We start from the raw sequence: 51169 nt of genomic DNA on the forward strand, positions 1-51169 counted from the left end.
AGGCGGCATTATAGAGATGTTCATCACATTGGCAAGTGTTTATTAAAGAAAGATGCAAAAATAACGATTACATGGCGAATAAACACTCAAAGCCTTATTTGTGCAAGTTTAACTACAGAGTACTTACAAAATAACCACAGACTTATCCACAATTGCTCTGATTTTCATCCTAGAAAACAAAAAAGCTGCCTCATGGCAGCTTTTTAAATGGCAACGAGTCTAAATCCCAGAACCATATTGCTCTCCATCATCTTCATGGAGACCACATTCGCGTTTCAACCCATTAAAACGAGTTTCCTCTTCAGTCATACCCGGTTCCCACTTCTTAGTTGTATGTGTATCTCCAACAGAAAGGTAACCCTGCTCTCGAAGCGGGTGATAACCGAGACCATGCTCTTCTAGGTAATAGTGAACATCTTTATTCGTCCAATCGATTACCGGCAAAAATTTAAACACACCATTTTGGATAGATAAGATTGGCAAATTTGCACGCGATTGAGATTGCTCTCTTCTTAAACCGGAAAACCATGTCCCAGCCTCGAGCTCATCCAACGCTCTTCTCATCGGTTCAACTTTATTAAGCTTGTTGTACTTCTCTATCCCTTCTATACCTTGATCCCAAAGTTTTCCATATTGCGCTTCTTGCCAATTAGGGCTCTGTTGGGCGCGAAAGACTTGAAGGTTTAGAGTCAACTTCTGACTTAACTCATCAATAAAGCGATAGGTCTCCGGAAATAGATACCCTGTGTCAGTCAAAATAACCGGAATATCTGGTTTTGCTTGGGTCACTAGGTGCAACATCAATGCTGCTTGGATTCCGAAACTAGAAGACACAACATGTGTCCCTTCTAAATTATCTAAAGCCCACTTAACTCTTTCTAATGCGGTTAGCTGCTCTAACTCTGCGTTGATTTGTCCAAGACGAAGTATTTGCTCCGTCTTAGTCAATGCGAGTAGCTCTGCTAACTTCAATTTTGAAGCGACAGAATTATGCATGCAGATCCCTCTTGGAAATGATCACCTCTTCGATGATGCCAGCTCGGATTGTAAAATCACCGAACCCTTCTTTGTCGTTGCGTTCTGTGGCCCAACGTCCCACCAGCGCATCAATCTCTTCTAAGATCTGAGCTGAAGTGATGTTCTCTTTATACATCTTAGGGATACGAGTTCCGGCTTTGTTGCCACCTAAGTGCATGTTGTAACGCCCCGGAGCCTTGCCGACTAAACCAAGCTCAGCCAACATTGCACGACCACAACCGTTTGGACAACCCGTAATACGAAGGATGATGTTATCTTCTTCTGGTAATCCATGTTTCTTCAGAATGTCTTCAACATCCGTTACAAACTCAGGAAGAAAACGCTCAGCTTCAGCCATTGCTAAAGGACATGTTGGGAATGCCACACACGCCATTGAGTTTTTACGCTGCTCGGAAACGGCATCATCCATCAGACCGTATTGACGTGCCAGCTTTTCAATTTTTGCCTTTTGGCTCTTAGGTACACCTGCAACAATTAGGTTTTGGTTCGCTGTCATGCGGAAGTCACCTTTGTGGATCTTCGCTATTTCAGCAACACCTGTTTTCAGAGCTTTACCCGGAAAATCAAGTAAACGACCATTCTCGATGAATAACGCCAAGTGGTGCTTACCATCAATGCCTTCCGCCCAACCAATGCGATCACCACGGCCAGTAAACTCATAAGGACGGCTTTCAGAAAATTCTACGCCTGCACGCTTTTCTACTTCTGCTTTGAATACATCAATACCAACACGGTCTAGTGTGTATTTGGTTTTTGCATTCTTACGGTTTGAACGGTTACCCCAGTCACGCTGAGTCGTTACCACCGCCGCTGCTACATCTAACGTTTTATCTAATGGCACAAAACCAAAGTCGTCAGCTTTACGTGCATAAGTAGAGATATCACCATGTGTCATAGCAAGACCGCCACCGACTAACACATTAAAGCCCACCAGCTTTCCGTCTTCAGCAATAGCAACAAAGTTAAGATCGTTAGCATGGACGTCCACATCATTTTGCGGAGGAATGACAACCGTCGTCTTGAACTTACGCGGTAGGTAGTTGCTACCAAGGATAGGTTCTTCATCCGTTGTTTCTAGTTTTTCACCATCTAACCAGATTTCTGCATAAGCACGAGTCTTCGGTAATAGATGTTCACTGATCTTTTTCGCCCACTCGTAAGCTTCTTGATGAAGTTCAGATTCAACCGGGTTTGTCGTACATAGAACATTTCGGTTTACATCACCCGCTGTCGCAATTGAATCAATGCCAATGCTATTTAGCGTTTGGTGCATCAACTTAATGTTCGGCTTCAAGACACCGTGGAACTGAAACGTTTGACGAGTTGTTAGACGAATTGAACCGTAAGAGGTACTTTCGTCTGCGAACTTATCAATCGCCAACCACTGCTTAGGGGTAATGATGCCACCAGGCATACGAGCACGAAGCATGACGTTATGTAACGGTTCGAGCTTTTGTTTGGTACGTTCGTTACGAATATCACGGTCGTCTTGTTGATACATACCGTGGAAACGAATCAACTGAAAGTTATCAGCAGTAAAGCCACCTGTTATGCGGTCTTGGAGATCTTGTTCAATCGTACCGCGTAGGTTATTACTTTCACGCTTAAGACGCTCATTGTCAGCCAAAGGTCCAAGTACTTGACCTAGCACTTCTTGCTCTATTACTTGCTTGCTCATTAGTACACATCCCTTTGGTAACGTTTCGCTTTACGTAAATCATTAATATATTGTTCAGCTTGCTCGCGGCTCTGGTTGCCATGCTTTTCCGCTATCGAAACTAACGCTTCATGAACATCTTTAGCCATTCGAGTCGCATCGCCACAGACATAGAGGTACGCGCCCTCTTGCAGCCATTGCCACACCTGCTCTGCTTGTTCGATTAAACGATCCTGAACATAAACCTTTTCTTTTTGGTCACGGCTAAAGGCAACATCGAGCTTAGTTAGCGCGCCAGACTTGAGGTACTTTTGCCATTCAACTTGGTATAAGAAATCTTGAGTAAAGGTACGGTCACCAAAGAACAACCAGCTTTTTCCTTCAGCATCATTGTTTTCACGCTCTTGAACAAAACTGCGGAACGGTGCGATACCGGTACCCGGGCCGACCATGATGATTGGTGTATTGTCGTCTTGTGGTAATTTGAAGTTATTGTTGTTCTCAACAAACACCTTCACTTCACCACCCTCTTCAAGACGTTGAGCTAAGAAGCTAGAAGCTCCGCCTAAACGAGACTCTTCGCCTTTTTGGTATTCAACCAAACCAACCGTCAAGTGAACTTCTTCATCTACTTCTGCTTGGCTTGATGCAATAGAATAGAGACGCGGTGTCAGCTTACGTAACAGGCCAATTAACTCATCAGCCGATAGCTTAGTTTTCTTCTCAGCTAAAACATCGACAACTTGAGTATTACCCGCGTATTCACGAAGCTTGTCTTTATCTTCCACCAGCTTGATTAACTTCTTGCTGCCCGATAACTCAGCAAACTTAGTCACAAGTTGAGGGTTTGAAGTGGTAATCTCAAATTTACTCACTAGCGCACTATGGATAGATAGATTCTCACCATCGACATCGACACTTTCGATACCCGATAACCCAACCTTAGAAAGAATCTGATTTGCGAGTTCTGAACTGTTTTCATACCATACGCCTAGCGCATCGCCGGGTTGGTAGGTAATGCCCGACTCATCAAGATCAATCTCGATATGACGAACATCTTTACCCGAGTCACGACCCGTGATCTTTTGACTGGTTAATAGTGTCGCTGTATATGGATTTTGTTTGGTGTATTGCGAATGACCGGCAGCTGCTTGGCCTACTGGTAACTGAACGATATCAGCCTCGGCACCTGTCGATAGCGTTTCTTGAACTTGTGATAACGCTTTAGCGCGCCATTCCGTTGCTGACTCTTCGTAATCAACATCACAATCAAGGCGATCGACAAACGATTTCGCACCAAGCTTAGCGAGGAAGTTATCGAAGTCTTTAGCCGTTTGGCAGAAGAACTCATAGCTTGAGTCACCTAAACCAATCACACCGTATTGTAGGTTTGATAATTTTGGCGCTTTCTTCGATTGAAGGAATTCATGCAACTCAATCGCGTTATCAGGGGCTTCGCCCTCACCATTGGTTGAAGCGACGAAAATGACGTGTGTCTCTTTGGCTAGGTTCTTACCTTTATAATCACTCGCATCGAAAAGCTCGACGGCGATACCTAAGGCTTTTGCTTCTGCCTCTAGCGATTCAGCGACGCCTTTAGCATTACCGGTTTGAGAAGCGAAGATAATGCTGAGCTTACCCGCTGGCTTAGCCGCTACTGCAGCGGCCGCTTGAGCGATTGGCGCAGCAGCACCGACAGGCTGAGCTTGGCTCACTCCCCAAAGGTAACCACTGACCCATGCCAGTTGCTGTGAAGACAGTTCAGAAACAGTTTGCTGAAGGTGACCCAATTGTTGGTCATTAAGTGGTGCTGCTAGCCCAGGTAACTCATTAGCCCCAGACTGTGCATTATTGTTTTGTGAAGACTCTTTCTTATTTAAAGACATGGTCACGACATCCCTAATCATTGCGTGACGATAGATTAACCACTCCTTTTAATAACAAGAAAGAATAGAAAAGTATGTTTTATAACTTTTTGGAAGTAAAAACCGATTGAAACGTAAATTGTCTTACTGGTTTTCAATGCGTACTTGCTGAAAGCCAACCGCCATTGCCGATTTAGATGCCAAGTCTAAATCCGCGTAATGACATTCTTCACCATGAACATCAGTAAGCAGAACAAAGCCACCACCCATATGACGAAACTCCACAACCCAAGACCCTTCTTGAATTGAGGGCTCTATGATGGCTTCAACTAACAGGTTTTCTCTATATAAATTTCGTAATTCATTGAGTGTCATATTCCATCCCTTGCTTTGACCTCACTACATAGACCTTATAAGAATAGACGCAAATTGGCTCTCTGTATTAAGGATGGTCGAAAGTGATGAATGTGCTAACTAATTCCAGAAAGATATATACTCAAGTAACCAATAGATATAAAAAACGCCACTTAATAAAGTGGCGTTCTTAAAATTCGTTCTAAATTTGCTTTATATGGACTAGAAGCGCACTTCAGCACCAGCAAACCAACCATCGACCATGACAAAGCTCTTGCCTAGTTCTGAGCTAAAGAACTCATCCGAATCTAAATCGATAACACGGTAACCACCACGCAGGGCAATTTCAGATTCTGATACTGGAATTCGGTACTGAACACCCGCCATCAAGTCAGTGCTCTTAATACCACTGCTATCACCGAACTCCATCGTACCAATGATATCGAAGTTAGTGTCCGGCACATTGATCTCTGCGTTGCCGTAGAAGCTCCAAGTGAATTCATCAAAGCTTGTTTGAGCGCCACCCGTTTTCGGTTCGATGTAATTCGAGTTTGAATACTGAGTAAACGTCACACCCGCATCGAAGTTCATCAGCTTGTGATCTAACAACGTGTAATAGAAGGTGTAATCGTACTTATCGAAAGCCAATGAATCTGCATCAACAGAAGTATAGCGAAAGCTAGCGTTTGGTAGCATCGGGGCATTATGCTCAAATGCGAAATACAACGAAGGTGAGTTAGAGTCATCATCTTGTCTAACTTCGTTTAGCTTTGTACTTCCCCACCACATATCGGCACCGACTTTAGCCGTGTAAGAAAACTCTTCTTCAGCAGACACTGCCGAGCTTAAAGATAGCATTCCCACTAAAGCAATTAATGGCATTTTATTCATTTGAGATAGCTCCAATTCCATATCGTAGTGCTAATTGTATGCACATTCATAGATTATTGAGGAAAATTCTACCACACATCTTAAATTCTAAAACGATAAACCGCTGACGAGTAAAGATTTGACGGCACGATGACCTTAGTAACGTCTCTGGTTAGAACTGTGTACAAAATTTTTGAAAAACCACACACCGATTGCAATCACGATCAACCAAGGCAGTAACTTAAACACGACGCCCATCATACCTAAGACCAACATGACTAATAACGCCACTCCGGTTGCAGCCAATACCGTCATAAACGTAATACCAGTGACAAGTAGAGTTGCGACGAAAATAAGAACAAAGATTAATTCAAACATAATGGTCTCCCTAATGAGTTAATGACCTATCTTTCCTACTTTCTAACATTGCAGCTTCCATACCAAGTGTGCCAAACCAATAAAACCCTTATTTATCAGATAAATAAAAAGCCACACATCTTCATGCGTGGCTTTTCAGAAACTTACAGTGGTAAATTTAGCCTCTAGTGGCGAATTTAACCTTAAGTTTTTAACTTAGAGGGAGCTTAAACATTTAGCTCTTTAGGGATCTTAGCCAATGCTGTTTGCATCACTTCAATACCTGCACCTTTCTTATGTGCGTTTTCACTGATGTAGCGACGCCATTGTCTTGCACCAGGCATGCTTTGAAACAAACCAAGCATGTGACGAGAGATGTGACCTAAACTTGCGCCATTTGAAAGTTCACGCTCGATGTACGGGTACATCTCTTCGACAACCTGTGAGCGCTTCTTAATTGGTGTGTCTAAACCAAAGATCTGTTGATCAACTTCAGCCAAAATAAATGGGCTATGGTAAGCCTCACGACCAATCATCACACCATCAAGGTGTTGCAAGTGCTCCTTAGTTTGCTCAAGAGTCGTAATGCCACCATTCACGGCAATCACCAGATCAGAGAAATCTTTCTTGATTTGGTATGCACGATCGTAATCTAGCGGTGGGATCTCACGGTTCTCTTTCGGGCTAAGGCCACTCAACCACGCTTTACGCGCGTGAATAGTAAATTGCTCACAGCCACCTTTTTCAGAAACCGTCGAAACAAACTTAGTTAGAAACTCATAAGAGTCTTGGTCATCGATACCGATACGCGTTTTCACGGTAATTGGAATATCAGTGACTTCTTTCATCGCTGAAACACAATCTGCCACCAACTCGGGCTCAGCCATCAAGCATGCACCAAATCGACCATTCTGAACTCGGTCTGAAGGGCAACCTACGTTAAGATTCACTTCATCATAACCACGCTCACCAGCAAGCTTGGCACAAGCAGCAAGATCAACCGGGTTTGAACCACCGAGTTGAAGTGCAAGAGGATGTTCTTGCTCGTTATATTCTAGGAAGTCGCCCTTACCATGTAAGATCGCGCCCGTTGTTACCATTTCCGTGTACAGAAGCGTCTGCTGAGAAAGCAAACGGTGAAAGTAACGACAGTGGCGGTCAGTCCAATCGAGCATGGGTGCAACAGAAAGTCGGTTACTAGCGTATTTACTGGTTTTATTAGTGTTTGTCATGATTCAGTCTCAATTAATACTGTACAAACATACAGTGAATTACCTAGAATTAAACGGAATTACTTCCTGTAGTACCCCTCAAGTACCCCTTTAGGAGTTGGACAATGGCAAGTTATACCATCGAGACCAGAAAGCTAAAAAGCGGTGAACCAAGGTTCAAGGTAACAATCATCGTTAAAAAGAATTCGCGCATTATACACAGGGAAAGCAAAACTCTAAAAAAGAAAGCACTCGCTAAAGCTTTCGGTAAAAAAAGGGTAGCTGAACTAGAAGCTCAAGGGGTACTCAATCAGCCAAAAACAGTACCCCTTTCGGTACTCCTCGATTTATTCATGGCAGAACGTGACCTTTGGGATAATACAGGTCGAACAAAACGCTACGTTATTAAGATGCTTAGGGATTGCGACATCGCCCAAGTTGAGAGTAATCAGCTACGAACTAGCGACTTAATCGAGCACTGTAAAAATAGAAGAGGCGCAGGAGCCAAACCCGCAACGATTTATCATGATATTGCTTACCTACGTTCTGTAATGAAAAAGTCTAAGCCTGTCTTCAACATCGACACCAATCACCAGATATTTGATGAAGCCGTCCCAGTTCTGATTGATATGGGGTTAGTCGGTAAGAGTCAGAAGCGAACACGCCGCCCGACTTCTGAAGAACTGAAACTCTTGAAGCTTGGATTAGAACAACGAGAATCTTTCCGACCAAACGGTACAACTCGAATCCCATTCACTGACATTCTAGAGTTCAGCATTCTTACTTGTATGCGAATTGGTGAAGTCTGCAAGCTGCGTTGGGAAGACCTCAACCAAGAACATAAAACGATACTTGTCAGAGACAGAAAAGACCCAAGGAAGAAAACAGGTAATCACATGATTGTGCCGTTGCTTGGCGAGTCATTTGAGATCGCACTTAAGCAACCAAAAAAAGGAGAGCTTATTTTTCCATATAACTCACGAAGTGTTAGCGCAGGTTTTCAAAGAGTAAGAAACGAATTAGGTATTGAAGACTTGAGGTATCACGACCTACGAAGAGAGGGAGCTAGTCGGTTATTTGAAAAGGGCTACTCTATTGAAGAAGTAGCTCAGGTCACTGGGCATAGAAACTTGAATATTTTGTGGCAAGTTTATACGCAACTGTTTCCGCATAAACTACATAAAAAAGCTCCGTCATAAGCCTTTCTAGTTGATAGGTTGTTTCCAACAAGCTAATCCACATTAATTACCCTAGTCACAAAACCAAGTTAACCTTTTAATTATCAGAAACTTAAAGACAACCGCTTCATTTCTTTATAAAAACAGGGAAAATTTTAATGTGCTAACATCGATGCTCAACCAATCAATGCAAGAGAGTGCGTATGAGCAAGTTCGATTTTGACAAACAAATGGACTCAATGACTAAACCAATTAGAAATTTAGAAAAGCAACTAAATACTATTAGTAAAATGTACCAGTCCCCAATAGCAGGTTTAGTTGGCCAAAATATGCCCAAACTTACTGAACTAAGCTTGGATATAGATAAGCAATTCGGCTCATTAAACAAGATATTAGGGAAACCTAACGACCATAACGAAGATTTCACATTCCCTATTTTATACAGCGACACTAGAGCAAGGAACGAACAAGTGAATAATACATATAATTTCAACTCAAACTCAAATATGGTGCAGATTGGTAATGGCAATACGCAAGAAATAACGATCACCTTACAGCAGTTAAAAGAGCAAATAGAGAAGAGTAGCGACCCAAAAGCAAAAAGTTTATTTAAAGACCTAGTAAACAACCCCACTGTAGCAAGCATTATTGGAGGGCTAACTAGTGCTATCTAAAACTAGTCCAATAAGCACATAAACGTCTATCCTAGTGCATATAATATGGAGTCATATCGTAGCTTATCTTTGGTTCACTCGCGTTAGGTATTATCATATTTCCCTTTGACAATACCTAAACGTTATTTTGAGCTTTTGCTTTCAAGTCGAGTCAAACGTTCATCCATCTTTTCCATCATCAGACGCAACCACTTAACATCCGTTTTGAGTGTGATACCCACACCGACACCGCTAGACAAGGCACTCACAACGGCAACAATTATTGTTTGATACTCTGCCATTTACTTGAACTCATTGCGTAGGGTTTCCCATAGGCCAAATACTATTGGAGCACTTGCGCCAATAATGCCACCGAATTGAATACCGTCTGCCGATACGCTCGCGGTGATAAGTTCAGGGTGACCAGATACCAAAGCAGCTCCCGCGCCAAGTAACGCTAAACCCTTTTTGGTAGATGGTTGGTCAAGGTCGATGCCGATTTTTTCTAGTAAGCTTTTCATAATAATTTGCTCTGTCGTAAATACTTGATGGTGTAACTATGAGTAATGGGCTCTATCGAGTTCGATATGAGGACCATCCTTAAAGCTGACCCAATCACCGCCCCATACAATCGGAACGCCCAATTCATCAGCGGCCTGCTTAAACGCCCAGCTCACTTGTTCGTAATAACTAAAGCCCCACGTCACCTTGCCGCTTTCGTCGTACACCACAAAATCAACCGCGCAGCCTGATTGATGACGGCTTTTTTTGCTGTACCCATCTAACTGGCTTGCGCCTTGTTTGAATAGGGCGTTTTGCTCTTGAGCTGTTCGTTTGCCAGACGTAATGCCAAAATCAAAGGGGGTTAGCTCAATAGCGCGGCGAACGACACGTTTTAAATCACTATGAACGCCCATCATTCTGGCTTCACTTCTCGCGGACAGTGCAAAGCGGCTCACCGCCTGATTAATTTTTTTCTTATTCATGAGATACACTCCTAATAAAACAACGCTGGACAGTAAGAGTCCTAATACTTTTGCGCTCATTGATTCTGCCCCTATAAAAATAAGAGTTGAATATCGAGCTGCTTACCTGGAGAGCCATTAATGAGCGCGTACATATCTGCGCTTTGACTCCAAGCAGAATAAAATGCCCCATCGACGGTCAGAACAAACTCGCTACTGATGCCATTCACCCACGCCACCACCGTGCGGCCATTCAAAGAGGTATCACCGACGAACGAGATTTTCACTTCATCAGGGCGAGAGCTTTCCATTGTGATGAGCCTTCCCCACTCATAGCCCTCAAGGGTGTTTGGTGGACTCATACCACCAAAGCGGCCAGTCGTGGAGAACCCTTTCGCGCTGTAATTCCCCCCAACATCAAAAACAAAATATTGCGCATCTTCGGACAAGTTTTTTTGATAGCCGCGATAGCTCACCGCGTTCGACACCTTAAACGAGCCGCTTACGCTGTTTGGGGTAGGTGGTAGGCTTATCGTGATGCTGTTAACGCGTCGACCAAAGTTATGGGTCACTTGCTCACCGTTGCGCAGTGTAAATTCACCTTGCGCCAGCGTGACGCCATCTTCTTGATAGGCGTGTACGGTAGCGGTTACTGCATCATTGCCTGACCACTTAACGCAAAATTCCGCACTGAACGCATCTTTAGGTAGGGTGATATCAACAATTTGCCCCTCCAAGTTTTCTGCAAACACCGAATGATGCACATCTTCATAAAACGCTAACGCATCTCGAAACACGCTGTACATGCTGCTAGGGGTTAATACGCTTTGTTCGTTTAATCCGGCAGAGGCTTCCAACTTAGTGGCGTATCGCGTCACACCCGCGCGCTCTGTGGACGCCTTAGCGACCGCTTGGGTCATTCCATAGCTGAGCATCAAAGCACCTCCCCGCAATAGACCACATCACCTGACGCGCCCGTCATGGTGACCGCCAGCGTTGACGGAATGGTCAACATGCCGCCCGCATACAAGCGCAAGCAGCCTTGTACAATCACAGGCTCAACATTATCGATACCCGCTTGCAGCATCACCGCAGTGCGTTTTTCATTAGCATCAATAGAGATAACGCTCCCTGTCATACTTGCATCAGGCAAATCGGATAGGTTCATTTTTGCGGTGGTGGTTTCTATCGCTGGCATCGAGGTAATCGACACCGTTGGCGTTCCCGCCAGTGCCACTTCGGGCATAGATTCAATCGTGAGAGGCCGCGATATTTCACTGACCACAATTTGATTGTCCACCGATACCTTTTGCGCACGGGTCACGATAGGAATATCGGATATTTGATACTCAACGGTGACAGGTTCGCTATGCAGATTCATGAGTTCAAGCTCATCAAATTTTGTAATATCGACCGTATCACCGCGTTCAATTTCTACAGGACGCAATGCATCACCACGAAGCATGAGGGTATTACTGGCTTCTCGAATAATGAGGTACTTACCCGCTTGGCCTGCGTTAAATCGAACACTCCCGTTAGCGCTCAATGTTTGGTGTTGCTTCATGATTTCTTCCCCGCCACTAAGTACGCCATGGTGATAAGTGACACCACAATACCGACCATCAAAGAGATATTTTTCAACAGCTCGTTATTGCTTTCGTTCTCACCCGTCTGCTCTCGACCTTTCGCGGCGTTCGCCATGGCAATCGCAGCTTTGGTGGTTTCGGTTTGTTGGCCTGCCATGGATTTAATCGAATCAATCGCGTGCTCGCTAAGGTCAGAATTTGCCCCTATCGCGTACTCGCTGAGATTGGCATTCGCATCGAGCGCACGCTCACCAAAACCAAACGCACCATTAAGCGCATTTTCATTAGCGTCCAATGCGCTATCTAAGGCGTTTTCACCGAATGAAAAAGAAGTGTCCACCGTATCGGACGCAAAATCTAAGGCGTCAGTGCCAAAGTTAAACGCCTCTTCGGCCGTTTTACCCGCCACCGCCATTGCGCCATGGTCGGTCATGCTTAGATTAATGTCAGAGTTCTCAATCCCTGACAGCGCAAAGCCATTGTTATCACCACCAATCACTTGGCTGTTGCTTTTGTTGGTGGTTGTAGTGACGGTTTTCGCATCACTCTTTGAGCTACTTCGTCCGCCCATATCTTCAAACCTTATTTGTAATACGTACTCGTCCTTGTCAGTCTCTATCTCTCGAACGGGTAGTTGTAGCTTACGCTGAATGTAGCGATAGGCTCCGCGCTTGCTAAAGTGGGCTCGAATGGACTCAAATCCATTCGCCACCCCGTGATGAATCGCGCTGAGCGTACCCGCTGCCATGTCACCCGCTAACGCCACCACTACCAACTCTTTAGAGCCTATTGGGGACTGCTCACCACGTAGTAACATGTAGGTGTCACCCACTCGATACAGGGACTCACGCCCCGCTTTTACTTCAATTTCTGCCTGCTTAAGATAATCACCAAGGGCTTTACATAGCCTCGGCTTGGCGTTATCCCAGATTTCAGGAATTAAGTTACTTTCGAGTGAGAACATACAGCGCAACAAGCGCGATGAGCGCAATGCCCCACCACGGTATCCCGTTATTACTGCCTAAACTGATGGTGCCCGTGGTAAAGCCGCTGTTATTGGTGGTGTTAGATGTGTTACCTGATTTAGCAGGCCCCGAAGACCCACCCGTCAAGCCACCGCCCCCCGTTAAAGAGGTTAATGAACCCAGCATTAGCGAAATACTCCCGATTTATAAGCAAGGTATAACAAGGCCAAAACAGCGGTTACAGTCAGTGCTTTGTTAATGCCCTTGCTCACACCAAACCCCAGCGCAGACCCAAGACCAAGACCGCCTAAGCCAATAAAAAGTAATGGCATCACTATTTACCTTTCAGTAGGACAACCAGAAGAACCACCACCAGTAACACGGCAAGACCACCGCCCATATAAAGCAGGGTGTTATCTTTCGCAGCGAGTAAGTCGCCTTGCGGTGTGGTCACAGCATTACCGTTATTATCAACGACGGGCGCGTTAGGTTGCTGCGTGGTGTTGGGGTTGGACGAGTTACCATCCTCACCAAACAGCCAATCGGCATTTTCGCCTACGCTATCAAGCGCACCGCTCCCAAACTCTAAGAGGTCATCAAAAAAGCTCATATCGGCTCCTTAGCTTCGACCCGCGAGCATGTCAGGGCGAACCACTTTCACCGATTCAACCAAAATAGGAATTGAGCCTGCTACGTCCGTTGTTGTGACGGAGAACTTCAAGTTAGAGTTATGCTGTGTTGGAAATAGCTCATCAATCGAAAAGCCGCGCACAATCGGATCGAAGTGGAAGTAACCCGCTTGAGGTGTGCGTTCGTTACGATGCGCATTCGCTTCATTGATAAACTTGTTGGCTTCGTACTCTTTGACAAAGTCACGCTCGACTTCAAGCTTAGTAATACCCGCATGCATAAAGTGCGCACGTCGCAGGCTGATTAACGGGCTCGATACCAAGCTCGTAAACTCGTTAACGCCAGCTGCGTTCGCGGGCATGGTTTCACGCTTGACCATTGGCACGATGATTCGTGCTGGCTGCGCGTTCGTCACCCATGCATGAACTTGAATCGATAACGGATCGCCACTGGTTTTGGCTTTGAATTGAATGTCCAAGTGGATATTGTCACCCGCTTCGGTGACGAGACCCGTGTAACGCACCCCGTTTTTAGTGCGAGCAGAAATATCACTAAATGGGATCACGTAATGGCCTGCGGTATGAGCGCGCTGTTTGTATCGCTCAAGCATCAGAATTTCACTGCCTGTTAAGACATAGATTTCTTCAGCGTTCAGCGTAATTGACAAGCGCTCAATCTCGTCAGCACTGGCGTTAGTTTCGAGCACTAACTCTTGATAAGTAGGGCCAACTGGGATAGGTAGTGTGCCTTTTTGCCCCCAAGCAGCTCCGACCATGGAATTAAGTTTGATTGGTTTTACTGACATGTTTAACTCTCCTTAAAACCAGCCACGCTTGCCGTTAATGAGTTCTTTGACTGCTTCTAGCGTTGATACGTTATTGATGATGGCAATCACCAGTAAGGTCAGTACTACAGCAATCAACATGTTTTTATGTTGAGCTTTCATGAGTTCCCCTGTCTCTCGACGTTGGATTGTGAATAAACAAATTGAGGGTTAATCAAATAGGAGTGAGGCAAAAAAAGAAAGGAGAAGTAACCTATAGGTTGGATGGGTAACCTATAGGTTGAAATGCGATGTAGGCATTGACGAAAAAAAGTAATAATTAAAGCTAACTAGCCAAACAAGAAAAGGTGATACCTTCTCATGGCTTCATACAGGCGTATTTGTATATGACGCCTGTTAAGTTTGATACCTACTCTATGCCTTATTTTTAGGCAGCTCCCTCAACCTCCCCTGCGAGAGGGAGTTTTTTCTTACTTATAGTTCAATGCTAACTTCTTGCCCTCTCTACAATTTAAAGCTTTGTGCTCAATATTTCCTATACCGTCTCTAACTAATAGATATTCAGCAATAGGCTTACCAATGAGCTGCTTATTGACCTTGGCAGACTTTAGCCCCGCTACGATATTCACATCCAACCCGCGTTTATCCGCTATCCAGTGCGCATCACTCATTGAGTTAACCGCGCCCACCCACCAAACGCTGGATTGTTCCGTCACGGTTTTGGGTACTTCTTGACCGCGTTGAAAAACAGTGTGGACAACGAGACCGTATTGACGGCCACCGCGTAGCAGCTCACCCGCACGACCTCGAAGCTTGCCCGAGGTTTCAACACATGACGCTAATTCTTCGATAACGGTATAGAGCTGGCTAGCCCGACCGTTACCCACCGACCACACCACCGACGCAAAGAACTCTAATTCGTCGGCCGTTGCCCCATTTGCTGGAATGTAGGCCAGCTTAAACGAGCCACCGCGACGACGCGCCATAATGAGCGTTTTGACAAAGGTTAAGCGTGATGAAGTGCCGTGGCACATTTGGCCTTGAAATTTACTCCCTGCGTAGTTGGTGTAGGGGTCAAAAAAGACCGCTTGAGCCGTTTTAGGGACTAGCCCCAAATGCTTAACGGCTGAGGTTTTACCTCCTCCTGTTCCCGCCACATAAATGGTGTGTTCGGCATCATGTGACGGGTTCGAGTTAACGGGGTTCGGTAGAGCTAGGGGCTTCGGTTTTTTCACCGTCCACCTCCTTTGATTGTTGCAACATGACCAATTGCTTTTTAGAGGCATAAATCAAACCAAGAACCGCAAGCAATAAGGTTGCCTCTTCGATGTAATCCCCAAACACGCCCATAAGCGTACTACCGTGTTTTGCAAAGACAGGCTCAGCCGCATCCATCACTGCTTGCTTACCTTTACCGTCAAACTCAAATTCAACCCCCGAAATGATGGAGGTCGCTTGCTCGGTTAAGGCAAACATAATATTCAGTAAGCCCGCCATAGCTTCCGTTTTATCTTCGGTTACCGTTTCAGTTGGCTCGGTTAAGCCAACTAAATCGCTCTCGGTTTTCTCTTGTTCTTCAAGCTGATGAATAACGGAACCAAAATCCCCCCAATCATCCAGTTCAACTTGTTCACCTGGTAAGGTTTCGTTAACTTGCTCCATGCTCACCCCCTTTCGGTTGTTCGGCTGTGGCTTTCGGTAGCAGTTGAGACACCGCCCAAATGATAAAGATAGCCGACGCTAACCCCGTGATTACTCGTTTAAAGGGGAATTTAATTGGGGTCTTTTCTGCTTTTTCATCATCGACCGTTTCGGTTATCTCGCGGTTGGAAGCCCCGTCTTTACTGACTTCATCAATTTGCACCAATTCAGTTAACTCAATTGCATCGATAGGGTTAGGCTCGGTTATCAAATCCGACTCAATAACCGAACCTTTTTCAGTTGGATTCGGTTTAAGTTCGGTTAACTCAGCAACGGAATGTGCTTTGATGAACTCCGTAACCCTTTTGCTATTCGAACTGTTACCGCACTCAGGGCAACGGTAATACATCAATCCAATGTTACGGCTGTTTTTTGGTGGCTCACCAGACGCGATCAATTGCCCCTCACCCACTTGGTGAGTGGTGGCGGCAGACTGGCAAACAGGACAAGCAATATACCCACGAACAGGGTTTTCATATTTAGCCATGTTTCACCTCGACGCTTTCCACATCACCAAGTTGCTCTTGGTTGGCCACAACGACAGCGCGGTACTTATTGCGCGCTACTCCATTGAGTTTTTCGAGTTGCTCTAATTGCTCAAATAGATTGACGGGAAGCCCTAAAGCTTCGAGTGACAAGTTGCCACTCATCAGCATTCCCATGGCTTTTTTCATGAGCTTGCTGGTATCCATTTCTTTGAAGCGGTCAATTTCTACTTTCATGTTGGCGGTGAGCCTGTCAGCCGCGTCCAAAGCGGCTAAATCTCGCTGGCACTCATCAAGCGATAGTATTTTCATTTCAATCCTCTGTCTCACGACGTTGTTTAGTGTTTAGCCCCTGATTCACATCGTTGGCAATGGTTTAATACACAATCAGACGATTGTTTCTAAAGCTGATATTCGTGTATTTATCGATTTGAACTTTAGCCCCCCGCATTAGCGGTGATATTAAGCATTGGACTCCCTCCACGCTCCATCCGGTCACGCGTTGAAGATGTTCAACTAAGGGAGAGTTACAGTTATTTTCAGTGCTCCAAGGTGAGACGCTCCGCGCCTCTTGAAGACGCTTCACGTCTTTTTTCTTAACGAGCGAATAGCACTCGCTAGATGTTTCGATAAGACGACCGAGCCAAGAAAAGCCGATCACCTTTTTGGTTGTTTCACCGTATTGGTTTTGTTTTGTTTGGTAGGCCACTTTTGCACTGTCAGCCAGTTGGCAGAACAGCGACCACTTCGAAGAATCTGCCGCTTGGCGCAGTTCTTCGAGCTTTGGGTCTATCATGGTCTGTTCCGGTTTTGCCCTGCGTAGATTTCGCCAAAGGGAAACAGGCTTACCACCAAATTGCTGAAACTGACGGATTCGGTGAGTGGAAGCCCAAGCACGAGCACGATAAGCAGATTCTTCACCCTCGTTTTCTGGCATGTGCTTACCGTTGATGTTCTTCGATACGTATTTGGCAATATAGGCAGTCGCCCCGCCCTTTTTAGGATCAGCCTCTTTCACATCAAAACGAGGCGAAATATCAGAACCTAGTTCGTGCTCATCCTCAGAGATAGCGCACGACTTTAAGGTTTCGATAATGAAGTCTTTATCGTCAGGCGAACAAAACAGGAAGTAGTGAGCATGACTTGTCGCGTCTTTATGTGGTTCAGCCACTCGAAAACCAAAATAATGAATCTCTTCTTTGGCTATTAGCGCTCGGCCTAACGCCCATTGCTGCATGAGAACTTGGTGACCGTCTTTGATATTCGCACCATTCCACTTTTTAGAGACTCGGTGGTATTTACTCGGCAACGTCCAAGTAATAAAAAGCGCGGTATAACCTAAGTCTTGAGCCAACTCCTCAAACCCGCGAGAACGCACCATCATTTCAATACGACGGTTTTCTGGGTTCGCGGTCGTTCGCTTGACCACATCCTCAAGATTGAAAGAATCGCCAGTCTCGTTATTCATCACGGCCATAGTTTCAAGGAATGCTTTAGCGTCACGCTGTTTCTGTTTCCAGTTGGCAAATGACAACGCACTGATCACCGGTGACTGATGCTTTCCCTCACCAACTCGCTCAAGCGTGATTTGTGAATACTCAATGTATTGCGCTCGGAGGTGTAACAAGCGTCCCTCTATCCAAGATTCAGATTGCATCTTGAGTACGGCTACCTGTAGGTCTTGTTCTAACTCTTCCGGTTTCTTGTCGCGTTTTTTAAGGTTCACTTGTGGCGCGTTAACATGAATCGTTTTTAGTTCAGATTCCTGCAATTGGTAAACATGTTCTATCGCATCTAAAAAGCTTTTGAATACTTCGGGTTGGCTTTCTTCGGTAAGCAGTAACGCACACTTATCAGCGAACTTTTTTGCTAGTTCACTAACGGCATCATCACGCATCAAAATATCGTGGCTTAACGGTTGAGTTCGAGTCTTGGCGCGACTATCAACAAACGGGAATTTGTCTTCAATGAAGTGCGCTCTTTTCAGCCCAAATTTAACGGCATCTTCTGCCGCTAGTATCAGGTTTTCTTTGGTAGGGTTTTGACGTTGTTTACGCTTGGCTATTTTGCGCTTCACATCGTTACGCACGATTTTAGGCAAGCGAGGAAAGAAGCGTTTAGTGAACGCAGAGTAACGAGTGAGTTCCCCTGCGTCACTTTTAGCTTCCATGTTAGCAAGTGCGGCTATCATCGCTTGTTCGTTCATTACAGCCCCGTACACGAATGATTTGTGCAAACGTAATTCATCGGTCTAGCTTTGCGCTTTGAACGCTTCGATAAACCATGTTTTTCACGTAACTGCTCTATCAAATAAATAGAGCGTTCGCGTAGTTCCGGTTTTGGGTCAACCATGCCAAGCATATCGGGACAAGGTAAGTGGATCGGGTCAGATACCTGCATGTCTATTCCTCCAAGCTTTCCAATAAAATGGTGGCTTCGAGGAACTGCTTATAAATCGGATATAAAAATTCAAACTCAGGCGAAGACTCGCTTAAACAAGACAAGCGACCTTTCACGATCATGAAAAGCTCTCTGGCTTCACTCGAATGAGAAAGGTCTACGCTAACGCTGTGAATCGGAGTCGTTACATTATTCATGTTCAATCCTCTTACCCGTTTACGGATAGCCAATCTTGCGTGGCTTCTGAGTGACGCTTATCAATGTAAGCAGCTAGGTCTTCTATCTTGATTAACGACGGGCTGCGTTCTGAATCACGCAACTTGAAGGTAGGAACGGGGAAGTCACAAGCTTTCGCTCTTTGCTCTGCCGTCTTAGGGGTGATACCAAAAAACTCTTGGCTGATCTGTTTAAGCTCAACAGTCGGGTTTTCAAATCGCGCAAGTAAAGCAAATCTTGTGTTCATAATTCCTCCATGTAGTACACTTGAGGTAACTGTAACCAATTCACAATTCCTCAGAGTTCCTCAAAGTCGATTTGAGTTAATTATGAGGCATTACTTTTTGATTTCAACACATTTTTGAAGAATTGAGGCGATAATGAGCGAGTTTGAGTTAAGTTTGAGGAAATTAAAGGAGGTTACGAATACCTCTACGAATGCAGAGCTAGCAAAGGTTTTAGAGATATCTCCAAAGACGATTTATACGTGGAGAGAGCGTCAAAACATCCCTGAAAAAATATTCCTCAAAGCTAGACAGCTATCACAAAAGGCCGTCAGTTTGCCTACTGGTTATCTTGAGCTTAAGTTTTTCGATATTGAGGTGAGTGCTGGACAAGGCACACTTGTTGAAAAAGAAGAAGAATCTAGCTCAATGGTTTTCAGTGAGAAATTCATTAGGCAAGAGCTTGGCTTTAACCCAAACAATATCTTCCTGATGCCCGTTCGCGGTGACAGCATGATCCCTACTCTCAAAAATCAAAGCATCGTAATGGTGAACCGAGTTGATGGTTTTTCTACTGATGGGATTTACGTATTTAGATATGACAATCGCTTAATGGTGAAAAGACTTCAATTCCTACCAAACGGTATCAAGGTAGTAAGTGACAATAGTGCGTATGAAGCATGGGAACTAGGAAAAGAAGATATTAAAAGTGCCGACTTCGAGATCATCGGTGAGGTAGTTTGGTCAGGGCAGAGAATGTAACAGCCAGATTTTTATAGACTATGAAAACCAAAAAGGAGCCTTGAGGCTCCTTTTTGTTTGTTCGGGTCAATACTAAGCTGTTTTACAATCTTTTCTAGATGTTTTACATGTTAGCTCAGGGACTTTCTTTTCTAGATCTGAAAGCGCTTCCCATGACATATCGAAACACTCCATAGCACTTTTGCCTTGACTGTAAAAGCTAGCAGCGAACTTTTCGATGTCACTTCTAGTTGCTTGAATGTATTTCATAATAACTCCTTGGAGTAAAAATCTGGACTTGCTGTTAGGTTGAAGTTAACTAGCAATATACACACCTTATCAAATTTAATATCAATTTGATAGCACATTGGTGAGGCCGGGCATTGTACCATCGCTTAAAAAAAACACAATAGAGTTACAAAGCTACTGTACTAAGTACTTAACCATTGCGTTTGTACCGCCATAGTTTTCAAACCACTCAAAACCTTTTTCTTGATAGTAGGCTTTAACGCCTGGTAAAGGCCCAATTAGAGCGAACTCACTTATTTTTGCTTGTTGTGTTTGATTAAGATATAGACCATAAAGAGACCATGCTTCAACTATAACGCTTAAAAAATTACCGCATAAATCCAAGCTTGCATCATTTCTTTTTTCGATGTAATTGAGCTCAATAGCTGTTCCTTCCGCGTTAATACACCCCAATGCATAGCCAACGCAGTAATAACCATCAACACCATTTCCATAGTAAGCTACGCACTTAATCATATGGTCTACATTGCTAACAGCTTGCTTCCAAGTTTGAGACTTTAAAACTAAATCCCACGACACTTTCCCTCTTTGTTTAAGGTCATCAATGTCTTTCATTGACTGATCGTCACCAGAAGAAAGTGTTATGGTTTCAGGAAGTCTTTGGCTGCTCTGTTCAGCACTTATGGTGAAAAGGCTTTGCTGAACCTCTTCTAGTTGCATCTTACTCACTGAGAGCACCGATTCCGTTAATCATATTCTAAAATTATCACTATCCAATGCAAAAGTATGCAGTTCACTAAAGTGATTATTGATTTTGTGAACTATTAATCGCTATATCATATTTTGGTAGATAAAGAGTCTATGTGTTAGTTTCGAGTTTATATCCAAGTATGATAATAAGAGCATGGTACTCCCATGGTACCCCTCAAACTCGCTCAGCCCTTGCTAAGGCTGCTTAATCAATCCAATCGAGCATTGGAGCGACAGACAATCTACATGAATGTGTCATGGTAAAGTACCCTGGTAGCGAGTCAAAAAAATATGCTGGAATACCCAGCAAAAGCAAGGTCGGCTATTGTAAATGCTATGCCCTGTTTGTGCTATATGAACTTTACCTCATACTTTTTTATAAACCTATTCACCAGATCTCTAATTCAACCTCATTAATCAGTTATGCCTTGAGTCACACTGTCATTTTGAGTTACCTTGTCTTATTCAAAGTCGTGGGTCACAATACGCTCTGTACCTGACTTTAATAGAAATCATTGGCTCCCAAAACGTAGTAACCTAGAAATAAGGTTTGATTAGGGATGTCCGATTGAATGGTGAAAAATTTGGACCACACATTAATAGAGCAAGTTGAAGGGATATGCGAATCGCGAGGCGTTAGATTAACACCTCAAAGAAAGCGAGTGTTTGAGCTCATCCTCTCTAATAAAAAAGCCTCCAGTGCTTATGAATTATTAGAGCAGTTGAAAGTCAGTGAACCGCAAGCCAAGCCACCTACAGTATATCGCGCTTTGGATTTCTTGTTGGAGCAAGGTTTCATTCACAGAGTTGAGTCAACCAATAGCTTCATATGCTGCTGCTCTTGCAATGCCAACAAACATTTCTCCCAACTACTGATCTGCGATAAATGTGGCACTGTGATAGAACTGCAGGACGATGCGCTTGTCACCCTACTCGCCAGTAACGCTGAGAAGCATGGCTTTCAATTGACGAATCATGTCATTGAATCGCATGGCATTTGCCAATCTTGCTCCTCCGAGATGAAAGAATAAGATTATAGAAGAACATTATGCGCGCTGAATTTGTAAACCCGTTTTTAGCTTCTTTGATGAACGTATTAAAAACGATGGCTTCTCTAGAATTGAAGCCACAAAAACCGAGAGTTAAGAAAGATGAAATCGCTCGTGGTGATGTATCCGGCCTAATTGGTATGGTGGGTACACAATCTCGTGGCTCTATGTCGATCACCTTTGATGAAGGTCTCGCTCTCGAAATCATGGAAAACATGCTTGGTGAACGACCAAACGGCCTCAACGAAGAAGTGACCGATATGGTGGGTGAAATCACTAACATGGTGACTGGCGGTGCGAAACGTATTCTTGCGGAAAGCGGTTTTGACTTCGATATGGCAACACCAATCGTGGTTTCCGGTAAAGGTCATACGATTCGTCACAAGTGTGATGGGGCAATCATCATCATGCCTTTCTCATCTCAATGGGGTAATGCTTTCATCGAGATCTGTTTCGAATAACAGCTGTTTATTTCTAGCAGTACTGAGTATCAACTCAAAGAAGGTTGGCATCATGCCAGCCTTTTTTATTACCTGCGATTTAACCAATGCTTGCTATACAGATACAAAAGCGCCAACCCGAAGGTTGGCGTTTTTTTGGTGCTATCAACTCAATTAAGCTTTAAGCGCTTTAAATGCGTTGATTAGACCGTTAGTTGAGCTGTCGTGAGACGTTACTTGAGCATCGTCAGCAAGCTCTGGAAGAATTTGGTTTGCTAGTTGCTTACCAAGTTCTACACCCCATTGGTCGAAGCTGAAGATGTTCCAGATAACGCCTTGAACGAAGATCTTGTGCTCGTACATCGCGATTAGGTTACCTAAAGAGCGAGGGTTGATTTGCTTAACAAGAATAGAGTTCGTTGGACGGTTACCTTCAAATACTTTGAAAGGTACAAGCTCAGCCACTTCTTCAGCTGTTTTGCCAGCCGCTAGGAATTCAGCTTCCACTGTCTCTTTTGTCTTACCGAATGCTAGTGCTTCAGTTTGAGCAAAGAAATTAGACATCAACTTCTGGTGGTGATCAGATGCTGGGTTGTGGCTGATAGCAGGAGCAATAAAGTCTGATGGGATCAGCTTAGTGCCTTGGTGAATCAGTTGGTAGAAAGCGTGCTGACCGTTTGTACCTGGTTCACCCCAGATGATAGGACCAGTTTGGTATTCTACTGGATTGCCGTCACGGTCAACAAATTTACCATTCGATTCCATGTTGCCTTGTTGGAAGTAAGCCGCAAAACGGTGCATATATTGATCGTAAGGTAGAATTGCTTCTGACTCAGCGCCGTGGAAGTTGTTATACCAAATACCGATAAGCGCAAGGATTACTGGAATGTTGCTTTCAAACTCAGTTGAAGCAAAGTGGTTATCCATCTCGTGAGCACCTTCTAGTAGCTCAACGAAGTTATCGAAGCCAACAGATAGTGAGATAGAAAGACCGATTGCAGACCATAGTGAGTAACGACCACCAACCCAGTCCCAGAATTCGAACATGTTGTCAGTATCAATACCAAACTCAGCGACCGCAGTTGCGTTAGTTGATAGTGCTGCGAAGTGTTTAGCTACGTGTGCGTTGTCACCCGCTTCAGCCAAGAACCAATCACGTGCAGAGTGCGCGTTAGTCATTGTTTCTTGAGTCGTGAATGTTTTAGATGCCACTAAGAATAGCGTTGTTTCTGGGTTAAGAGGCTTAAGTGTCTCAACGATGTGAGTGCCATCTACGTTAGAAACGAAGTGCATGTTTAGGCGAGTTTTGTATGGCGTTAGTGCTTCAGTCACCATGTATGGACCAAGATCCGAACCGCCGATACCGATGTTTACAACATCAGTGATCTCTTTACCTGTGTAACCTTTCCACTCACCAGAAACGATGCGGTGTGTGAACAGTTCCATTTTTGCTAGTACAGCGTTAACTGCTGGCATTACGTCTTTGCCGTCAACCATTACTGGCTTGTCGCTACGGTTACGTAGAGCAGTGTGAAGTACTGAACGACCTTCAGTCTTGTTGATTGCATCACCACCGAACATTGCTTCGATTGCAGACTTAACTTCAGTCTCGTTCGCAAGAGCAAATAGGTGCTGCATAGTTTCAGCATCGATAAGGTTCTTAGAGTAATCCACTAAGATGTCAGAACCGAAACGAGTAGAAAAGCTCTCGAAACGCTTTGCATCTTGAGCAAACAGCTCTTTCATATCCATATCTTGAGCAGACTCAAAATGTGCCGTTAGAGCTTTCCACGCTTGTGTTTGCGTTGGGTTGATATTTTTCAACATGGTATCTATCCCGATGTTACTGTAGGTTTTATTCTAAACGTCACCTGGGTGATGAATAGAACCCCCGATTAGGCGAAAGTTTATATTTTTCTGTGATGACCAAACCGCGTCACCACTGAAAGATTCTTTGTAATTTTTTTTCACGACGTATTATGCCGCATATGAAGAGCTGTACCTTGAGATAAATCAGGATTAGATTTCCTGACAGAAGAATCGGTACAGACTCTAGCTCTAACATAATTAAATGTGAGCGATACCTGATAAATTCAAGTTCAAAAGATAGCGTTAAACCACTTTTTTTCCAAATACATTATAAAGGATGGCGTATGTGGATTCAGAAGACTATACACCTAAATGCACGAAAGCGTGGATTTCATCTCATTACTGATGAAATTGAACAACAGATACACGATATCAATTCTCTATCTGTTGGTTTATTACATCTTTTTATCCAACATACCTCTGCCAGCCTCACGCTAAACGAGAACGCTGATCCTACCGTCCGTACCGATATGGAGTCGCACTTTAATAAGTTTGTCCCAGAGCGAGCGCCCTACTACAGACACACCTATGAAGGTGATGATGACATGCCTGCCCACATTAAAGCATCGACACTTGGCACCAGTGTGACAATACCAATTAGCAATGGTCGTTTAGCTTTAGGAACATGGCAGGGTATTTACTTAGGAGAGCACCGAGATTGTGGTGGAAGCCGAACTGTGATTGCTACGATGCAAGGTGAGTAGACTGCTTGAAAACAAGATCTCCTTAATAAAAACAATATCTTGTTAATAAAAAAGAGTGGTGTGTTTCCACGACCACTCTTATAAAAATAGTATTTGGCCTACTGTAGGCCGAAAGGTTTAGAAGGGCTGGTTTATCATAACCCTAAAGGCCCCTTCGTCACCACCTCGCGCAAACTCAGCACGTACAACAATACCTTCCACTTGGAAACGCACCGCGCCACCTAAGCTCCATTTCATGTCCGAGTGCAGTGTTTTGATGTCGTACTCATCGGCAACGCGCCCTACTTCAGCAAACGCTACCCATTGCCACCAAGGCAAATCGTAGTAGTTTATCAGTGGGATATCGCCAAGTGGTTGCCAGTCAGGAAGTACTCGGTACTCAGCAGAATAATGAACTGCAGAGCGACCGTGATAACGACCTCCGGTATAACCTCGTAAACGATACAAGCCACCCAATCGAGCTTGCTCCGTTTCTGGTGGGCGAGCACAATCTTGCCCAGAGCAGTTATCCCACGTTGGCGTGTCAGCGGTATAGAAATCAAATGCTAAAACTTGTTGATCGAATAAGTCCCCTAAAGGACCTAAAGCAAAGTACTGGCTATTTTGGAAGGTCCACTTAAGCCACAAGTCATCGTTAGACCAACTCTCTGCGCCAGTGGTGAACTCAAGGTTAGTGTGAGAACCTCTGGTCGGGTTGCGTGTGCTATCACGGTTATCCCAATCAAACGCCAAACTAAAGCCTGTTGCCTCCTCGGTATTATTTAAACCTTCCAACTCACGAGCAGTATAAAAAGGCGTAAATAGAATCGAACTGACACCCGATTCGATTGGCGAAGCAAAGCTCACATCTTTGATTGGCTGAAAAGCACCGAGTAAACCGTGTTCTGCAACGTTGCCCCAAGGTAGCAAATACTTAAACTCAAACTGATAGTTTTGCTCTAAGCCATCAGCAATGGTTTTGTCATCGATAGATGAATCATTATCGCCTTGAGAACCAATGTAATACGGGTTGTCGTTGAAGCGCGCTTGATACATCTGAGTGCTAAACAATACGTTCTCAGACAAGGCATAGTTAAAAGCCGATAGAAAACCGACGTAACTGTCTTTGTCTGAATAGAGTGCCATACCAAACAGAGCGGCTTGAGGTTGCCAAACACCCTTTGCGACACCCGCAACCCCAAAGGTGTTACCCATGGTTTCGGTGCTGAAGTAGAAAGGGACAAAAGCTGAATCTTTTTCTTCACTCGCAGCGGAAGAAGAAAAGCTGACACCGAGTAATGTCATTGCAGACATTAGCCAGTTTCGAGTCGTTCGCTTGAACATAATTTACTTATCAAGATCCATGATTACTTCACATATTCCATCGCAACACGCGAAGTCAGCTTAGTGACTAACTCGTAAGCGATAGTGCCGATATGTTCAGCCACTTCTTCTGAAGGTAAATCTTTACCCCACAGAGTCGCTTCATCACCCACTTTATCTGCCGCATCAGGGCCTAGATCAACCGTTAGCATGTCCATTGACACACGTCCTGCGATCGGTACTTTTCGACCGTTAACGAACACTGGAGTACCGTTAGGTGCAGTACGAGGATAACCATCACCGTAACCAATCGCGATAACACCAACCTTGGTATCACGTTCACTGGTCCAGTTTCCGCCATAACCCACACTTTCACCGGCTTTCACATCGCGAACGGCAATTAGGTGTGAGGTCAGGGTCATCACAGGCAAAAATCCAAGCTCTTGCGCTGATTTATCAACAAACGGAGAGACACCGTAAGATATGATTCCCGGACGAACCCAATCAAGGTGGCTGTCTGGCCAAGCGAGTAAACCCGCAGAGGCAGCAAGTGAACGCTCCCCTTCACAACCTTCAGTAAGCGACAAGAAAAGCTCTGTCTGTTCAACGGTGGTTGCTCTATCCAGTTCATCAGCACAACCGAAGTGGCTCATGTAACGTAGAGGTTTGGCAACATTCGCACATTGATGCAAACGCTCAACAAAGTTTTGGTATTGCTCAGGGCGAACACCTAATCGGTGCATACCACTGTCGACTTTTAGCCATACCACAACGGGTGTTTCCAAATCCGCATTCTCTAGCGCGCTTAATTGCTCTTCACAATGCACCACCGTTTGAATGTTATTGGTCACCAAGATTGGCAAATCGCCCGAAGAGTAAAATCCTTCCAGCAACAAAATAGGTTTAACAATGCCACCAGCACGAAGTTGTAACGCTTCTTCAATACGCGCCACACCAAAAGCATCAGAGCTTTTTGAATGCTTGGCTATATGCAGTAAGCCGTGTCCGTAGCCATTGGCTTTCACAACAGACATGACCTTGCACTGAGGAGCCTTCGACTTTATCTGGTTCAGGTTATGTTCGAGCGCGTTTAAGTCAATGCTCGCCGTCGCCGCTTTCATGTAAGTCATTAGCGATTACTCATCATCAAATGCAGGGCCTGCATAGTTATCAAATCGGGAGTGTTGGCCTTGGAACGTAAGACGAACCGAACCGATCGGACCGTTACGTTGCTTACCAAGGATGATCTCAGCAATGCCTTTCAAGGAACTATCTGGGTTATAAACCTCATCACGATAGATGAACATGATCAAATCGGCATCTTGCTCAATCGAACCTGATTCACGCAAATCCGAGTTTACTGGGCGCTTATCAGCACGTTGCTCTAGGGAACGGTTAAGCTGAGAAAGTGCCACAACCGGAACGTTGAGCTCTTTTGCTAACGCTTTCAATGAGCGAGAAATCTCGGCGATTTCAAGAGTACGGTTATCAGATAACGAAGGTACACGCATTAATTGAAGGTAATCTATCATGATCATAGAGATACCATCGTGTTCACGAGCGATACGTCGAGCACGAGAACGCACTTCTGTTGGCGTTAGACCCGAGCTGTCATCGATATACATATTCTTCTTATCCATAAGAATACCCATACTCGACGAGATACGAGCCCAATCTTCATCATCTAGCTGACCAGTACGAATCTTGGTTTGGTCTACGCGAGAAAGTGACGCAAGCATACGCATCATCAGCTGTTCGGCTGGCATCTCTAGCGAGAAGATTAAAACCGGTTTGTCTTGCTTCATCGCCGCGTTTTCACACAAGTTCATCGCAAATGTGGTTTTACCCATCGATGGACGAGCAGCAACAATAATTAAGTCAGAGCCTTGTAGACCTGCTGTTTTCTTGTTGAGGTCGTTGAAGCCAGTATCGACACCTGTCACACCATCTTGCGGCGTTTTGTATAGGATCTCGATACGTTCTAGCGTCTTCTCTAGAATGCTATCAACGTTTTGTGGACCTTCGTTTTCACTTGCACGGCCTTCGGCAATCGCGAAGACTTTACTTTCAGCAAGATCAACCAGCTCTTCCGATGTACGACCTTGAGGGTCATAACCAGAATCAGCAATCTCATTCGCGACACCAATCAGGCTACGAACAAGTGCACGTTGCGCTACGATATCCGCATACGCATTGATGTTTGCGGCACTTGGTGTGTTTTTCGCTAAGTCAGCAAGGTAAGCAAAGCCACCCACTTCTTCAAGTTGCTCACGCAGCTCTAAATGTTCAGAGAGTGTAATAAGATCCAGAGGAGAACTTTCTTCAAGGATATCCTTTACCGCTTCAAAGATCAGACGGTGAGGACGGCTATAAAAGTCTTTGGCCACAACCTTTTCGGCAACTGTATCCCAGCGTTCGTTATCTAATAACAAACCGCCAATAACAGATTGCTCAGCTTCTAATGAATGTGGCGGGACCTTGATGGCGTCCACCTGATCGTTGGCTGATTTCTGACTTTTGGTATCCACTATGACTACACTCAATAACTAATAATGATCGTTCATTATACCCAAGAACATCCGTTTGTAATCCGATCCTATGAGTTTGTTTTATTCTTCAGGAAGAATTTACCTATTGCTGACGGAATTAACCAAGGGTAGCATTACGATCCTGCCATTCACTCACTGTATAACTAGAGGTATGCGTGTCCAAATTATTGGCTCTGAGCACTGGTCTTCTAAGCACTGGTCTCCTGAGCGCTCCGATGGCCTTAGCTGATGATGCTAAAGACTCTGTTGATGCAATCCTCGACTCTATAGTAGTTTCAGAACCTACTGCTGAGCCGATCGTCGTTGCACCGACACCTGAAGAAAAAGATATGGATATCGCACCGAGTGATACAAGTGATACAGAACTACCGAGCCCGCTAAAAACGGAAGTCGAATTTGGATATCAGTCGCATACTGGTAACTCTGATTCACGAGCGCTTAACGCACGCCTTAACGGTGAGTACACGGCTGGCCGTCATAGAACCAGTGGTGAATGGAAATACTACAACCTCTACAAAGATGGCGAAGAAGATAAAAGGCAATCGACTTACTCAGCTCAGAGTGACTACAAGTTAAGCCCTAAAACCTACCTTTACGGCAGTTTCAAAGGAGTCGACTCGAGATACAGTGCTTACTTTAAGGACTACACAATTTCGAGTGGTCTGGGTTACCAGTTTTCGAATACCGAAGAGTTTGTGTTGGAAGTCGAAGTGGGACCAGGTTTTCGTTACCAAGAACCGAACCTTGATGAGATTGATGATGATGACATCATCTTCCCAGAGATTGTTGAAGAGGCAATTTTCCGTGGCAACGTGAATACGTCATGGCAGGTGTTGAAGAATTTGCAGCTCAAGGCAGACGTGACGCTTGTCTCTGGTCACAGTAACCTAAAGTTTGATACTGAGTTAGAAGCCATCAACGATATTACTGACAATATCGCGCTGAAGATCGCTCACTCTCGCCAGTACCACGATAAAGTGCCTGAAGGCTTAAGCAAACAAGACTCTGTTCTATCGATCAACTTGCTCTTCCAGTTCTAATCTTAGGCCACCTCTAACCTTGAGAACAACTTGTTCAGCAATAACAGCTTATGGATCACCGTAAGCTTTTTACCTACTGTAGCCCTTCCTTGTACTTTCCTATATTCCAGACATAAAAAAACACCAGCCGAAGCTGGTGTTTAAAACTTTCAAAAGAAAGAATTCGTCTTGGTACTGAAATTACTCAGCTGCAACGATAGCGATTTTCGCAGTAGCAAAAACTTCAGAGTGAAGTTGGATGCTTACTTCGAATTCGCCGATGTTACGTAGAGCGCCTTCAGGTAGGCGTACTTCGCTCTTAGCTACTGCAACACCTGCCGCTGTAATAGCGTCAGCGATGTCACGAGTACCGATAGAACCGAATAGTTTACCTTCGTCACCAGCTTTAGAAGCGATTGTAACGCCTTCTAGAGTGTTAACGCTCTCTGCACGAGCTTCAGCAGCAGCTAGTTGCTCAGCAACTTTAGCTTCTAGTTCAGCACGACGAGTTTCGAACATAGCAACGTTGTCTTTAGTTGCCATAACTGCTTTACCCTGTGGGATAAGGAAGTTACGAGCGTAACCAGATTTAACGTTTACTTGGTCGCCAAGGCCACCTAGGTTACCGATCTTATCAAGTAGAATAACTTGCATTATCTTAGTCCTCTTAAACTATTATTAACTATTACCGATTACTGATGCTTGTCAGTGTACGGTAGTAGAGCTAGGTAACGAGAACGCTTGATAGCGCGAGCTAGTTGACGCTGGTACTTAGCGCTTGTACCAGTGATACGGCTAGGTACGATTTTACCAGCTTCAGTGATGTAGTTTTTAAGAGTTGCTACGTCTTTGTAGTCAATCTCTTGTACGCCTTCTGCAGTGAAACGGCAGAATTTACGACGACGGAAGAAACGAGCCATGGGCTATCTCCTGATCTTAAATTTAGTAAAGCGGTCTTTCACAATTATCGAAATAACTATCAATGACCTAAAACAAGTTGAGAATTTTTTAAGGCGTTAAGCCAAAAAAGAATTACTCAGCAGCTGCTTCTGGTTTAGCTTCTGTACGCTCTTCGCGACGAGGAGCACGCTCTGCACGCTCTTCTTTTTGCTTAAGCATAATAGATTGCTCAGTCACAGCGCCTTTAGTGCGCATGATCATGTTACGTAGAACTGCATCGTTGAAACGGAAAGCAGTTTCTAGCTCGTCAATCACTTCTTGACCAGCTTCAACGTTCATAAGAACGTAGTGAGCTTTGTGAAGCTTGTTGATTGGGTAAGCCATTTGACGACGACCCCAGTCTTCTAGACGGTGGATAGTACCGCCAGCTTCAGTGATAGAACCAGTGTAACGCTCGATCATGCCAGCAACTTGCTCGCTTTGATCAGGGTGAACCATGAATACGATTTCGTAATGACGCATTTGGTTGCTCCTTACGGATTATTAGCTTCCACGAGTGGCCCGGTCGTCCAGAGGAAGCAAGGAACTAAAGATAAATGACCGAGTTTTAAGGACGGCAAATGTTATAGAAAGAACCCGGTATTGGCAAGCGCTATTTGGTGAATAATGAAACAGTTTTTCTGTCGCCATCTAGCCATCCGACAAACCGATGGATTTTGCTATAACAGCCTAAAAAGAAACGCCCACCAGCAAGTGGTGAGCGCTAATAAATTCATAGACTTAAAGCAGCGTTAACGCATTACTGAGCTAAACGCTGTCTTACCGCTTCGAACAGGCAAATACCCGACGCCACAGAAACATTTAAGCTCGATACGCTACCTGCCATTGGAATCTTAATCAGATCATCGCAAGTTTCACGAGTTAAACGACGCATACCGTCACCTTCTGCACCCATAACTACCGCAAGAGGACCCGTTAGCTTCGCTTGATAGATATCATGCGTTGCTTCACCTGCCGTACCCACAAACCATACGCCCTGCTCTTGCAGTGCACGCATTGTGCGAGCTAGGTTGGTTACGCGCACGAGAGGAACCGTTTCAGCTGCGCCACATGCAACCTTGCTTACCGTTGCTGTTAACGGCGAAGAGCGATCTTTAGGTACGATAACAGCAGCGACACCTGCGGCATCCGCGTTACGTAGACAAGCGCCTAGGTTATGAGGGTCTGTTACGCCGTCTAGAACTAACAGCAAAGGCTGTTCGTGCTGCGCTAGGATATCGTCTAGGTGAGTTTCATTAAGCTGCTTAGCAGGCTTCACCTTAGCAATAAGACCTTGGTGATTCGCACCTTGTGCTTTTTCATCCAACGGCTTACGACCCATCTGTTGAATCGACACACCAAACTGTTGCAGTTGGTTCAGTAATGGAAGAAGACGCTCGTCTTGGCGACCTTTCAATACATACGCTTCGATAAAACGTGCAGGATCTTTTTCTAGTACGGCTTTCACCGCGTGAATACCGTAAATAAATTCGTTACTCATTGTCTCAAGTTACTCTTATTGCTCAGAGAAGAATGACATCAATGCCGATGCATCCCTCTCTGTGTTGTTCATTTCGAGAGTAGCGTCTTACGCCTGATACTCTCGCATTAAATTAAATCAGTTAGGCGCTAAACCTGATTAGCACAGCGCCCTATTAGCCTTAAGATTTATCAGTTTTAAGAGTTATCAGCCTTTGGCTTACGGCTTGCTGCACGCTTTTTCTTAGCGCGAGCTTTAGCAGCACCGGTTTTATTCGCTGGCTTTTTCTTCTTAGCAGGGCCTTCGCTGCTTCCGTCAGGTCGCTTAGTTGGCTCAACCATAGGCTTCGCTGATACACCTGGCTTATTACTCTTCACTGCTGAGCGCTTCTTGCTTTTCGCCTTTTTCATCGCTTCTGCTGCACGCTTCTTGGCTGTTTTGCCTTTGCCACGCGGCTGACGATCAGTGTCTTCTAAGTCAAAGTCGATTTGGCGAGTTTCTAAATTAACCGCAGAAACCTTCACTTTAACCGAATCACCCAAGCGGTAGATATTACCTGAGCTTTCACCCACTAGACGCTGACCAACAGCATCAAATTGGTAGTAATCATTCGCTAGCGCTGAGATGTGTACCAAGCCATCAATGTGCAGTTCAGTTAGACGAACAAAGAAGCCAAAACCAGTCACGTTGGCAATCACACCATCCATCACCTCACCGACATGGTCTTGCATGTATTCACACTTCAACCAGTCGTTTACTTCACGCGTTGCGTCATCAGCACGACGTTCAGTCATTGAACACTGCTCGCCGTAGAAGTCCATATCATCGAAAGTGTAGTGGTAACCACCAGTTGGCGTCCAACGTTCGCTGTTACGACCTTCTTCTTTCGCAATAAGGTACTTAATCGCACGGTGCAATAGCAAATCTGGGTAACGACGAATTGGCGAGGTAAAGTGAGCATAGCGTTTAAGAGCTAAACCAAAGTGACCCGCGTTATCCGCGTTGTATACCGCTTGCTTCATTGAGCGTAGCAGCATAGTTTGGATTAATTCACGATCTTCACGTTCATTAATCTGTTGCATCAGTTGTGCATAGTCTACTGGTGATGGCGACAGACCACCTTCCAGTGTTAAACCTAATTCACTTAAAAAGCTCTTGAAGCCCATTAAGCGCTCTTCGCCCGGAGTTTCGTGAACACGGTACAGAGCAGGCTCTTTCGCTTTCTCTACGTAAGATGCCGATGCGATGTTCGCCAGAATCATACACTCTTCGATGATCTTGTGTGCATCGTTACGAATTACCGGTTCAATACGGTCGATCTTACGATCCGCATTGAAGATAAACTTAGTTTCTACCGTTTCAAATTCAATCGCACCACGTTCGTCACGCGTTTTCTTAAGCACCTTATACATCTTATGAAGCTCTTCAAGATGTGGTACTTCAGGTTCGTAACGCTCACGTAATTCTTCATTGCCATCTAAGATCGCGCCTACTTTGTTATAAGTAAGACGAGCATGAGAATTCATTACCGCTTCGTAGTGCTTGTAGCCTGACAGTTTACCTTTGTCTGAGATAGTCATCTCACACACCATACATAAACGGTCTACCTGAGGGTTCAATGAACACAAACCATTTGAAAGCACTTCTGGCAACATTGGCACGACTTGTGACGGGAAGTATACCGAGTTACCACGGTTAATCGCTTCTTTGTCTAGCGCTGTATCTGGGCGAACGTAGTAACTTACGTCAGCAATCGCTACCCATAGACGCCAGCCGCCGCCTTTCTTCGCTTCACAGTAAACCGCATCATCGAAGTCACGCGCATCTTCACCATCAATGGTAACCAATGGCAGTTTACGCAAGTCTACACGTCCTTCTTTTGCTTCTTCAGGAACATGCTCACCTAGGTTTTCGATTTGCTTATCTACCGCTTCAGGCCACTCTTGTGGGATCTGGTGAGTACGGATCGCAATCTGCGTTTCCATACCCGGCGCCATGTTTTCACCAAGAACTTCGGTTACTTTCCCCATCATGTTACGAGAACGACCACCGCGATCCGTAATTTCAATCACAACCACATTACCCATTCGAGCACCGCCTTTATGCTCAGTAGGGATCTGGATGTCGTGACTAATACGCGAATCATCAGCAACAACGTAAGAATGGCCGTACTCTAGGAAGAAGCGACCAACAAGTGGCGTTTTACGCTCTTCAAGCACACGAACCAAGCGACCTTCACGACGGCCACGCTTACTGTTGTCAGTAGGCTGAACCAATACGTAATCACCGTGCATGATGGTTTTCATCTGATGATGCGGCAGCACGATATCATTGTCTTTACCCACACTGCCGTCTGGGCGAACCCAACCATGACCGTCTTTATGACCAATCACATAGCCTTTGATCAGTTCCATCTTCTCAGGCAATGCGTAGCACTGACGACGAGTAAAGATAAGCTGTCCATCACGCTCCATTGCACGTAAACGACGACGCAGCCCTTCATATTGTTCCTCTCCAGCAAGACCCAAAGCTTCGAATAGATCGTTGCGGTTCATCGGAATATTCGCGTCTGTTAGAAACGAAATAATGAACTCTCGGCTTGGTACTGGGTTATCGTAATTTTTCGACTCTCGGTCGGCAAAAGGATCAACAGTGGTTGTCGCTGTCGTATTTTCTGACGTTGGTGTGTTTTTTGACATAGGCGGGCCTGCTTAAGCAAGGAAGGTATATACCCCTAGTATATCTGATGCTAGGGGTAAGCTACAGATATGCTTTAGAAAACACTCAAATAACCTCAGATTGATACATATCTTCACTTTGTGAAACATCGCTTCATAGACGTGGATTATCATCAAAACTTCAAGCAAACGATAAAACAAACGTTTGCGCCATGAATGAAATACACTATTATCCACGCACTTTACCAACTCCTGTTCTGGGTATGATATGAAACTAAAACGCACTTTATTGGCTTCAGCTATGGCGAGCCTAGCGCTGTTCCCATTCGCAAGTTCGGCAATGGAAAAGGCTGACCTGATGATTACCGATGCGATGGTTCTAACCATGAACCAAGACAAAACGGTTTATGAAAGCGGTACTGTTGTCGTCAAAGACAACAAAATCATTGCGGTTGGTGATGCTTCACTAGAGAAGCAGTACCAAGCTAAGCAAGTGTTAGACGTTGATGGCGATATCGTTATGCCGGGTCTCATCAATACTCATACTCATGTATCAATGACAGTTTTTCGTTCGTTGGCCGATGATGTGCCAGATCGCCTGCACCGTTACATCTTTCCGCTAGAGAAGAAGCTAGTATCGCGAGACATGGTACGCATTGGTGCGAACCTAGGTAACGTTGAAATGGTGAAAGGCGGTGTGACCACTTACGCCGACATGTACTACTTCGAAGATGAAGTCGCAAAAACCGTCGATAAGATCGGTATGCGTGCCATCCTAGGTGAAACGGTGATTAAGTTCCCTGTAGCCGATTCGGCCAACGCCGAAGAAGGCATTAAGTACGCGTTGAACTTCATTGAAGAATACAAAGATCACCCGCGAATCACACCAGCGTTTGCACCGCATGCGCCTTACACCAACACCACAGAGATCCTGCAGAAAATATCTAAGCTCTCCCTAGAGTTAGATGTTCCAGTAATGATTCACCTTGCAGAATCACACCGTGAAGAAGAGAAAATCGCAGAGCGTTCTGATGGATTGTCCCCGGTTCAATACATGGACAGCATTGGCGCACTCAACAAGAACTTGGTGGGTGCACACATGATCCTTGTTGACGATCATGATATCGAACTGGTGAAGAAATCGGATATGGGCGTGGCTCATAACATGAGTGCTAACATCAAGTCAGCAAAAGGCGTATCACCTGCGCTTAAGATGTATGACGAGAACGTGCGTATCGGTTTAGGTACTGATGGCCCAATGTCTGGTAACACACTGAGCACCATTGATGAGTTCAACCAAGTCGCTAAAGTTCACAAGCTAGTTAACAAAGATCGTGCTGCGATGCCGCCGATCAAAGTGATCGACATGGCGACCATGGGCGCAGCAAAAGCGCTGCACATGGAAGATAAGATCGGCTCTCTTGAAGCAGGCAAACTGGCTGACATCATAGTGATCGATACTAAGGCGCCAAACATGGTTCCAGTCTACAACCCATACTCAGCACTGGTGTACTCAGCTAACTCAGGCAATGTTCGTCATTCCATCGTTGATGGCAAGATCATCATGCAAGATCGCGACATGCTAACGGTAGACGAAGATAAGATTCGTCAAGAAGCACTCGATTTCACTAAGGTTGTTCGTGAAACGGTAATTGAGTCTGGTGAGGTAGTTCAATAAACTCACAATCGAATAGCATGACCATCTAAACTTAAAAAGCCCCGCACTAACTAAATTAGACGGGGCTTTTTAAGTCTTGTTTCCTGTAACAATGAGTGCAGGGATCATTACAGGCTTCTTGCTCGGTATTACCAGAACACGTCTCGACGTTTTGCTCGAGCAATAATATTGTCTGGCATTCTCTGTTCCAGACCGCTACGAAGCACAGTGATACGTCTGTGTTGTCTTTGATCTGCGGTTACCGAGTTATACAACCAACGGTAAGCATCTTCATAATCCAATGGGCTACCGTAGTCACGTAACAAGAGTTCCGCTAAGTGAATGCTCGCACTTAAGTTACCCATAGAGGCCGCTTCACGTAGATACGGAATCGCACGCTCTTGATCTTGTTGTACCAAAGTACCACGAGAGTAATAACGACCTAACTGCTCTAATGCAGCGGGTAAACCTTGATGTGCCGCGTTCTCCATATAGTAAAGGCCAAGCTCTACATCTTGTGGAACACACACACCCCAAGCCAACATATCACCGTATAAAAACTCATAAGAAGGCAAGCTAATACGCGTTGCACGAGCAACGATATCTTCAACTAACTGGCACTTATCAGCTTTCACTCGCTCTAGATGTTGATTATTTTCGATTAAATTAATCAGTTCAGCTTCTGTATATATTGGAACGGGCTCTCCCACATCAGCCAAATTAGCATGACTCAAGGGTGAGCTCAGCGCCATTATTAATGAAGCTGCCACAATTCGTAGCTTCATACCTGCACTCTATTATCTGTCGCTAAAGTTATCTATTGAGGAATGCAGAGGATTTCTACACGCACAAAACAGGGTGAACTTCACTTTCCATGATATCTGTATCGGCAATAACCCCGACGGCTTTAGACAAAACTTGCCGCTAATGGGCAATATTTTGCCTGATGACGCTTAAAAGATCACCATCAAAGAGTGAACGGCTAAATTGCAGGTATTAAAAAGCCGACTTAATAAAGTCGGCTTTTAGAAAACTATTTTATTATCAAAGCACTGTTCGTGCCTGGTAATCACTCAGCAGGCATTATGCGCCGTATGGGTGAACCTTGATGATAGTTTCGTTACGATCAGGGCCAGTTGATACGATATCAATTGGAACGCCAGTTAGGTCTTCGATACGCTTGATGTAATCTAGAGCAGCTTGTGGAAGCGCGTCGATAGATTTAGCACCAAATGTGTTTTCAGACCAACCAGGCATTGTTTCGTAGATTGGCGTCGCTTCTTCGAATGACTCAGCAGCCATTGGAGAAACTTCTAGGATAGAACCATCTTTCATCTTGTAACCAGTACAGATTTTTAGTTCTTCTAGGCCATCTAGAACGTCTAGTTTAGTTAGACACATACCAGATAGAGAGTTGATTTGGATTGCACGACGCATAGCAACAGCATCGAACCAACCAGTACGACGTAGACGACCAGTTGTTGCGCCAAACTCGTGACCAACATCGCCGAGGTGTTTACCAACTGGGTCTTGCTTCTCAAGGCCATCGTATAGCTCAGTAGGGAATGGACCTGAACCAACACGAGTACAGTAAGCCTTAGTAATACCAAGGATGTAACCGATGTGACGAGGACCGAAACCAGAACCTGCAGCAACACCACCAGCAGTCGTGTTAGAAGACGTTACGTATGGGTAAGTACCGTGGTCGATATCTAGTAGCGTACCTTGAGCACCTTCGAACATGATCTTGTCGCCGCGCTTACGTGCTGCGTCGAGTTCGTCAGTTACGTCGATAACCATCGCAGTTAACATATCTGCGTAGCTCATCGCTTGCTCAAGAACTTCTTCGTAGCTTACTGTTTCAGCTTTGTAGAAGTGCTCTAGTTGGAAGTTGTGGAATTCCATCACTTCTTTTAGCTTCTCAGCAAATGCTTCTTTATCGAAAAGGTCGCCAACGCGTAGACCGCGACGAGCAACTTTATCTTCGTAAGCAGGACCGATACCACGACCCGTTGTACCGATAGCTTTAGCGCCACGAGCGATTTCACGCGCGTTGTCGATTGCAATGTGGTACGGAAGAATTAGAGGACAAGCTTCAGAGATGAAAAGACGTTCACGTACTGGAATACCGCGATCTTCAAGAGGCTTCATTTCTTTTAGAAGTGCGTCAGGCGATAATACTACACCGTTACCAATAACACATTTAACGTTATTACGTAGGATGCCTGATGGAATTAAGTGAAGAACGGTTTTTTCACCGTCAATTACAAGTGTGTGACCTGCATTGTGACCGCCTTGGTAGCGAACCACGTATTTTGCATCTTCAGTTAAAAGGTCAACGATTTTACCTTTACCTTCATCACCCCATTGGGTGCCTAGAACGACTACGTTATTTCCCATCTTTCCAATTTCTGTTGCTAATTAAAAATGGATTCTAGCACTGAATCACACTTCTTGCAGTCACTTTTTGTTCATAAACGTTAACGCTGTACAAAAATAAACTAGCCATAACTGGGGGCAGATGTGTAAAGATACTGATATCATTGCTTTTTTACAGACAAAAGGCAGAACCATGTCTCAATCAATTTGGCTCGCTATTGGGCTCGTACTCATTGTGGAAGGGCTCGGCCCCTTGATTGCACCCAATGGCTGGAGAAACATGGTCGCGCAACTGAGCGAGCAACCAGACACGCAACTGCGCCGCATTGGAGGCTGTCTTGTGGTGGCTGGAGCGGTTATCGCTTTCATGACCTACCGCTAGGTTTCTATAAGTAGAACGCTGTTAAGCGCCTTCCCTCGCGCCCCAATAGTGAATCCACAAACATGTCTCCTCCTGAAAGAAGTCATAGAAAACAAAAAGGCTCCCACAATGGGAGCCTTTTAAGTTTTAACGTATTTTGCTTATTAAGCTAAGCATTCGCTAACGCATCAGCTTATTTTGCTGGAGCGCCGCTTGCTTGATTCATGTATTGGAAGAAGTCAGTCTTCGGATCCAGTACTAGAATGTCGCTCTTATCGCTAAATGATGTCTCATAAGCTTGCAATGAACGCATGAAGCCGTAGAACTCAGGATCTTTGCTGAACGCATCAGAGTAGATCTTCGCTGCTTCTGCATCCGCATCACCACGAGTGATTCGAGCTGTACGGTCAGCTTCAGCAAGAACTGTTGCCACTTCTAGCTCAGCTTGAGCACGGATAACTTCCGCTTTCTCACGACCTTGAGAACGGTGTCTACGAGCAACCGATTCACGTTCTGCACGCATACGGCGGTAGATAGATTCACTGATTTCGTCAGGAAGGTTAATCTTCTTCATACGAAAATCAACAACTTCAACACCTAAATCAGCCATCGCACTTTCTGCCGTTCCAGACAAAACGTTTTCCATGATCTTATCGCGTTCGCCATCAACTTCTAGTGCTTCTGCAGCCGCTACCGTTGTGACGACTTCGCTATCAGCAGAGTCTGGCAGGATGTCCTTGTTGCGAGGGCCTGACACGATCTGCTTAATTTCACGAGAACCAATTTCAGAACGAAGAACATCTGTCACTTTACGCTCAAGAAGTGCTTCTGCCGTCATGATATTACCGCCACCGGTACTCAGATAGAAACGTCCAAAATCAGCAATACGCCATTTTGCGTAAGTATCAATTAGAACGTCTTTTTTCTCTGATGTTACGAAACGGTCAGAACGGCCATCCATCGTTTGAATACGAGCATCAAGTACTTTTACGCGATCAAACATCGGTAGTTTAAAGTGCAGACCTGGTTCATAGATTCGTGATACGCCGTTGTCATCGAGAACTCGACCAAAACGAATTACCATGCCACGCTCACCTTCTTGAATCACAAACACTGACATCAATAGAAGGGCAATCGTCACAACTAATACAGGGATCATTAATTTACGCATTATTAGTATCTCCCTTGGCGTGAACTGTCTGAACGAGTTTGAGTGCTAGGCTTTGGATCCGCTTGAGTTTCTAACTCAATTTGATCGTAAGTTGATGATGCTTTTGCAGGGCGAGAGCCCGACTGAGAACCACCTTGTGCGCCTAGCTTATCAATTGGTAGGTATAGCAAGTTACCGCTTGATTCAGAATCAATCAGGACTTTCGATGTGCTTGAGTACACTTTTTCCATTGTATCTAGGTACATACGGTTACGTGTTACTTCAGGAGCAGCTTGGTATTCAGGTAGCAGTTTCTCGAATTGAGCAACTTGACCTAGAGCACCATTAACTGTGCGCTCTGAGTAACCCACCGCTTCTTTCTTCAAACGCTCAGCACGACCTGTTGCTTTTGGAAGAATGTCATTTCGGTAAGCTTCAGCTTCACGTTCAAAACGCTCTTCATCCTCACGAGCCGCGATAGCATCATCAAATGCATCTTTCACTTGCTCAGGTGGACGTGCTGACTGGAAGTTCACGTCAACAATCAGAATACCCATGTCGTAGCTATCAATAATACGGTTCAACGTTTCTTGAGTGCTTTGACGAATCTGCTGACGACCACTTGTCAGGATACTATCCATTAGTGAGTCACCAATTACCGCACGAAGCGCAGAATCGGTTGCTTGGCGTAAACTGTCGTCTGCATTCGTTACACGATACAAGTACTTGTATGGGTCAGAAACACGGTATTGAACACCCATTTCAACGGTCACAACGTTTTCATCTTTCGTTAGCATCGTGCCAGCAGCACGTAGAGAACGAATCGCTTGAACGTTTACTAGTTGCTCATCACTGATTTCATCGATGAAGCGTGGGTGCCAGTTAAGACCAGGTTCTTCGATACGGTCGAACTGACCCAGTCGAAGTACTACTGCTCTTTCTGCTTCGCCAACAGTGTAGAAACCAGCGAAGAACCAGATAGCAATAGCAATAACGGCAATGACACCAAAGCCAATTGCACCGCCACCACCAATAGATGGTCCGTTGCCGTTGCCACCTTTTTTACCAAACTTGCCACCTAACTTTTGACTTAGTTTACTAAACACTTCGTCTAGATCTGGCGGTCCTTGATCTCGGCCGCCGCGATTATTTTTATTACCCCAAGGGTCATTATCGCGGCCGTTATTATCGCCGTTGTTGTTATTTCCAGGCTCATTCCACGCCATTAGAAAGCTCCATCATTTGATATGACGTTATACTGTAGCAGTCTCTTTGGTAACGATAAAGTCACCTAAGAGCGCCCCTTCTCTTTTTTCAAGTTTAGACCAATCTATTTGTTGCATTCGGATATCTATCAACAAGTTACCATTTTCATCATACTCTTCCTGTTGAATACATTTCATCTCGAAGAATAAGCTGCGAATGCGACCCTGATGTTGATGTGGAATACACAACCGGAATTGAACCATCTGGCTAGCTAAACGCTCAGTTAAAGCTTCAAACAGTAGCTCAATACCTTCTCCTTCCATTGCAGAAACCCAAACAGCGCGAGGTGCGCCCTCTTCGTCTCTTTCAATTCGAGGTTTTTGGTCTTCCATGCAGTCAATTTTGTTCATGACTACAAGGGTTGGCACTTCATGAGCATCGATTTCTTCTAATACTTCATGAACAGCCTGAATGTTCTCACGAAAACGGTCATCACTGGCATCAACAACATGTAACAAAATGTCAGCTTCCTGCGTCTCTTGTAATGTTGCCTTGAACGCAGCGACCAAGTCGTGTGGTAGATGACGGATAAAACCTACGGTATCTGCGAGAATTGCAGGCCCGACATCTGCCAAATCAATCTTACGTAGTGTTGGGTCTAGGGTTGCAAACAGTTGGTCTGCCGCATAAACACCAGCACTTGTGATGCGATTGAAAAGTGTTGATTTCCCTGCGTTGGTATAACCAACCAAAGAAATTGTTGGGATTTCAGCTCGATTACGAGCACGTCGTCCTTGTTCACGCTGTTTAGCAACTTTCGCTAAACGACGTAGTATTGCCTTTATACGGTCACGCAACAAACGTCGATCGGTTTCCAGTTGAGTTTCACCTGGACCACGAAGACCAATACCACCTTTCTGCCTTTCAAGGTGAGTCCAACCACGAATCAATCGGGTAGAGATATGACGAAGCTGAGCGAGCTCAACTTGTAGCTTACCTTCATGAGTTCGCGCACGTTGTGCAAAAATATCTAAGATCAAACCCGTGCGATCAATCACACGACATTTACACAATTGCTCGAGGTTGCGCTCTTGGGCAGGAGAGAGGGAGTGGTTAAAAATCACAATTTCAGCACCGGTTAGCTGAACAGCTTGTGCGATTTCTAGGGCTTTACCTTCTCCAACGTAGTATTTAGGGAGTGGGGATTGTCGGCTACCAGTAATCACTTGTAGCGTTTCTACCCCCGCTGAGGAGACCAGCATTTCACATTCGCTTAGATCTTCCCATTCTCCCTCTTGCGTGAAGTTGATATGAACAAGTACGGCTCGCTCGCCGGATTCATAACGGTCAAACAAGCAACCAACTCCTTATTACAGCGCAAGCTGTACAAATTGAACGATTAATCTTCAGTCTTCTCTGGACGATCAGATGGCGTGCGTTGCTCGCCGCTGTGGTGACTAACTGCGCGAGCAGGTACCACAGTAGAAATCGCATGCTTGTAAACCATTTGGTTTACTGTGTTCTTCAATAAGATCACGAATTGATCGAAAGACTCGATCTGACCTTGCAGCTTAATGCCGTTAACAAGATAGATAGAGACTGGAATGCGCTCACGACGGAGTGCATTTAGGAATGGGTCTTGTAGCGATTGCCCCTTAGCCATTTTATTTTCCTTATTTGTATTTTGTTGTAATTATTTAGCTAGTGGTGCACAAAAAGGTGCGGCCTTTGCATCTGAGCTAAATGAATAAAAAAACTCCGTTGTTATTGAAAGGCTGTGATTTTTTAAAAGCCTCAATAACGGATCCTTTCCAGAGTATATTCACGCAAAAGCGATCACATTATACACAGCAATACTAATCAGATGCTATTGCATCTGAAAGAGTTTCTAACGCTTGATCAATGTTTTCGCTATCTAACCAAGTTAAATCATCCCAACTGCGCAACCAGGTGATTTGTCGCTTGGCCAACTGACGGGTTGCACAGACACCACGGAAAACCGCTTCGTCTAAATCACAATTACCGTCTAAATAATCCCACATCTGCCTATAACCAACGCATCGGATCGATGGCAGTTCAGGGTGAAGATCTTCTCTGGCGTACAACGCCTTCATTTCATCTTCAAACCCAGCTTCTATCATCTTCTCGAAACGCAGCTCAATGCGGCGATGGAGTTCAGTCCTTTCCTTGGGAGCTATTGCAAATTGTTTTACACGAAATGGCAGGCTATCGCCTTTCGTTTGAGTTAGCTCTGTTAATGTTTTACCCGAAATTCGGTAAACTTCCAATGCCCTTGAAAGCCTTTGTGGATCATTTGGGTGTATTCTTTCAGCGGATACGGGATCTATCTCTCTTAATTGATCGTGCAATGCCTGCCAACCTTGTTCGATAGATTCCGCTTCAATCTGCTTACGAATCTCTTGATCCGCGGCTGGTAATGGCGATAAACCTTCCAACAATGCTTTGTAGTACAGCATTGTGCCACCAACAAGTAACGGGATTTTGCCTTCCGCTACAATCTTATTCATTTCATTGATCGCATCACGACGAAAATCTGCCGCAGAATACGCTTCGCTTGGATCCAAAATATCAATCAAGCGATGAGGCGCGAGCTCAAGCTCTTCCGCATCCGGTTTAGCGGTACCAATATCCATGTCTTTGTAGATCAATGCCGAATCGACGCTGATGATCTCTACAGGGTATTTCTGACGTAAGCGGATAGCTAAATCTGTTTTTCCTGACGCCGTTGGGCCCATTAAAAACAACGCTAAAGGTAATTTTTCAGTCATGATATTTTGTATTTGCTTCTCTGTTTTAGCGCTTTTTAGCAAAGGGCTTTGTGTCGCGACGTATTCAGCTAAAAAGACAAAGGTCGTCGCGAAAAAATTAAACCGTAAACGCGGCTATAGTCGCTGAAAAGTCGATAGGATTAACAAACTCTGGATCATCTAATGGAAGTAGACCATGCCAAAGTTGTTCTAGTTCCCCAACTAGTTGAACCGCTTCAGATAAAGTGTAGTCGCTTTTTACTTGTGCGGTTTGAATCCCGATCCAGTTAACCAAAGCTGACAACATGTCATTAGGTTGCTTCACTGCACCCTGGGCATTTATTGAAGCCGCGTAAGATAACAGATCTGGGATCAAAATTTGTAAGTTTTGCTGCCTTAAAGGAGAAGGCACGCCCATCACCATTACCGCCTCGCTGTTTCGCGCCTTAAGCTCAATCCCCAGTAATGCCAGAGTTTGACTCAGCGCCTTAGCAACTTCGACAAGTTCACTACCCAGCTTAATCGATAAAGGCACCAATAGTGGTTGGCTTTTTAACGCGCCACCTCGAGTATCAAGCTGACCAACAACACGCAATAACTCAGCCTTAGCCAAGGAAACCAGCACACTGCCGTTCTTATTGCCCATTACCAGATACTGACGTTCCACAATCGAGACCGCTTTGCCCAAGTCCGTTACAGGTGCTCTTGGCTTTAAATGAACAGGATTCTGTTGAGCAGGCTTAGCTTCTTTATTTTCTTTATTTTCTAAGTTGTCTCTGGTTTCTACTGGTGCCACATGCTCTTGAGAAAGTGAAGGCTGTACAACTTGCTCATCAAAATCTGGCGTTTTCAGAAGCTCTTTATAGGCTTTCACTTCTCGCTTAGATGGCGCGGGTTCACCATGATGTTGGTGTGGCTCTTTCTCTTTTCTCGGAACAGGTCGAGACTCTATCCACTCTTGGCGAGAGGAACCGGTAAAACTGCTGTCACTAGTAGCCGAGCTTCGGCCAGCTAATGAACTTGGACTGGTTGATGAGCTTGGGCTAATTGATGAAACATAATGTCGCCCACCATCATTAACGCTGTGTTGAGGCTTATCAAAAGCGTGCTCTGATTCTGCTTTTCTCGGGTAGGCAGGCGTTTGCTCAATAGCGTGTCGCACCCTATCCGAAACTTGGGTTTGATCCGAACTGCTAGGCATTACGCTTTCTGGCTCAGCGAAACTTGCAACACCATCAACTGCAGAGCTCGTACTATCTTGCTGATGATGAATCACTTCTGACTGATGAAAAGCCGACTGATTGATAGGTGCAGCATCGATCTGCTTGCTCTGTGCTAAACCATCACTCAATGCTTGGTAAATAAAGTCATGCACAAGGCGCGCTTGATGAAAACGCACTTCATGTTTTGCAGGGTGGACATTCACGTCCACCTGATGTGGGTCGAGTTCAATGAACAACACATACGTCGCGAATTGGTCTGGACGCAGGCTGGTTTCGTAGCTTTGACGAATCGCATGATTGATCAGCTTGTCACGCATCATACGACCATTCACATAGCAGTATTGCAGGTCGCTTTGTTGTCTTGCTCCTTCTGGCGTGGTGATCCAGCCATGAAGTTTTAGGCCTTGATGCTCAAGTTCGATCTTAAGCATATGACGAACAAAAGGATTGCCACATACCGCAGCGATTCGCTTTTCTGCTTGAACTTGTGTTTTTGCAGCGCGGTACTGACGAATCATCTTGCCGTTATGACGAAGGTTGATCGTCACATCAAAACGACTCAATGCGATGCGTTTAAGCAACTCATCAATATGGGTGAATTCAGTTTTCTCGGTGCGTAAGAATTTGCGGCGTGCTGGCGTATTAAAGAACAGGTCCAACACCTCAACCGAAGTGCCAATAGGATGCGCCGCAGGCTGCAGTTTCACCTGCATATCACGGCCTTCACTGTGTGCTGCCCAAGCTTGATCTTGAGTGGCAGGGCGTGAAGTCATGGTCAAGCGCGCAACCGAGCTAATACTCGCCAGCGCTTCACCACGGAAACCGAGGCTGACGATCGCCTCTAGGTCATCAAGAGTGTGGATTTTGGAGGTAGCATGACGACTCAGTGCCAAGGCAAGCTCATCTTTTACGATGCCTTTACCATTGTCACGAACGCGGATCATCTTGGCGCCACCTTTCTCGATATCAATATCGATACGTGTCGCACCAGAATCCAAACTGTTCTCAACCAACTCTTTTACAACAGAAGCGGGTCTTTCTACCACCTCACCCGCTGCGATTTGGTTAGCTAACCGAGCTGGCAGTATTTTGATCGTCATATTTATAGCTACCTTACTGCCATTGATGGAAACGCTGCTACGTTTGCACTAGTTCTTATTTTTTATCATTGATATACCTGAAGCTGTTTAGCATTCCCAAGACTACTTGTGAGGAATAATCAACACTTGGCCGATAGCTAGACTGTCAGATCTTAGCTTATTCGCTTGGCGAATGCTGTTGACGCTCACGCCGTATTTCGAAGCTATCTTGCCAAGGTAATCACCTCTTGCAACTTTGTGTTTGCGCAGAGGAACATCTTTAACTTCAACCGTAATACGTAACTTTTGGCCTACTCTCACCGTCTCTGATTTCAAACGGTTCTCACGTTTAATATCAGCCACCGACACTTTATAGCGGCTGGCGATCTTACCTAGGTACTCTCCAGACTTAACCGTGTGAGTGATGGTCTTCGTTTTAACCGCACTGCTTGATGATGAAGTTGAAGCACTGCCTGGAATCTTAAGTACTTGGCCAATTGCTAGGCTGCTCGATTTCAGATTGTTGAACTTCATCAACGTCTGTGTCGACGTACCATACTTGCTCGCAATCACAGACAAAGACTCACCACGAGAGACTTTATGTTGGCTCACGCTGCCCGTTGATGACGTTGCGTTAGACAAGATAATCCCTTCAGGCGGGTTAGCCTTCAAATACTTAACCACCGCTTTAGTCACTGCTCGTGCCAATTTATCTTGGTGCGAACGTTGGAAAAGAAGCTTCTCTTCCGTCGGATTCGAAATAAAACCTGTCTCTACCAGTACTGATGGGATCTGTGGTGAACGTAATACTGCTAAGCTGGTGTTAATCGGCTTGCTATTGTGCAGTTTCGCAACCTTACCCATTTCAGACAGAATTGCCGTTGCCAGTTTGTAGCCCTCTTTTTGAGAGTGGCTAAACTGCAAATCAAGCAGGGTTTGGTTTACGTTCTTATCATCAATATTGCTTGTGAACGCTGCACCGCTACCACCAAGCAATTCAGACTGTTTCTCTTTATTCTCAATCCAACGAGAGATCTCTGTATTTGCGCGTCGAGTGTTCAATACAAACACTGAACCACCTCTTGGTTGAGGCGTCGTAAAGGCGTCGGCGTGAATAGAGATCAACAGGTGAGCTTCATTCTCTCGAGCAATCGCAACACGTCGATTCAGGTTCACAAAGTAATCAGCATTACGAGTCATACGAGTTTTGATCCCCGGGACCGCATTCAGTTGAGCTGCTAACTTCTTAGAAATACTCAGAGTCGCGTCTTTTTCGTATTTACGCGTAGGACCAATCGAACCTGGGTCTTCACCACCGTGGCCAGGATCAATCACAATTAGAATATCTTTCTGGCGCTTAACCTGATTAATGTTCTTACTTACCGTTGGCTTACTCGGTGTCGATGTCGCTTTACTTGCCGCACCATGAGGTAAGTCGATCACCAAACGGTGTCCATACTGACCACCTGGGGTCGGGCTCAGTTTGAATAATTCTGCTTTAGACGACTTCTTTAACTCAAAAACCAAGCGATAGGTGTTTTTGTCTGGCGGTGAGCTCTTACGAATCTTAGATAGAACAGGGCTGTCTTTCACCTCGACCGGTAACTTAGTCGCAAGACTGGTATTTTTTAAATCAACCACTAAGCGACTCGGGCTACTCAGGGTGAAATAGCTAAAGTCCGCTTCTGATTTTAAGTCGATAACCACACGAGTTTCTTCTGGAGAAGGCCAAACCCTTAAACTTTTCAGTGAGTTTGCAGAAACAAGTGAAGAAAACAGTATAGAAAAAACAGCAGCCATCATGGCCACTGTTGAAATAAGGCGTTTAGAAATCAACATAACTCCAACTGACTAAGTAAGCGCTGTCCGTATTCACTATTAGCGGTTAAAGAAACAATACGGTGATCGTCTTGGTAACGAATATCAATATCCAAATCGGCTTCTGGTAGCATCCCATAACCTTTCTCAGGCCATTCAACCAAACAGATAGCATCCGGAGTAAAGTAGTCACGAATTCCCATAAACTCTAACTCTTCAGGATCGGCTAGGCGATAAAGGTCAAAGTGGTACACCTGCCAATCTGCAAGTTGATAAGGTTCAACTAGAGTATACGTTGGGCTCTTTACATTTCCTTGATGGCCAAGCGCTTTTACAAAGCCACGACTAAAGGTCGTTTTGCCTGCGCCAAGATCACCATGCAGATAAATAGTCGTCTGCTGTGAGCAAAGATTAGAAAGCTCCGTTCCTAATTGAATCGTTGCTTGTTCATCTTTCAAAGTAAATTGTTTCGTGCTCATGAATACGTTCTCTAAAAATCGATCGTTGACTATATAAAAATCAAAAGAACAAGAATAGTAAACCGTGATGCTTTTGGGAGACAAGCACTCAAGTGTAAGTTCTATGAAAAATACTGATCAAAACGCGTCTGTTCTGGTCAACACCACTAAGATCCGTTAAGATCCGCCCCCATTTTTGCCGAACCTAATTTTAATTAGCCTTATCTCTAATTGTAAAACAGAGAAAATAAGAAATAAGCCATGAATCTAGACCATCTTGCTGAAAAAATTAAAATCTGGGGAAAAGAGCTGGGCTTTCAAAAAGTTGGCATCTGCGATGTTGATTTAAGTGAACACGAAGCCCCTCTTCAAGCATGGCTAGATGCAGGCAACCACGGCGAAATGGATTGGATGGCTCGACATGGGATGATGCGTGCACGTCCTGATGAACTTCACCCAGGCACAATTCGAGTGATCAGCGCTCGAATGAACTACCTACCACCAGAAGCTCAGTTCGCCTCTAACCTAAGCGATACCACTCAAGGCTACATCAGCCGCTATTCTTTAGGCCGCGACTATCACAAATTGTTCCGTAACCAGTTGAAAAAGCTAGGACAAAGAATTGAAAAAGAGGTCGAGGGTTTAGACTCACGCCCTTTCGTCGATTCAGCGCCCATTTTGGAAAGACCACTCGCTCAAAAAGCAGGGTTGGGCTGGACAGGTAAACACTCATTAATTCTTGATAAAGACGCTGGCTCTTGGTTCTTTCTAGGGGAGCTGTTAGTTAACATCCCTCTTCCCACGGATGAACCCAGTGTTGATGAGTGCGGCAAATGCACCGCATGTATCACTTCTTGCCCAACGGGTGCCATTATTGCTGATGGCGTGGTTGATGCGCGCAAATGTATTTCGTACTTAACCATTGAATATGATGGTGTGATCCCTGAAGAGTATAGAGATGCCATTGGTAACCGTATCTACGGTTGCGATGATTGTCAGTTAGTTTGCCCGTGGAATCGTCATGCCGAACTCACAGAGCAAACAGACTTTCACCGCAGAGAAGATTTCCAAGAAGCCGATCTGGTTTCACTTTCAAGTTGGGACGAAGCAACCTTCCTAAAGAAAATGGAAGGCTCAGCAATCAGACGTATCGGCCACACCCAGTGGTTACGCAATATCTTTGTTGCGATGGGCAATGCACCATTTCAACAACGCATTATTGAAACCCTGGAGTCTCATCAAGGCAAAAACGAAATGCTTGATGTGCATATTGAGTGGGCTTTGAATAAACAACTACAGCAGTTACCCAACGCTAGCAGTGTGCAAGAAGATAGCTCTACGCAGAAAAATAGCTGTGTGCAAAAAAGTAACAGCAAAATCTCCACCAAAAAGCACAGACTGATACGTATAGTAGAGAAAGGACTACCAAGAGACGCCTAGCCCTTTTGGTATCAACGATTGACAGCGACACCCACATCGATAGTCCAATATTTAAGACAACTCGTTGCACATAATTTTAGAACAATGTTTGACCTTGTTCTCAATTCTAACAATGTGGAAAAAATTCAGAACTCTCGTAAACTTCCGACACCCGAGCAAAGTTAAACACAGTACCGATAAATGATTAAGATCAAAAAACAACAAGTTAACGATCTTTTATTAAATCCAAGATAGGCATCCAACTTGATAAAAAACAACAAGTTATGATCGCTGCAATTCATCTAATATATTGAAAACAAGAAAGATCTTTTAGGGATATGTAAAGAATTAAGCCTGAAACAACTTTATCAACCAAGTTATCCACACCTAACATTTTGTGGATAAGTCTGTTTATAGATGTGAAAAACCTCAAGTATCTGCTTCAGAGACCTGATGTTTACTAGCATTCCAGTTGCTAAGAAAAATTTAAGACAAAAAAATATCCACCATGATGGAGGATTATTTGCTTTTTGGGGGGATTATGCTTCGCAGCATTAAAGAAAGAGCGTGACCTTTGTGGTCGCCTTTAAACACAGAAGTTTAAAGTACTTATTAGCTTTTTTAGAAGAAAGTGGAGCGATACATCGGGTTCGAACCGATGACCTCAACCTTGGCAAGGTTGCGCTCTACCAACTGAGCTAGTATCGCATTAGTTATTCGCTGCTCATACTGCCTTGGGCAAC

General features: G+C 44.8%; 58 protein-coding genes and 1 tRNA gene. 11 read left to right on the top strand and 48 right to left on the bottom strand.

The features are described 5' to 3' along the window. A partial coding sequence (locus tag AB4133_RS19875) for a hypothetical protein (RefSeq protein WP_206361182.1) occupies positions 1–207 on the top strand: 207 nt, incomplete at its 5' end. 12 nt (positions 208–219) lie between these two features. Here AB4133_RS19875 and AB4133_RS19880 read toward each other — a convergent pair. The 7 genes from AB4133_RS19880 to dusA form a co-directional block, all read right to left on the bottom strand. After that, positions 220–996, bottom strand: coding sequence for a phosphoadenylyl-sulfate reductase (locus tag AB4133_RS19880; RefSeq protein WP_017059954.1), 777 nt, complete (start codon positions 994–996; stop codon positions 220–222). After that, the gene (gene cysI, locus AB4133_RS19885; protein ID WP_372225502.1) at positions 989–2716 is read right to left on the bottom strand and encodes an assimilatory sulfite reductase (NADPH) hemoprotein subunit; all 1728 of its coding nucleotides are present in this window, start codon (positions 2714–2716) and stop codon (positions 989–991) included. Before cysI ends, AB4133_RS19880 begins: the two co-directional genes overlap by 8 nt. Continuing rightward, a complete protein-coding gene (locus AB4133_RS19890) occupies positions 2716–4581 on the bottom strand; it encodes an assimilatory sulfite reductase (NADPH) flavoprotein subunit (protein ID WP_017059952.1) in 1866 nt (621 codons plus the stop codon). Before AB4133_RS19890 ends, cysI begins: the two co-directional genes overlap by 1 nt. A 123-nt stretch (positions 4582–4704) precedes the next feature. Beyond that, on the bottom strand, positions 4705–4935 hold the full coding sequence (locus tag AB4133_RS19895) for a hypothetical protein (protein WP_004735813.1): 231 nt from the start codon (positions 4933–4935) through the stop codon (positions 4705–4707). Between the two features lie 201 nt (positions 4936–5136). Beyond that, positions 5137–5805: a TIGR04219 family outer membrane beta-barrel protein gene (locus AB4133_RS19900; RefSeq protein WP_102394625.1), complete on the bottom strand. Its 669-nt coding sequence runs from the start codon at positions 5803–5805 to the stop codon at positions 5137–5139. 135 nt (positions 5806–5940) lie between these two features. After that, positions 5941–6162, bottom strand: coding sequence for an envelope stress response protein PspG (pspG, locus tag AB4133_RS19905; RefSeq protein ID WP_017059950.1), 222 nt, complete (start codon positions 6160–6162; stop codon positions 5941–5943). 206 nt (positions 6163–6368) lie between these two features. Next, positions 6369–7373: a tRNA dihydrouridine(20/20a) synthase DusA gene (gene dusA / locus AB4133_RS19910; RefSeq protein ID WP_019822275.1), complete on the bottom strand. Its 1005-nt coding sequence runs from the start codon at positions 7371–7373 to the stop codon at positions 6369–6371. Between the two features lie 104 nt (positions 7374–7477). Between dusA and AB4133_RS19915 the strand changes: the two genes are divergently transcribed. Continuing rightward, positions 7478–8551, top strand: a complete 1074-nt coding sequence (locus AB4133_RS19915; RefSeq protein WP_372225505.1) for a tyrosine-type recombinase/integrase — start codon at positions 7478–7480, stop codon at positions 8549–8551. Between the two features lie 182 nt (positions 8552–8733). Next, positions 8734–9204, top strand: coding sequence for a hypothetical protein (locus tag AB4133_RS19920; RefSeq protein WP_372225507.1), 471 nt, complete (start codon positions 8734–8736; stop codon positions 9202–9204). Positions 9205–9326: 122 nt separating this feature from the next. Here the strand turns inward: AB4133_RS19920 and AB4133_RS19925 are convergent, their stop codons facing one another. The 19 genes from AB4133_RS19925 to AB4133_RS20015 all read right to left on the bottom strand — a co-directional run bounded on the left by AB4133_RS19925 (position 9327) and on the right by AB4133_RS20015 (position 19162). Further along, complete coding sequence (locus AB4133_RS19925) at positions 9327–9485, bottom strand: hypothetical protein (RefSeq protein WP_372225509.1); 159 nt, start codon at positions 9483–9485, stop codon at positions 9327–9329. After that, on the bottom strand, positions 9486–9704 hold the full coding sequence (locus AB4133_RS19930; RefSeq protein ID WP_239862409.1) for a hypothetical protein: 219 nt from the start codon (positions 9702–9704) through the stop codon (positions 9486–9488). Positions 9705–9740: 36 nt separating this feature from the next. After that, a complete protein-coding gene (locus AB4133_RS19935) occupies positions 9741–10169 on the bottom strand; it encodes a M15 family metallopeptidase (RefSeq protein WP_372225511.1) in 429 nt (142 codons plus the stop codon). A gap of 71 nt (positions 10170–10240) precedes the next feature. After that, on the bottom strand, positions 10241–11083 hold the full coding sequence (locus AB4133_RS19940) for a hypothetical protein (RefSeq protein ID WP_372225514.1): 843 nt from the start codon (positions 11081–11083) through the stop codon (positions 10241–10243). Then, the gene (locus AB4133_RS19945) at positions 11083–11712 is read right to left on the bottom strand and encodes a hypothetical protein (RefSeq protein ID WP_372225516.1); all 630 of its coding nucleotides are present in this window, start codon (positions 11710–11712) and stop codon (positions 11083–11085) included. Before AB4133_RS19945 ends, AB4133_RS19940 begins: the two co-directional genes overlap by 1 nt. Further along, positions 11709–12698, bottom strand: a complete 990-nt coding sequence (locus tag AB4133_RS19950) for a hypothetical protein (RefSeq protein ID WP_372106490.1) — start codon at positions 12696–12698, stop codon at positions 11709–11711. Before AB4133_RS19950 ends, AB4133_RS19945 begins: the two co-directional genes overlap by 4 nt. Then, complete coding sequence (locus tag AB4133_RS19955; RefSeq protein ID WP_102492033.1) at positions 12679–12885, bottom strand: hypothetical protein; 207 nt, start codon at positions 12883–12885, stop codon at positions 12679–12681. Before AB4133_RS19955 ends, AB4133_RS19950 begins: the two co-directional genes overlap by 20 nt. Beyond that, positions 12885–13031: a hypothetical protein gene (locus tag AB4133_RS19960; protein ID WP_372106492.1), complete on the bottom strand. Its 147-nt coding sequence runs from the start codon at positions 13029–13031 to the stop codon at positions 12885–12887. The genes AB4133_RS19955 and AB4133_RS19960 overlap by 1 nt, the downstream gene beginning before the upstream one ends. Before the next feature lie 2 nt (positions 13032–13033). Then, entirely contained in the window at positions 13034–13309 is a 276-nt protein-coding gene (locus tag AB4133_RS19965; RefSeq protein ID WP_372106494.1) for a hypothetical protein, read from the bottom strand. Between the two features lie 9 nt (positions 13310–13318). Continuing rightward, positions 13319–14134 carry a major capsid protein P2 gene (locus tag AB4133_RS19970; protein WP_108181126.1) on the bottom strand — a complete coding sequence of 272 codons (816 nt, stop codon included), beginning with the start codon at positions 14132–14134 and terminating at the stop codon, positions 13319–13321. A 12-nt stretch (positions 14135–14146) separates the two neighbouring features. Next, a complete protein-coding gene (locus AB4133_RS19975) occupies positions 14147–14275 on the bottom strand; it encodes a hypothetical protein (RefSeq protein ID WP_004735828.1) in 129 nt (42 codons plus the stop codon). 308 nt (positions 14276–14583) lie between these two features. Continuing rightward, complete coding sequence (locus AB4133_RS19980) at positions 14584–15399, bottom strand: hypothetical protein (protein ID WP_372225521.1); 816 nt, start codon at positions 15397–15399, stop codon at positions 14584–14586. Further along, positions 15308–15775 (bottom strand): hypothetical protein, encoded by a 468-nt coding sequence (locus AB4133_RS19985; RefSeq protein ID WP_372225523.1) that lies wholly within the window; start codon positions 15773–15775, stop codon positions 15308–15310. Before AB4133_RS19985 ends, AB4133_RS19980 begins: the two co-directional genes overlap by 92 nt. Further along, a complete protein-coding gene (locus AB4133_RS19990; RefSeq protein ID WP_372225524.1) occupies positions 15762–16301 on the bottom strand; it encodes a hypothetical protein in 540 nt (179 codons plus the stop codon). The genes AB4133_RS19985 and AB4133_RS19990 overlap by 14 nt, the downstream gene beginning before the upstream one ends. After that, complete coding sequence (locus AB4133_RS19995) at positions 16294–16611, bottom strand: hypothetical protein (RefSeq protein ID WP_054542928.1); 318 nt, start codon at positions 16609–16611, stop codon at positions 16294–16296. The genes AB4133_RS19990 and AB4133_RS19995 overlap by 8 nt, the downstream gene beginning before the upstream one ends. 64 nt (positions 16612–16675) lie before the next feature. Beyond that, the gene (locus tag AB4133_RS20000; RefSeq protein WP_372225526.1) at positions 16676–18505 is read right to left on the bottom strand and encodes a replication endonuclease; all 1830 of its coding nucleotides are present in this window, start codon (positions 18503–18505) and stop codon (positions 16676–16678) included. Next, complete coding sequence (locus AB4133_RS20005; protein WP_372225529.1) at positions 18505–18699, bottom strand: hypothetical protein; 195 nt, start codon at positions 18697–18699, stop codon at positions 18505–18507. The genes AB4133_RS20000 and AB4133_RS20005 overlap by 1 nt, the downstream gene beginning before the upstream one ends. Before the next feature lie 2 nt (positions 18700–18701). Further along, positions 18702–18896 carry a hypothetical protein gene (locus AB4133_RS20010; protein ID WP_061034278.1) on the bottom strand — a complete coding sequence of 65 codons (195 nt, stop codon included), beginning with the start codon at positions 18894–18896 and terminating at the stop codon, positions 18702–18704. A gap of 11 nt (positions 18897–18907) precedes the next feature. Further along, entirely contained in the window at positions 18908–19162 is a 255-nt protein-coding gene (locus tag AB4133_RS20015) for a pyocin activator PrtN family protein (protein WP_372225531.1), read from the bottom strand. Positions 19163–19295: 133 nt separating this feature from the next. On the opposite strand from AB4133_RS20015, the gene AB4133_RS20020 reads away from it, so the two are divergent. Further along, positions 19296–19901: a S24 family peptidase gene (locus AB4133_RS20020; RefSeq protein WP_372225533.1), complete on the top strand. Its 606-nt coding sequence runs from the start codon at positions 19296–19298 to the stop codon at positions 19899–19901. Positions 19902–19973: 72 nt separating this feature from the next. Here AB4133_RS20020 and AB4133_RS20025 read toward each other — a convergent pair whose 3' ends face one another. Together AB4133_RS20025 and AB4133_RS20030 are read right to left on the bottom strand one after the other, a co-directional pair. Further along, complete coding sequence (locus AB4133_RS20025) at positions 19974–20150, bottom strand: hypothetical protein (protein ID WP_372225535.1); 177 nt, start codon at positions 20148–20150, stop codon at positions 19974–19976. A 153-nt stretch (positions 20151–20303) separates the two neighbouring features. Next, positions 20304–20858 carry a hypothetical protein gene (locus AB4133_RS20030; RefSeq protein ID WP_372225537.1) on the bottom strand — a complete coding sequence of 185 codons (555 nt, stop codon included), beginning with the start codon at positions 20856–20858 and terminating at the stop codon, positions 20304–20306. A gap of 593 nt (positions 20859–21451) precedes the next feature. On the opposite strand from AB4133_RS20030, the gene zur reads away from it, so the two are divergent. Both zur and AB4133_RS20040 read left to right on the top strand, forming a co-directional pair. Continuing rightward, a complete protein-coding gene (zur, locus tag AB4133_RS20035; RefSeq protein ID WP_372170819.1) occupies positions 21452–21910 on the top strand; it encodes a zinc uptake transcriptional repressor Zur in 459 nt (152 codons plus the stop codon). A gap of 17 nt (positions 21911–21927) precedes the next feature. Then, on the top strand, positions 21928–22389 hold the full coding sequence (locus tag AB4133_RS20040; RefSeq protein WP_017059940.1) for a chemotaxis protein CheX: 462 nt from the start codon (positions 21928–21930) through the stop codon (positions 22387–22389). A 153-nt stretch (positions 22390–22542) separates the two neighbouring features. Here the strand turns inward: AB4133_RS20040 and pgi are convergent, their stop codons facing one another. Beyond that, positions 22543–24195: a glucose-6-phosphate isomerase gene (pgi, locus tag AB4133_RS20045; protein ID WP_017071572.1), complete on the bottom strand. Its 1653-nt coding sequence runs from the start codon at positions 24193–24195 to the stop codon at positions 22543–22545. Positions 24196–24521: 326 nt separating this feature from the next. On the opposite strand from pgi, the gene AB4133_RS20050 reads away from it, so the two are divergent. Then, positions 24522–24941 (top strand): secondary thiamine-phosphate synthase enzyme YjbQ, encoded by a 420-nt coding sequence (locus AB4133_RS20050; protein ID WP_017059938.1) that lies wholly within the window; start codon positions 24522–24524, stop codon positions 24939–24941. A gap of 117 nt (positions 24942–25058) precedes the next feature. On the opposite strand, the gene AB4133_RS20055 is transcribed toward AB4133_RS20050, so the two are convergent. Genes AB4133_RS20055 through AB4133_RS20065 form a run of 3 tightly spaced genes read right to left on the bottom strand, consistent with a single transcriptional unit; the run spans position 25059 to position 28771 of the window. Further along, on the bottom strand, positions 25059–26264 hold the full coding sequence (locus AB4133_RS20055) for a BamA/TamA family outer membrane protein (RefSeq protein WP_372225541.1): 1206 nt from the start codon (positions 26262–26264) through the stop codon (positions 25059–25061). A gap of 23 nt (positions 26265–26287) precedes the next feature. Further along, positions 26288–27373, bottom strand: coding sequence for an alanine racemase (gene alr, locus AB4133_RS20060; protein WP_017065624.1), 1086 nt, complete (start codon positions 27371–27373; stop codon positions 26288–26290). A 6-nt stretch (positions 27374–27379) separates the two neighbouring features. Continuing rightward, on the bottom strand, positions 27380–28771 hold the full coding sequence (locus tag AB4133_RS20065; RefSeq protein ID WP_016767560.1) for a replicative DNA helicase: 1392 nt from the start codon (positions 28769–28771) through the stop codon (positions 27380–27382). 176 nt (positions 28772–28947) lie between these two features. Here AB4133_RS20065 and AB4133_RS20070 point away from each other — a divergent pair, with 176 nt between their 5' ends. Next, positions 28948–29832 carry a DUF481 domain-containing protein gene (locus tag AB4133_RS20070; protein WP_017059935.1) on the top strand — a complete coding sequence of 295 codons (885 nt, stop codon included), beginning with the start codon at positions 28948–28950 and terminating at the stop codon, positions 29830–29832. Positions 29833–30012: 180 nt separating this feature from the next. Here AB4133_RS20070 and rplI read toward each other — a convergent pair whose 3' ends face one another. The 5 genes from rplI to rnr all read right to left on the bottom strand — a co-directional run bounded on the left by rplI (position 30013) and on the right by rnr (position 34929). After that, positions 30013–30465 carry a 50S ribosomal protein L9 gene (gene rplI, locus AB4133_RS20075; RefSeq protein WP_010434182.1) on the bottom strand — a complete coding sequence of 151 codons (453 nt, stop codon included), beginning with the start codon at positions 30463–30465 and terminating at the stop codon, positions 30013–30015. 38 nt (positions 30466–30503) lie between these two features. Then, a complete protein-coding gene (rpsR, locus tag AB4133_RS20080; RefSeq protein WP_000090472.1) occupies positions 30504–30731 on the bottom strand; it encodes a 30S ribosomal protein S18 in 228 nt (75 codons plus the stop codon). 112 nt (positions 30732–30843) lie between these two features. Continuing rightward, positions 30844–31233, bottom strand: a complete 390-nt coding sequence (rpsF, locus tag AB4133_RS20085; RefSeq protein WP_004741278.1) for a 30S ribosomal protein S6 — start codon at positions 31231–31233, stop codon at positions 30844–30846. A gap of 277 nt (positions 31234–31510) precedes the next feature. Beyond that, on the bottom strand, positions 31511–32251 hold the full coding sequence (gene rlmB, locus AB4133_RS20090; RefSeq protein WP_017063180.1) for a 23S rRNA (guanosine(2251)-2'-O)-methyltransferase RlmB: 741 nt from the start codon (positions 32249–32251) through the stop codon (positions 31511–31513). Positions 32252–32427: 176 nt separating this feature from the next. Then, on the bottom strand, positions 32428–34929 hold the full coding sequence (gene rnr / locus AB4133_RS20095) for a ribonuclease R (RefSeq protein WP_017063179.1): 2502 nt from the start codon (positions 34927–34929) through the stop codon (positions 32428–32430). Positions 34930–35176: 247 nt separating this feature from the next. Between rnr and AB4133_RS20100 the strand changes: the two genes are divergently transcribed. Next, positions 35177–36586, top strand: coding sequence for an amidohydrolase (locus tag AB4133_RS20100; protein ID WP_372225545.1), 1410 nt, complete (start codon positions 35177–35179; stop codon positions 36584–36586). A gap of 128 nt (positions 36587–36714) precedes the next feature. Here AB4133_RS20100 and motX read toward each other — a convergent pair whose 3' ends face one another. Together motX and AB4133_RS20110 are read right to left on the bottom strand one after the other, a co-directional pair. Then, positions 36715–37350, bottom strand: coding sequence for a flagellar protein MotX (motX, locus tag AB4133_RS20105; RefSeq protein WP_017063177.1), 636 nt, complete (start codon positions 37348–37350; stop codon positions 36715–36717). A gap of 298 nt (positions 37351–37648) precedes the next feature. After that, positions 37649–38965, bottom strand: coding sequence for an adenylosuccinate synthase (locus tag AB4133_RS20110; RefSeq protein ID WP_010434108.1), 1317 nt, complete (start codon positions 38963–38965; stop codon positions 37649–37651). Positions 38966–39137: 172 nt separating this feature from the next. Between AB4133_RS20110 and AB4133_RS20115 the strand changes: the two genes are divergently transcribed. Further along, the gene (locus tag AB4133_RS20115) at positions 39138–39326 is read left to right on the top strand and encodes a DUF2065 domain-containing protein (RefSeq protein WP_010434105.1); all 189 of its coding nucleotides are present in this window, start codon (positions 39138–39140) and stop codon (positions 39324–39326) included. A 172-nt stretch (positions 39327–39498) separates the two neighbouring features. On the opposite strand, the gene hflC is transcribed toward AB4133_RS20115, so the two are convergent. The 8 genes from hflC to tsaE form a co-directional block, all read right to left on the bottom strand. Next, on the bottom strand, positions 39499–40476 hold the full coding sequence (gene hflC, locus AB4133_RS20120; protein ID WP_017059930.1) for a protease modulator HflC: 978 nt from the start codon (positions 40474–40476) through the stop codon (positions 39499–39501). Between the two features lie 2 nt (positions 40477–40478). Then, on the bottom strand, positions 40479–41681 hold the full coding sequence (gene hflK / locus AB4133_RS20125; protein WP_017067930.1) for an FtsH protease activity modulator HflK: 1203 nt from the start codon (positions 41679–41681) through the stop codon (positions 40479–40481). Between the two features lie 27 nt (positions 41682–41708). Next, positions 41709–43016: a ribosome rescue GTPase HflX gene (hflX, locus tag AB4133_RS20130; protein WP_017059928.1), complete on the bottom strand. Its 1308-nt coding sequence runs from the start codon at positions 43014–43016 to the stop codon at positions 41709–41711. A 44-nt stretch (positions 43017–43060) separates the two neighbouring features. Continuing rightward, positions 43061–43324: an RNA chaperone Hfq gene (gene hfq / locus AB4133_RS20135; protein ID WP_017059927.1), complete on the bottom strand. Its 264-nt coding sequence runs from the start codon at positions 43322–43324 to the stop codon at positions 43061–43063. 193 nt (positions 43325–43517) lie between these two features. Further along, the gene (gene miaA / locus AB4133_RS20140) at positions 43518–44450 is read right to left on the bottom strand and encodes a tRNA (adenosine(37)-N6)-dimethylallyltransferase MiaA (RefSeq protein WP_017059926.1); all 933 of its coding nucleotides are present in this window, start codon (positions 44448–44450) and stop codon (positions 43518–43520) included. Positions 44451–44547: 97 nt separating this feature from the next. Next, entirely contained in the window at positions 44548–46752 is a 2205-nt protein-coding gene (gene mutL / locus AB4133_RS20145; RefSeq protein WP_372225548.1) for a DNA mismatch repair endonuclease MutL, read from the bottom strand. Positions 46753–46854: 102 nt separating this feature from the next. Then, positions 46855–48570 carry an N-acetylmuramoyl-L-alanine amidase gene (locus tag AB4133_RS20150; protein ID WP_017067933.1) on the bottom strand — a complete coding sequence of 572 codons (1716 nt, stop codon included), beginning with the start codon at positions 48568–48570 and terminating at the stop codon, positions 46855–46857. Continuing rightward, a complete protein-coding gene (tsaE, locus tag AB4133_RS20155) occupies positions 48564–49028 on the bottom strand; it encodes a tRNA (adenosine(37)-N6)-threonylcarbamoyltransferase complex ATPase subunit type 1 TsaE (protein WP_004735870.1) in 465 nt (154 codons plus the stop codon). The genes AB4133_RS20150 and tsaE overlap by 7 nt, the downstream gene beginning before the upstream one ends. Before the next feature lie 240 nt (positions 49029–49268). On the opposite strand from tsaE, the gene queG reads away from it, so the two are divergent. Then, positions 49269–50447 (top strand): tRNA epoxyqueuosine(34) reductase QueG, encoded by a 1179-nt coding sequence (gene queG, locus AB4133_RS20160; protein WP_017059922.1) that lies wholly within the window; start codon positions 49269–49271, stop codon positions 50445–50447. Positions 50448–51058: 611 nt separating this feature from the next. On the opposite strand, the gene AB4133_RS20165 is transcribed toward queG, so the two are convergent. Further along, positions 51059–51134: transfer RNA gene (locus AB4133_RS20165), tRNA-Gly, on the bottom strand. Positions 51135–51169 lie beyond the last annotated feature (35 nt).

Source organism: Vibrio sp. 10N.286.52.F8 (genome assembly GCF_041468745.1).
Lineage (GTDB): Bacteria > Pseudomonadota > Gammaproteobacteria > Enterobacterales > Vibrionaceae > Vibrio > Vibrio crassostreae_C.

Bases quoted from the DNA above. Each gene is read 5' to 3' on its own strand.
- AB4133_RS20115 (WP_010434105.1), top strand. From the start codon at position 39,138: ATGTCTCAATCAATTTGGCTCGCTATTGGGCTCGTACTCATTGTGGAA.
- AB4133_RS20015 (WP_372225531.1), bottom strand. From the start codon at position 19,162: ATGAACACAAGATTTGCTTTACTTGCGCGATTTGAAAACCCGACTGTT.
- AB4133_RS19915 (WP_372225505.1), top strand. From the start codon at position 7,478: ATGGCAAGTTATACCATCGAGACCAGAAAGCTAAAAAGCGGTGAACCA.
- AB4133_RS20005 (WP_372225529.1), bottom strand. From the start codon at position 18,699: ATGCAGGTATCTGACCCGATCCACTTACCTTGTCCCGATATGCTTGGC.
- AB4133_RS20000 (WP_372225526.1), bottom strand. From the start codon at position 18,505: ATGAACGAACAAGCGATGATAGCCGCACTTGCTAACATGGAAGCTAAA.
- AB4133_RS20050 (WP_017059938.1), top strand. From the start codon at position 24,522: ATGTGGATTCAGAAGACTATACACCTAAATGCACGAAAGCGTGGATTT.
- hflC (WP_017059930.1), bottom strand. From the start codon at position 40,476: ATGCGTAAATTAATGATCCCTGTATTAGTTGTGACGATTGCCCTTCTA.
- AB4133_RS19920 (WP_372225507.1), top strand. From the start codon at position 8,734: ATGAGCAAGTTCGATTTTGACAAACAAATGGACTCAATGACTAAACCA.
- rlmB (WP_017063180.1), bottom strand. From the start codon at position 32,251: ATGAGTAACGAATTTATTTACGGTATTCACGCGGTGAAAGCCGTACTA.
- tsaE (WP_004735870.1), bottom strand. From the start codon at position 49,028: ATGAGCACGAAACAATTTACTTTGAAAGATGAACAAGCAACGATTCAA.
- AB4133_RS19960 (WP_372106492.1), bottom strand. From the start codon at position 13,031: ATGCCATTACTTTTTATTGGCTTAGGCGGTCTTGGTCTTGGGTCTGCG.
- AB4133_RS20150 (WP_017067933.1), bottom strand. From the start codon at position 48,570: ATGTTGATTTCTAAACGCCTTATTTCAACAGTGGCCATGATGGCTGCT.
- AB4133_RS20040 (WP_017059940.1), top strand. From the start codon at position 21,928: ATGCGCGCTGAATTTGTAAACCCGTTTTTAGCTTCTTTGATGAACGTA.
- pspG (WP_017059950.1), bottom strand. From the start codon at position 6,162: ATGTTTGAATTAATCTTTGTTCTTATTTTCGTCGCAACTCTACTTGTC.
- AB4133_RS19950 (WP_372106490.1), bottom strand. From the start codon at position 12,698: ATGTTCTCACTCGAAAGTAACTTAATTCCTGAAATCTGGGATAACGCC.
- AB4133_RS19930 (WP_239862409.1), bottom strand. From the start codon at position 9,704: ATGAAAAGCTTACTAGAAAAAATCGGCATCGACCTTGACCAACCATCT.
- cysI (WP_372225502.1), bottom strand. From the start codon at position 2,716: ATGAGCAAGCAAGTAATAGAGCAAGAAGTGCTAGGTCAAGTACTTGGA.
- AB4133_RS19980 (WP_372225521.1), bottom strand. From the start codon at position 15,399: ATGCCTCTAAAAAGCAATTGGTCATGTTGCAACAATCAAAGGAGGTGG.
- dusA (WP_019822275.1), bottom strand. From the start codon at position 7,373: ATGACAAACACTAATAAAACCAGTAAATACGCTAGTAACCGACTTTCT.
- mutL (WP_372225548.1), bottom strand. From the start codon at position 46,752: ATGACGATCAAAATACTGCCAGCTCGGTTAGCTAACCAAATCGCAGCG.
- rnr (WP_017063179.1), bottom strand. From the start codon at position 34,929: ATGTCAAAAAACACACCAACGTCAGAAAATACGACAGCGACAACCACT.
- AB4133_RS20020 (WP_372225533.1), top strand. From the start codon at position 19,296: ATGAGCGAGTTTGAGTTAAGTTTGAGGAAATTAAAGGAGGTTACGAAT.
- rpsR (WP_000090472.1), bottom strand. From the start codon at position 30,731: ATGGCTCGTTTCTTCCGTCGTCGTAAATTCTGCCGTTTCACTGCAGAA.
- rpsF (WP_004741278.1), bottom strand. From the start codon at position 31,233: ATGCGTCATTACGAAATCGTATTCATGGTTCACCCTGATCAAAGCGAG.
- zur (WP_372170819.1), top strand. From the start codon at position 21,452: ATGGTGAAAAATTTGGACCACACATTAATAGAGCAAGTTGAAGGGATA.
- AB4133_RS19970 (WP_108181126.1), bottom strand. From the start codon at position 14,134: ATGTCAGTAAAACCAATCAAACTTAATTCCATGGTCGGAGCTGCTTGG.
- AB4133_RS20100 (WP_372225545.1), top strand. From the start codon at position 35,177: ATGAAACTAAAACGCACTTTATTGGCTTCAGCTATGGCGAGCCTAGCG.
- AB4133_RS19965 (WP_372106494.1), bottom strand. From the start codon at position 13,309: ATGAGCTTTTTTGATGACCTCTTAGAGTTTGGGAGCGGTGCGCTTGAT.
- AB4133_RS19900 (WP_102394625.1), bottom strand. From the start codon at position 5,805: ATGAATAAAATGCCATTAATTGCTTTAGTGGGAATGCTATCTTTAAGC.
- hfq (WP_017059927.1), bottom strand. From the start codon at position 43,324: ATGGCTAAGGGGCAATCGCTACAAGACCCATTCCTAAATGCACTCCGT.
- miaA (WP_017059926.1), bottom strand. From the start codon at position 44,450: ATGACTGAAAAATTACCTTTAGCGTTGTTTTTAATGGGCCCAACGGCG.
- AB4133_RS19940 (WP_372225514.1), bottom strand. From the start codon at position 11,083: ATGCTCAGCTATGGAATGACCCAAGCGGTCGCTAAGGCGTCCACAGAG.
- AB4133_RS19975 (WP_004735828.1), bottom strand. From the start codon at position 14,275: ATGAAAGCTCAACATAAAAACATGTTGATTGCTGTAGTACTGACCTTA.
- pgi (WP_017071572.1), bottom strand. From the start codon at position 24,195: ATGTTGAAAAATATCAACCCAACGCAAACACAAGCGTGGAAAGCTCTA.
- hflK (WP_017067930.1), bottom strand. From the start codon at position 41,681: ATGGCGTGGAATGAGCCTGGAAATAACAACAACGGCGATAATAACGGC.
- AB4133_RS20025 (WP_372225535.1), bottom strand. From the start codon at position 20,150: ATGAAATACATTCAAGCAACTAGAAGTGACATCGAAAAGTTCGCTGCT.
- AB4133_RS20010 (WP_061034278.1), bottom strand. From the start codon at position 18,896: ATGAATAATGTAACGACTCCGATTCACAGCGTTAGCGTAGACCTTTCT.
- AB4133_RS19895 (WP_004735813.1), bottom strand. From the start codon at position 4,935: ATGACACTCAATGAATTACGAAATTTATATAGAGAAAACCTGTTAGTT.
- AB4133_RS19935 (WP_372225511.1), bottom strand. From the start codon at position 10,169: ATGAATAAGAAAAAAATTAATCAGGCGGTGAGCCGCTTTGCACTGTCC.
- AB4133_RS19985 (WP_372225523.1), bottom strand. From the start codon at position 15,775: ATGGAGCAAGTTAACGAAACCTTACCAGGTGAACAAGTTGAACTGGAT.
- AB4133_RS20055 (WP_372225541.1), bottom strand. From the start codon at position 26,264: ATGTTCAAGCGAACGACTCGAAACTGGCTAATGTCTGCAATGACATTA.
- AB4133_RS19995 (WP_054542928.1), bottom strand. From the start codon at position 16,611: ATGAAAATACTATCGCTTGATGAGTGCCAGCGAGATTTAGCCGCTTTG.
- alr (WP_017065624.1), bottom strand. From the start codon at position 27,373: ATGACTTACATGAAAGCGGCGACGGCGAGCATTGACTTAAACGCGCTC.
- AB4133_RS19945 (WP_372225516.1), bottom strand. From the start codon at position 11,712: ATGAAGCAACACCAAACATTGAGCGCTAACGGGAGTGTTCGATTTAAC.
- rplI (WP_010434182.1), bottom strand. From the start codon at position 30,465: ATGCAAGTTATTCTACTTGATAAGATCGGTAACCTAGGTGGCCTTGGC.
- AB4133_RS19880 (WP_017059954.1), bottom strand. From the start codon at position 996: ATGCATAATTCTGTCGCTTCAAAATTGAAGTTAGCAGAGCTACTCGCA.
- queG (WP_017059922.1), top strand. From the start codon at position 49,269: ATGAATCTAGACCATCTTGCTGAAAAAATTAAAATCTGGGGAAAAGAG.
- AB4133_RS19890 (WP_017059952.1), bottom strand. From the start codon at position 4,581: ATGTCTTTAAATAAGAAAGAGTCTTCACAAAACAATAATGCACAGTCT.
- AB4133_RS19990 (WP_372225524.1), bottom strand. From the start codon at position 16,301: ATGGCTAAATATGAAAACCCTGTTCGTGGGTATATTGCTTGTCCTGTT.
- AB4133_RS20110 (WP_010434108.1), bottom strand. From the start codon at position 38,965: ATGGGAAATAACGTAGTCGTTCTAGGCACCCAATGGGGTGATGAAGGT.
- motX (WP_017063177.1), bottom strand. From the start codon at position 37,350: ATGAAGCTACGAATTGTGGCAGCTTCATTAATAATGGCGCTGAGCTCA.
- AB4133_RS19925 (WP_372225509.1), bottom strand. From the start codon at position 9,485: ATGGCAGAGTATCAAACAATAATTGTTGCCGTTGTGAGTGCCTTGTCT.
- AB4133_RS19955 (WP_102492033.1), bottom strand. From the start codon at position 12,885: ATGCTGGGTTCATTAACCTCTTTAACGGGGGGCGGTGGCTTGACGGGT.